General features: G+C 67.0%; 56 protein-coding genes (2 of these 56 only partly in view). 25 read left to right on the top strand and 31 right to left on the bottom strand.

Going from position 1 to position 54,039, the window contains the following annotated elements:
• The 6 genes from ACODSU_RS01300 to bufB form a co-directional block, all read left to right on the top strand.
• Positions 1 to 370, top strand: partial view of an esterase-like activity of phytase family protein gene (locus ACODSU_RS01300; RefSeq protein WP_488839475.1) — the 3' end only. Its footprint begins 986 nt before the window's first position; 370 of the gene's 1,356 nt are visible here — the last part of the coding sequence; the start codon falls outside the window, past its left edge; the stop codon is at positions 368 to 370.
• Positions 371 to 448: 78 nt separating this feature from the next.
• Complete coding sequence (locus ACODSU_RS01295) at positions 449 to 1,153, top strand: riboflavin synthase subunit alpha (protein ID WP_298455670.1); 705 nt, start codon at positions 449 to 451, stop codon at positions 1,151 to 1,153.
• Positions 1,154 to 1,170: 17 nt separating this feature from the next.
• Positions 1,171 to 1,671, top strand: a complete 501-nt coding sequence (locus tag ACODSU_RS01290; protein ID WP_488839472.1) for a GNAT family N-acetyltransferase — start codon at positions 1,171 to 1,173, stop codon at positions 1,669 to 1,671.
• A 44-nt stretch (positions 1,672 to 1,715) separates the two neighbouring features.
• A complete protein-coding gene (locus ACODSU_RS01285; protein ID WP_056057615.1) occupies positions 1,716 to 2,204 on the top strand; it encodes an NUDIX hydrolase in 489 nt (162 codons plus the stop codon).
• 143 nt (positions 2,205 to 2,347) lie between these two features.
• The gene (gene bufA2 / locus ACODSU_RS01280) at positions 2,348 to 2,641 is read left to right on the top strand and encodes a BufA2 family periplasmic bufferin-type metallophore (RefSeq protein ID WP_488839470.1); all 294 of its coding nucleotides are present in this window, start codon (positions 2,348 to 2,350) and stop codon (positions 2,639 to 2,641) included.
• A 152-nt stretch (positions 2,642 to 2,793) separates the two neighbouring features.
• Positions 2,794 to 4,461 carry an MNIO family bufferin maturase gene (bufB, locus tag ACODSU_RS01275; RefSeq protein ID WP_488839468.1) on the top strand — a complete coding sequence of 556 codons (1,668 nt, stop codon included), beginning with the start codon at positions 2,794 to 2,796 and terminating at the stop codon, positions 4,459 to 4,461.
• On the opposite strand, the gene ACODSU_RS01270 is transcribed toward bufB, so the two are convergent.
• From ACODSU_RS01270 to ACODSU_RS01250, 5 genes are all read right to left on the bottom strand, one after another.
• The gene (locus ACODSU_RS01270; RefSeq protein WP_488839466.1) at positions 4,458 to 5,438 is read right to left on the bottom strand and encodes a Bug family tripartite tricarboxylate transporter substrate binding protein; all 981 of its coding nucleotides are present in this window, start codon (positions 5,436 to 5,438) and stop codon (positions 4,458 to 4,460) included. The genes bufB and ACODSU_RS01270 overlap by 4 nt on opposite strands.
• A gap of 40 nt (positions 5,439 to 5,478) precedes the next feature.
• Positions 5,479 to 6,660 (bottom strand): tricarballylate utilization 4Fe-4S protein TcuB, encoded by a 1,182-nt coding sequence (gene tcuB / locus ACODSU_RS01265; RefSeq protein ID WP_488839464.1) that lies wholly within the window; start codon positions 6,658 to 6,660, stop codon positions 5,479 to 5,481.
• Entirely contained in the window at positions 6,647 to 8,113 is a 1,467-nt protein-coding gene (gene tcuA, locus ACODSU_RS01260) for an FAD-dependent tricarballylate dehydrogenase TcuA (RefSeq protein WP_488839462.1), read from the bottom strand. Before tcuA ends, tcuB begins: the two co-directional genes overlap by 14 nt.
• Positions 8,114 to 8,305: 192 nt before the next feature.
• Positions 8,306 to 9,289 carry a LysR family transcriptional regulator gene (locus tag ACODSU_RS01255; protein ID WP_488839460.1) on the bottom strand — a complete coding sequence of 328 codons (984 nt, stop codon included), beginning with the start codon at positions 9,287 to 9,289 and terminating at the stop codon, positions 8,306 to 8,308.
• 220 nt (positions 9,290 to 9,509) lie between these two features.
• The gene (locus tag ACODSU_RS01250; protein WP_488839458.1) at positions 9,510 to 10,337 is read right to left on the bottom strand and encodes an IclR family transcriptional regulator; all 828 of its coding nucleotides are present in this window, start codon (positions 10,335 to 10,337) and stop codon (positions 9,510 to 9,512) included.
• A 92-nt stretch (positions 10,338 to 10,429) separates the two neighbouring features.
• Here ACODSU_RS01250 and ACODSU_RS01245 point away from each other — a divergent pair, with 92 nt between their 5' ends.
• Genes ACODSU_RS01245 through ACODSU_RS01230 form a run of 4 tightly spaced genes read left to right on the top strand, consistent with a single transcriptional unit; the run spans position 10,430 to position 14,659 of the window.
• Complete coding sequence (locus ACODSU_RS01245; RefSeq protein WP_488839456.1) at positions 10,430 to 11,461, top strand: tripartite tricarboxylate transporter substrate binding protein; 1,032 nt, start codon at positions 10,430 to 10,432, stop codon at positions 11,459 to 11,461.
• A gap of 29 nt (positions 11,462 to 11,490) precedes the next feature.
• Positions 11,491 to 13,017, top strand: a complete 1,527-nt coding sequence (locus ACODSU_RS01240; protein ID WP_488839454.1) for a class I adenylate-forming enzyme family protein — start codon at positions 11,491 to 11,493, stop codon at positions 13,015 to 13,017.
• A 17-nt stretch (positions 13,018 to 13,034) separates the two neighbouring features.
• Positions 13,035 to 13,829, top strand: a complete 795-nt coding sequence (locus tag ACODSU_RS01235; protein ID WP_488839452.1) for a citryl-CoA lyase — start codon at positions 13,035 to 13,037, stop codon at positions 13,827 to 13,829.
• Positions 13,826 to 14,659, top strand: a complete 834-nt coding sequence (locus ACODSU_RS01230) for an SDR family NAD(P)-dependent oxidoreductase (protein ID WP_291441779.1) — start codon at positions 13,826 to 13,828, stop codon at positions 14,657 to 14,659. The genes ACODSU_RS01235 and ACODSU_RS01230 overlap by 4 nt, the downstream gene beginning before the upstream one ends.
• A gap of 7 nt (positions 14,660 to 14,666) precedes the next feature.
• Here the strand turns inward: ACODSU_RS01230 and ACODSU_RS01225 are convergent, their stop codons facing one another.
• From ACODSU_RS01225 to ACODSU_RS01215, 3 genes are all read right to left on the bottom strand, one after another.
• Positions 14,667 to 15,731: a porin gene (locus tag ACODSU_RS01225; protein WP_488839449.1), complete on the bottom strand. Its 1,065-nt coding sequence runs from the start codon at positions 15,729 to 15,731 to the stop codon at positions 14,667 to 14,669.
• A gap of 88 nt (positions 15,732 to 15,819) precedes the next feature.
• Positions 15,820 to 16,818 carry a Bug family tripartite tricarboxylate transporter substrate binding protein gene (locus ACODSU_RS01220; protein ID WP_422848174.1) on the bottom strand — a complete coding sequence of 333 codons (999 nt, stop codon included), beginning with the start codon at positions 16,816 to 16,818 and terminating at the stop codon, positions 15,820 to 15,822.
• Positions 16,819 to 16,896: 78 nt separating this feature from the next.
• Positions 16,897 to 17,988 carry a 4-oxalomesaconate tautomerase gene (locus ACODSU_RS01215; RefSeq protein ID WP_488839447.1) on the bottom strand — a complete coding sequence of 364 codons (1,092 nt, stop codon included), beginning with the start codon at positions 17,986 to 17,988 and terminating at the stop codon, positions 16,897 to 16,899.
• Between the two features lie 189 nt (positions 17,989 to 18,177).
• On the opposite strand from ACODSU_RS01215, the gene ACODSU_RS01210 reads away from it, so the two are divergent.
• Both ACODSU_RS01210 and mnmA read left to right on the top strand, forming a co-directional pair.
• Positions 18,178 to 19,119, top strand: coding sequence for a LysR family transcriptional regulator (locus ACODSU_RS01210; protein ID WP_056056686.1), 942 nt, complete (start codon positions 18,178 to 18,180; stop codon positions 19,117 to 19,119).
• A complete protein-coding gene (gene mnmA, locus ACODSU_RS01205) occupies positions 19,116 to 20,285 on the top strand; it encodes a tRNA 2-thiouridine(34) synthase MnmA (RefSeq protein ID WP_488839444.1) in 1,170 nt (389 codons plus the stop codon). The genes ACODSU_RS01210 and mnmA overlap by 4 nt, the downstream gene beginning before the upstream one ends.
• Before the next feature lie 134 nt (positions 20,286 to 20,419).
• Here mnmA and ACODSU_RS01200 read toward each other — a convergent pair whose 3' ends face one another.
• The 4 genes from ACODSU_RS01200 to ACODSU_RS01185 all read right to left on the bottom strand — a co-directional run bounded on the left by ACODSU_RS01200 (position 20,420) and on the right by ACODSU_RS01185 (position 24,051).
• Complete coding sequence (locus tag ACODSU_RS01200) at positions 20,420 to 21,133, bottom strand: Bax inhibitor-1/YccA family protein (protein ID WP_060986412.1); 714 nt, start codon at positions 21,131 to 21,133, stop codon at positions 20,420 to 20,422.
• Positions 21,134 to 21,236: 103 nt separating this feature from the next.
• On the bottom strand, positions 21,237 to 21,812 hold the full coding sequence (locus ACODSU_RS01195; RefSeq protein WP_488839442.1) for a hypothetical protein: 576 nt from the start codon (positions 21,810 to 21,812) through the stop codon (positions 21,237 to 21,239).
• A 379-nt stretch (positions 21,813 to 22,191) separates the two neighbouring features.
• The gene (gene ssb / locus ACODSU_RS01190; RefSeq protein WP_015016327.1) at positions 22,192 to 22,746 is read right to left on the bottom strand and encodes a single-stranded DNA-binding protein; all 555 of its coding nucleotides are present in this window, start codon (positions 22,744 to 22,746) and stop codon (positions 22,192 to 22,194) included.
• 126 nt (positions 22,747 to 22,872) lie between these two features.
• A complete protein-coding gene (locus ACODSU_RS01185) occupies positions 22,873 to 24,051 on the bottom strand; it encodes an MFS transporter (RefSeq protein WP_488839947.1) in 1,179 nt (392 codons plus the stop codon).
• 217 nt (positions 24,052 to 24,268) lie between these two features.
• Here ACODSU_RS01185 and uvrA point away from each other — a divergent pair, with 217 nt between their 5' ends.
• Entirely contained in the window at positions 24,269 to 27,364 is a 3,096-nt protein-coding gene (uvrA, locus tag ACODSU_RS01180; RefSeq protein WP_488839441.1) for an excinuclease ABC subunit UvrA, read from the top strand.
• 25 nt (positions 27,365 to 27,389) lie between these two features.
• Here the strand turns inward: uvrA and ACODSU_RS01175 are convergent, their stop codons facing one another.
• From ACODSU_RS01175 to ACODSU_RS01145, 7 genes are all read right to left on the bottom strand, one after another.
• Positions 27,390 to 27,962 (bottom strand): DUF1439 domain-containing protein, encoded by a 573-nt coding sequence (locus ACODSU_RS01175; RefSeq protein WP_488839440.1) that lies wholly within the window; start codon positions 27,960 to 27,962, stop codon positions 27,390 to 27,392.
• A gap of 68 nt (positions 27,963 to 28,030) precedes the next feature.
• Positions 28,031 to 28,282: a hypothetical protein gene (locus tag ACODSU_RS01170; protein ID WP_343733975.1), complete on the bottom strand. Its 252-nt coding sequence runs from the start codon at positions 28,280 to 28,282 to the stop codon at positions 28,031 to 28,033.
• A 166-nt stretch (positions 28,283 to 28,448) separates the two neighbouring features.
• A complete protein-coding gene (locus ACODSU_RS01165; protein ID WP_488839438.1) occupies positions 28,449 to 28,934 on the bottom strand; it encodes a GNAT family N-acetyltransferase in 486 nt (161 codons plus the stop codon).
• A 178-nt stretch (positions 28,935 to 29,112) separates the two neighbouring features.
• Positions 29,113 to 29,370, bottom strand: coding sequence for a hypothetical protein (locus ACODSU_RS01160; RefSeq protein ID WP_488839435.1), 258 nt, complete (start codon positions 29,368 to 29,370; stop codon positions 29,113 to 29,115).
• Positions 29,371 to 29,623: 253 nt separating this feature from the next.
• Positions 29,624 to 29,776, bottom strand: a complete 153-nt coding sequence (locus ACODSU_RS01155) for a hypothetical protein (protein WP_488839433.1) — start codon at positions 29,774 to 29,776, stop codon at positions 29,624 to 29,626.
• A 27-nt stretch (positions 29,777 to 29,803) separates the two neighbouring features.
• Positions 29,804 to 30,550, bottom strand: a complete 747-nt coding sequence (locus tag ACODSU_RS01150) for a tRNA-uridine aminocarboxypropyltransferase (protein ID WP_488839431.1) — start codon at positions 30,548 to 30,550, stop codon at positions 29,804 to 29,806.
• Positions 30,547 to 31,155 (bottom strand): methyltransferase domain-containing protein, encoded by a 609-nt coding sequence (locus ACODSU_RS01145; RefSeq protein ID WP_488839429.1) that lies wholly within the window; start codon positions 31,153 to 31,155, stop codon positions 30,547 to 30,549. Before ACODSU_RS01145 ends, ACODSU_RS01150 begins: the two co-directional genes overlap by 4 nt.
• Positions 31,156 to 31,266: 111 nt before the next feature.
• Between ACODSU_RS01145 and ACODSU_RS01140 the strand changes: the two genes are divergently transcribed.
• From ACODSU_RS01140 to ACODSU_RS01125, 4 genes are all read left to right on the top strand, one after another.
• Positions 31,267 to 32,526 carry a helix-turn-helix domain-containing protein gene (locus ACODSU_RS01140; RefSeq protein WP_488839427.1) on the top strand — a complete coding sequence of 420 codons (1,260 nt, stop codon included), beginning with the start codon at positions 31,267 to 31,269 and terminating at the stop codon, positions 32,524 to 32,526.
• Positions 32,527 to 32,568: 42 nt separating this feature from the next.
• Positions 32,569 to 33,261, top strand: a complete 693-nt coding sequence (locus ACODSU_RS01135; protein WP_488839425.1) for a Vgb family protein — start codon at positions 32,569 to 32,571, stop codon at positions 33,259 to 33,261.
• Positions 33,262 to 33,436: 175 nt separating this feature from the next.
• A complete protein-coding gene (locus ACODSU_RS01130) occupies positions 33,437 to 34,258 on the top strand; it encodes a DUF899 domain-containing protein (RefSeq protein ID WP_488839423.1) in 822 nt (273 codons plus the stop codon).
• Between the two features lie 24 nt (positions 34,259 to 34,282).
• Complete coding sequence (locus ACODSU_RS01125; RefSeq protein ID WP_488839421.1) at positions 34,283 to 34,894, top strand: hypothetical protein; 612 nt, start codon at positions 34,283 to 34,285, stop codon at positions 34,892 to 34,894.
• Here ACODSU_RS01125 and ACODSU_RS01120 read toward each other — a convergent pair whose 3' ends face one another.
• Entirely contained in the window at positions 34,895 to 35,278 is a 384-nt protein-coding gene (locus ACODSU_RS01120; RefSeq protein WP_015016318.1) for a VOC family protein, read from the bottom strand.
• A 301-nt stretch (positions 35,279 to 35,579) separates the two neighbouring features.
• Between ACODSU_RS01120 and ACODSU_RS01115 the strand changes: the two genes are divergently transcribed.
• Complete coding sequence (locus tag ACODSU_RS01115; protein ID WP_488839420.1) at positions 35,580 to 36,176, top strand: flavin reductase family protein; 597 nt, start codon at positions 35,580 to 35,582, stop codon at positions 36,174 to 36,176.
• A gap of 115 nt (positions 36,177 to 36,291) precedes the next feature.
• Here ACODSU_RS01115 and ACODSU_RS01110 read toward each other — a convergent pair whose 3' ends face one another.
• The gene (locus tag ACODSU_RS01110) at positions 36,292 to 37,701 is read right to left on the bottom strand and encodes a DUF2130 domain-containing protein (protein ID WP_488839418.1); all 1,410 of its coding nucleotides are present in this window, start codon (positions 37,699 to 37,701) and stop codon (positions 36,292 to 36,294) included.
• A 197-nt stretch (positions 37,702 to 37,898) separates the two neighbouring features.
• Between ACODSU_RS01110 and ACODSU_RS01105 the strand changes: the two genes are divergently transcribed.
• Positions 37,899 to 38,840, top strand: a complete 942-nt coding sequence (locus ACODSU_RS01105; protein ID WP_488839416.1) for a GSU2403 family nucleotidyltransferase fold protein — start codon at positions 37,899 to 37,901, stop codon at positions 38,838 to 38,840.
• A 177-nt stretch (positions 38,841 to 39,017) separates the two neighbouring features.
• Here the strand turns inward: ACODSU_RS01105 and fosX are convergent, their stop codons facing one another.
• Positions 39,018 to 39,434 carry a FosX/FosE/FosI family fosfomycin resistance hydrolase gene (gene fosX, locus ACODSU_RS01100; RefSeq protein ID WP_488839414.1) on the bottom strand — a complete coding sequence of 139 codons (417 nt, stop codon included), beginning with the start codon at positions 39,432 to 39,434 and terminating at the stop codon, positions 39,018 to 39,020.
• A 110-nt stretch (positions 39,435 to 39,544) separates the two neighbouring features.
• Positions 39,545 to 40,141 (bottom strand): DUF1016 N-terminal domain-containing protein, encoded by a 597-nt coding sequence (locus tag ACODSU_RS01095; RefSeq protein WP_488839412.1) that lies wholly within the window; start codon positions 40,139 to 40,141, stop codon positions 39,545 to 39,547.
• A gap of 205 nt (positions 40,142 to 40,346) precedes the next feature.
• Between ACODSU_RS01095 and ACODSU_RS01090 the strand changes: the two genes are divergently transcribed.
• Positions 40,347 to 41,672 carry an MFS transporter gene (locus ACODSU_RS01090; protein WP_488839410.1) on the top strand — a complete coding sequence of 442 codons (1,326 nt, stop codon included), beginning with the start codon at positions 40,347 to 40,349 and terminating at the stop codon, positions 41,670 to 41,672.
• Positions 41,673 to 41,708: 36 nt separating this feature from the next.
• On the opposite strand, the gene ACODSU_RS01085 is transcribed toward ACODSU_RS01090, so the two are convergent.
• The 5 genes from ACODSU_RS01085 to ACODSU_RS01065 all read right to left on the bottom strand — a co-directional run bounded on the left by ACODSU_RS01085 (position 41,709) and on the right by ACODSU_RS01065 (position 47,360).
• Entirely contained in the window at positions 41,709 to 42,461 is a 753-nt protein-coding gene (locus ACODSU_RS01085; RefSeq protein WP_488839408.1) for a tyrosine-protein phosphatase, read from the bottom strand.
• Positions 42,462 to 42,592: 131 nt separating this feature from the next.
• Entirely contained in the window at positions 42,593 to 43,576 is a 984-nt protein-coding gene (locus ACODSU_RS01080; RefSeq protein ID WP_060984138.1) for a glycerophosphodiester phosphodiesterase family protein, read from the bottom strand.
• A 200-nt stretch (positions 43,577 to 43,776) separates the two neighbouring features.
• Positions 43,777 to 44,115, bottom strand: a complete 339-nt coding sequence (locus ACODSU_RS01075; RefSeq protein WP_488839406.1) for a DUF4124 domain-containing protein — start codon at positions 44,113 to 44,115, stop codon at positions 43,777 to 43,779.
• Positions 44,116 to 44,148: 33 nt separating this feature from the next.
• A complete protein-coding gene (locus ACODSU_RS01070; RefSeq protein ID WP_060984136.1) occupies positions 44,149 to 44,370 on the bottom strand; it encodes a hypothetical protein in 222 nt (73 codons plus the stop codon).
• The gene (locus tag ACODSU_RS01065) at positions 44,367 to 47,360 is read right to left on the bottom strand and encodes a DNA topoisomerase III (protein ID WP_488839403.1); all 2,994 of its coding nucleotides are present in this window, start codon (positions 47,358 to 47,360) and stop codon (positions 44,367 to 44,369) included. The genes ACODSU_RS01070 and ACODSU_RS01065 overlap by 4 nt, the downstream gene beginning before the upstream one ends.
• Positions 47,361 to 47,479: 119 nt before the next feature.
• Between ACODSU_RS01065 and ACODSU_RS01060 the strand changes: the two genes are divergently transcribed.
• From ACODSU_RS01060 to ACODSU_RS01045, 4 genes are read left to right on the top strand one after another with little or no spacing between them, the layout of a single operon-like run.
• Positions 47,480 to 48,070 carry an SET domain-containing protein gene (locus ACODSU_RS01060; protein ID WP_488839401.1) on the top strand — a complete coding sequence of 197 codons (591 nt, stop codon included), beginning with the start codon at positions 47,480 to 47,482 and terminating at the stop codon, positions 48,068 to 48,070.
• Positions 48,067 to 48,936 carry a biotin--[acetyl-CoA-carboxylase] ligase gene (locus ACODSU_RS01055; RefSeq protein WP_488839399.1) on the top strand — a complete coding sequence of 290 codons (870 nt, stop codon included), beginning with the start codon at positions 48,067 to 48,069 and terminating at the stop codon, positions 48,934 to 48,936. Before ACODSU_RS01060 ends, ACODSU_RS01055 begins: the two co-directional genes overlap by 4 nt.
• A 46-nt stretch (positions 48,937 to 48,982) precedes the next feature.
• The gene (locus ACODSU_RS01050) at positions 48,983 to 49,714 is read left to right on the top strand and encodes an SPOR domain-containing protein (RefSeq protein ID WP_488839397.1); all 732 of its coding nucleotides are present in this window, start codon (positions 48,983 to 48,985) and stop codon (positions 49,712 to 49,714) included.
• 24 nt (positions 49,715 to 49,738) lie between these two features.
• Complete coding sequence (locus ACODSU_RS01045; protein WP_488839395.1) at positions 49,739 to 50,482, top strand: DUF6882 domain-containing protein; 744 nt, start codon at positions 49,739 to 49,741, stop codon at positions 50,480 to 50,482.
• A 31-nt stretch (positions 50,483 to 50,513) separates the two neighbouring features.
• Here the strand turns inward: ACODSU_RS01045 and ACODSU_RS01040 are convergent, their stop codons facing one another.
• The 3 genes from ACODSU_RS01040 to ACODSU_RS01030 all read right to left on the bottom strand — a co-directional run bounded on the left by ACODSU_RS01040 (position 50,514) and on the right by ACODSU_RS01030 (position 53,852).
• A complete protein-coding gene (locus tag ACODSU_RS01040; RefSeq protein WP_295936661.1) occupies positions 50,514 to 51,518 on the bottom strand; it encodes an MBL fold metallo-hydrolase in 1,005 nt (334 codons plus the stop codon).
• 127 nt (positions 51,519 to 51,645) lie between these two features.
• Positions 51,646 to 53,097 (bottom strand): sensor histidine kinase, encoded by a 1,452-nt coding sequence (locus ACODSU_RS01035; RefSeq protein WP_488839393.1) that lies wholly within the window; start codon positions 53,095 to 53,097, stop codon positions 51,646 to 51,648.
• An 80-nt stretch (positions 53,098 to 53,177) separates the two neighbouring features.
• The gene (locus ACODSU_RS01030; RefSeq protein WP_056056624.1) at positions 53,178 to 53,852 is read right to left on the bottom strand and encodes a response regulator; all 675 of its coding nucleotides are present in this window, start codon (positions 53,850 to 53,852) and stop codon (positions 53,178 to 53,180) included.
• A gap of 150 nt (positions 53,853 to 54,002) precedes the next feature.
• Here ACODSU_RS01030 and ACODSU_RS01025 point away from each other — a divergent pair, with 150 nt between their 5' ends.
• Positions 54,003 to 54,039, top strand: partial view of a response regulator gene (locus ACODSU_RS01025; RefSeq protein WP_488839391.1) — the beginning only. The gene runs 620 nt beyond the window's last position; only the first 37 of its 657 coding nucleotides appear in the window; it begins with the start codon at positions 54,003 to 54,005; its stop codon lies off the right edge, out of view.

Below are 54,039 nucleotides of genomic sequence, written 5' to 3'. Positions count from 1 at the left end.
CGAAGGCACGGCCGACAAGGCCTGCCTTGAAGGCCAGAAGCGCACGGACTGCTTCCAAGACCTTGCCAAGTTCAAGCGCGTCTACAAGGTCGAGCTGAGCGACGCCAACGTGGGTGGCGAAATCCGCAAGGTGGGCTACATCGACCTCATGAACATCCAGGATCCGCAGCGCCTGGCGCGCAAGCCGCTGAACAACGGCGTGCTCACCTTCCCGTTCTTCACCATCGAGAACGTGGACATCGTGGACGGCAGCCACATCGTGGTGGGCAACGACAACAACCTGCCCTTCAGCAGCAGCCGCGATCCGAACAAGGCGGATGACAACGAGCTGGTGCTGCTCGAAGTGGGCGAGCTGCTGCGCGCCAAGTAACCCGGCGCCAGCGCGCGGTGGGGGCCGGGTGGCAAAATTCCCGGTTCCCGTTCCAACGTACCCGGAAGCCGCGCCACCATGTTCACAGGCATCGTCCAAGCCACGGCAGGCATTGCCGCCATCCACGACCGCGCAGGGCTGCGCACGTTCACGCTCGATTTTCCAGAAGGCTTCTGTCAGGACCTGGCCATTGGCGCCAGCGTGGCCACCGATGGCGTGTGTCTCACGGTCACCGAGATTCTGTCGCCCACTCAGGCCAACTTTGACGTGATGCTGCAGAGCCTGAACATCACCACGCTGGGCAGCTACGCGCAGGGCGACCGCGTGAACGTGGAGCGCGCAGCCAAGGACGGCGCCGAGATCGGTGGCCACCCGCTGTCGGGCCATGTGGATTTCACCGGCACGCTCATCGAGCGGCGCGAGTTTGACAACAACCTGGTGTGGCGCGTGGCCGTGCCCGAGGCGTTTCGCCGCTATGTATTCGCCAAGGGCTACATCGCCATCCACGGCGCCAGCCTCACGGTGGCCGAGGTGAACCGGCAAGAGGGCTGGTTCGAGATCTGGATGATCCCCGAGACCCGCCGCGCCACCGTGTTTGAGAACAAAAAGGTGGGCGACCGCCTGAACATCGAGATCGAGCGCAGCACCCAGGTGGTGGTGGACACCGTGCGCGAGGCCGTGCAGGAAAGCCTGGGCCGCCTGCAGCCCGTGTTGGAGGCGCTGCTGAAAGAAAAGGGCTTGTCGCTCGACGACTTTGTGCAGGCCCCCGTGTTGCCGCACTGACCCAGCGAAGCTCTCCCATGTCCGTGGTGGTGCGCCCGCTGGCGCTGAGCGATCTGGCCGACCTGCTGGCCGTGCAACTGGCCTGTTATGGCGAAGGGTTTGTGGAGAGCGGCGAGGTGTTTGCTCGCCGCCTCGCCAGCCCCGTCAATTGCTCACTGGTGCTGGAGCAGGGCGGCACGGTGTGTGCCTACCTGGCGGCTTACCGCAGCGTGCGTGGCAAGGTCACCCCGCTGCACGGCGACTTTGAAGCCGCTGCTGAGCCCGACACGCTGTACCTGCACGACATGGCCGTGCTGCCCGCCCATGCAGGGCAAGGCCTGGCCCATGCGTTGCTGCAGCCCCTGTGGGCGCAGGCCCGCGCAGAAGGGCTGCGGCACAGCGCGCTGGTCTCGGTGCAAGGCTCGCAGGCCTACTGGCAGCGGCAGGGCTATGCACTGCACCCCTTGCAGGACGCCACCCAGCAGGCCCGCCTGGCCAGCTATGGCGAAGGCGCGGTGTACATGGCGCGAGCGCTGTAGACCTTGTAGGCGCAGTGTCACCCGCCCTCGTCATAATGCCCGCCATGCCCCACCGCTGGAAACCCAACGTCACCGTGGCCGCCCTCATCGAGCGCGATGGCCGCTTTCTGCTGGTCGAGGAAGAAACCACCGACGGCCTCAAGCTCAACAACCCTGCCGGCCACCTGGACCCGGGCGAGTCGCCCATCCAGGCCTGCGCGCGCGAGGTGCTGGAAGAAACCGCCCACGACTTCGAGCCCACAGCGTTGATTGGCGTGTACCTCAACCGCTTCACCAAGACGCGCACGGGGGACGACATCACCTACATGCGTTTTGCGTTTGCGGGCACGCTGGGCACGCACCATGACTGGCGCACGCTCGACACCGGCATCGTGCGCACGCTGTGGCTCACGGCCGACGAGATCCGCGCCTGCCCCGAGCGCCATCGCAGCCCCCTGCTGCTGCGCTGCCTGGAGGACTACCTGGCGGGCCAGCGTTTTCCGCTGACGCTGGTGCACACTGACATTTCGGTGACGGAACCCTCTGCGCAATAGCGCCAGACGACAACACGAAAAAGTTTTTGGACGGCATGTAACCCGCAGTACGCGGGGGACGAATTACCAGGCAGAGAGCGCTCAGTTGTGCAGCGTGATCTACCCGCTTCATTCATCCCTCAACGTTTACGGAGTTACTCACCATGCTGTCTACCCAAGCCAAGTCCACCGCCTCCTTTGCCCTGTCTGCCGCCCTGCTGGCACTGGCATCCACCAGCTTCGCAGCGGATCTGCCCAAGGGTGCCAAAGGCGCGGCCATTGGCGCCAACGACTCCGTGCACTGCTACAACGTGCACGACTGCAAGGGCAACAGCGACTGCTCCACGGCAGAGCACAGCTGCAAAGGCCAGAACGCCTGCAAGGGCCATGGCTTCAAGGCCAAGACGGCTGCGCAGTGCCTGATGGAAAAGGGCACCATCGGCGATATCAAGGGATAAGGCACGAAGCCCCCCTGAGGCGCTGCGCGCCATCCCCCCAGGGGGACACCGCCAGCGCGGCGGGGCGGCCCTTGCGCGGCGGTGCTGGCATCAGGGCGTGCCAGTCTCGGCGATCATGCCCAGTGCCCGCACTTTGATACCTTGATTTCGCCATGGCACATGACCTCATAGCTACGCGCGGCACCGGCTTTGGCCTGGGGCTGCGGACGCTGCACTACGCCGATTTCCTCGCGCGCAAGCAGCCGCTCGACTGGCTGGAAATCATCACCGACAACTACCTCATCGATGGCGGCAAGCCGCTGGCGGTGCTCGATGCCATCCGGCGCGACTACCCCGTGGCCATGCATGGCGTGGCCATGTCCATCGGTGCGTCGCAGGGTGTGGATGTGCCGTATCTGCAGCGCGTGAAGGCGCTGGCCGACCGCATCGAGCCGTTGTGGGTGTCCGACCACCTGTGCTGGACGGGCCCTGGCCCCGAGCAGTTGCACGACCTGTACCCGCTGCCTTACACCGACGAGTCTGCACGCCACGTGATCGCGCAGATCCGCCATGCGCAAGACGTGCTGGGCCGCAGGCTGGTGCTGGAGAATGTGTCGAGCTACGTCCGCTACCGGCAAGACAGCGCGAGCGAGTGGCAGTTTCTGGCCCACATTGCTGAGGAGGCCGACTGTCTGCTGCTGGTCGATGTGAACAACATCTACGTGAGCAGCGTGAACCATGGCTTTGACCCGCTGACGTACCTGCAGGCACTGCCCGCGCATCGCGTGCAGCAGATTCATCTGGCTGGGCACAGCGACAACGGCGACCACATCATCGACACGCACGACCACCCGGTAGCGCAACCGGTGTGGGATCTTTACGCCCAGGCCTGCCAGCGCTTTGGCGCCGTGGCCGCGATGATCGAGCGCGACGACCACATTCCGCCGCTGGCCGACCTGCTCGATGAGTTGGCGACGGCGCGGCGCATAGCGGCAGAGACCTTGGCCTCGCCCGAACCCGCAACTGCTGCAGTCATGCCTTTAGCCCCCGCAGTGGACCCGCTGCCACTGGCTGCGGTACAGCGCCACTTCGCCGACCAGGTGCTGGCCGGCGCGCTGCCGCAAGCCACACCCGATGACCCTGTCACCGGCCGCCTGCCCATCTACCACCATGCCTACCGCGCACGGCTGGCCGAGGTGCTGGCGGACACTTACGCCAAGACGTTTCTCTACATGGGGTCAGACAGTTTCGATGTGCATGCCCGCGCTTTTGCGGTGGCCCATCCGCCGCAGACACGCAGCCTGAATCGCTACGGTGAAGGACTGGTGGAAGCGCTGCGAGTGCAATACCCCGACAACCCCGAGCTGCATGAACTGGCCCAGCTCGACTGGGATTTGCGCACCCGCTTTGACAGTGCCGATGTGCCAACCCTGGAGACTGCGGCAGCTCAGGCATCGGTCACCTGGACCACCCGCCCCGGTGTGCTGCACCCCAGCGCCTTGCTGCGAACGATCACGACGAACGTCGTGGGCGTGTGGAACGCCATCCACACGGATGACGACGTGCCCGAGGCCGTGGCTCTGTCCGCACCAGCCACGCTGCTGGTCTGGCGCAAAGGCCACCAGCCGCACTTTCGCACGCTCGACACGGCCGAGTCTGCCTGGGTGCAAGCGATGCACGCCGGTGCCTCGGTCCACGACGCCTGCGCGGCGCTGCTGGGCAGCGGCCTGTGGAAGGGCGACCCCACCGTGCTCCGCGGCTGGCTCGCGCAGCTGCTGGACGATGGGTTGGTGCAGGCGGATGGTGCTGTGGAGGCATCGCGCGGTGCCGGCCCTTGCTAGTCCGCCGTCAGCTTGCGTTCCTTGATGATGGTGGCCCACTGGGTCGATTCCTTTTTCATGAAGGCCGTCAGCTCGGCGCGTGTGGTGGGCTGCGGCGTGAGGCCGTGCTTGTTCAGCGCCTCTTTCACGCCCGGGTCGTTCAGCACCTTCACGATCTCCTGGTTCCAGCGGTCCAGCAGCGGCGCGGGCGTTTTGCCCGGCGCCACAAAGGCGTACCAGTTGAGCGCCTCAAAGCCCGGATAGCCCGACTCCGCCACGGTAGGGATGTTGGGCAGGTAGGCCGGGCGCGTGAGGCCGGTGGTGGCCAGCGGTATCAACTTGCCCGTCTCCACATGCGGCAGCGCAGTGGGGGGCGCGGCAAAGTACGAGGTCACGCGCTCGCCCAGCAGGTCCTGCAGCGCCGGGGCGCCGCCCTTGTAGGGCACATGGGTCATGTCGATGCCGGCGCGCTGGTTGAACAGTTCACCCGCCAGGTGTGATGCCGAGCCCGCGCCGGTGGAGGCAAAGTCCACGCTGCCAGGCTTCTTCTTGGACAGCTGCACAAACTCGGCCAGCGTCTTCACGCCCGCGCCCTTGTGCACCACCAGCACGTTCGGAAAGTTCACCCCGCCCGACACGGCGGCCAGGTCCTTGAAGGGGTCGTAGGCCACCTTCATCAGGTGCGGGGCAATGGTGAGCGGTCCCACCGACCCGAGCAGCAGCACCGAGCCATCGGCGGGCGCATTGGCCACAAACTGGTGCGCGATGTTGCCGCCTGCGCCACCCTTGTTGTCCACCACCACCGACTGGCCGATGTTCTCGCCCAGCTTCTTGGCGATGAGCCGTGCCGCCGCATCGGCCGCGCCGCCTGCGGCAAAGCCCACGACGAGCGTGACGGGCTTCTTGGGCGGGAAATCCTGCGCGTGGGCAGCGCCGGACAGTGTCGCGGCAGCGGTGGCAAGTGCCAGCGCGCTCATCAAGAGGGTGCGTTTTTTCATGGGGGTCTCCTTCATCGTGGATGCTGTGGTGATCGTGGGGTCAGTCCGCGCCTAGACCGATGGGGTTGGGCTGTCGCTTCTCCACCGCATGGCGCAGCAGCGAGGCGGTGCGGAAGATGCCGTGCGCAAACTTGCCGTAGGGCATAGTGGTGAACAGCGCCATCACCGCGCCCAGGTGCAGGCACAGCAGCAGCGGCAGGCCTGCGGTGCCACGCACCGCCCACAACGCCAGGCCGCTGGTGGCGGTGAGGAACAGCAGGGCGATGAAGGCGCGGTCCACGGGCTTTTGTGCGGCATCGCCGTGTTGCGGGTGGCGGCGCAGGTTCAGCCGCCACAGGCCGGCCGTGCCAATCGCCAGGCTGATGCCGCCCAGCCCGCCCAGCAGCTTGGGCAGGCTGGGCAGGTCGTACGGTGCAGGCAAGGCCAGCAGGTAGTGGTACAGCGTCGCCACGCTGGTGGCCGCAAAACACAGCATGAAGCCGTAGAACGTGAGGTGGTGCATGCGCCTGCGCGACAAGGTGTAGGCATCGTCCTCGTTGTGGCAGCCATCGCCATGGCCGCCGTCCAGGTACTTGAGGCGCAGCACGGCATCGGTGGCCTCGGCCGTGGCGGGCGCGCTCAACGGCGCGCCGCTGGTGGCGGGCGTCACGTCGCGCCAGAAGCGGCGCACGCCCAGGCCCAGCGCCAGCACGGCGAACAGGAAAACGGGCGCAAACAGGCCCACCAGCAGGTTGTGCGGGAAGATGCCATAGAAGCCGCCCACGGGGGCCTGCCACAGCGCGGCGATGCCCTGGCCGTGCAGCGCAACGGCCAGCAGCAAGAACAGCGTGAGCCCCGCCACCAGCGCCAGCGCCAACGTGAGGCCGTTGCGCTGGTAGAGCTGGCCCAGTGAGGGGGGCCAGGCGTAGTCGGCATAGGTCTGGCCGCGCACCTGGGCCATGGCCTGGGGAATGTTCACCGCAAACTCGTGCGGTGGCGCGTACTGGCAGGCATGCAGGCAGGCTCCGCAGTTGTGGCACAGGTTGGCAATGAAGTGGATGTCGGCCTTGCCAAACTCCAGCCGCCGCGTCATGGCGGGGAAGACGGCGCAAAAGCCTTCGCAGTAGCGGCAGGCGTTGCAAATCTGCAGCTGGCGGGCCACTTCGGTTTCGGGTGCAGACAGCACGATGTCGCCGTTCGCCAGCGCCCGGGCGTCGCGCGTCAGGGCCTCAAGCGTTTGCATGGTTTGCTCCTTGTTTTGTAGCGTTTGAGGCATGTGCGACTTGCGCTACCGACCGTTTGGAGGCCAAAGCTGCCTGTGTGCCCGCAATGCGGCCAAACGCAGTGCCAATGCTCATGCCCACGCCGGCGGTGTAGCCCTTGCCCAGCACGTTGCCGGCCATCATTTCGCCGGCCACGAACAGATTGGGGCTGGACTGGTTGTTGAAGCGCACGGCGGCCGTGTCGTCGGTGTGCAGGCCCAGGTAGGTGAAGGTGACGCCGGGCTTGAGCGCGTAGCCATAGAACGGCCCGGTGTCTATGGGCCGGGCCCAGTGCGTCTTGGCGGGTACCACGCCTTCGGTGTGGCAGTCGTCCAGCGTGGTGTGGTCAAACTGGCCCACGCGGCAGGCGGCGTTGTAGGCATCGAGCGTGTGCGTGAACGTGTCCACGGGCAGGCCAAGCTTTTGCGCCAGCTCGGGCAGGGTGTCGGCCTTCACACCCGGGAACACGGGTGGCATGAAGCGGCCAATGGCCTTGCTGTCGATGATGGAGTAGCCGACCTGCCCCGGCTGCTGCGCCACCAGGCGGCCCCAGATGGCATAGCGCTTGGGCCAGAAGTCCTCGCCCTCGTCGTAGAACCGCTCGCCGTTGCGGTTGACCACCACGCCCAGCGACACGCAGTCGATGCGTGTGCAGATGCCGCCGTCGTACAGCGGCGCACGTGCGTCAATGGCCACCATGTGCGCCTGCGTGGGGTCGCCGATGCGGTCGGCGCCATGGTCGTCGAGCAGGTGCTTGAGCAGCACGCCCTTGTTGTAGGCCGTGCCGCGGATCAGGAAGTTGTCGGCCGGCCACTCGCCGCGCTCGTTCTGGCCCCAGGCTTCGCGCAGCCATTCGCGGTTCGATTCAAAGCCGCCCGCAGCCAGCACGCAGCTCTTGGCGGCAATGCGCTCGCCGTTCGCCAGGTGGGCAGCGATGAAGCGGCGGCCGTCCATCTCGATGCGCTCCACAGGCGCCTCATAGCGGATCTGCACGCCCAGTTGCTCCGCGCTGCGGTAGTACGCATTGACCAGCGCCTTGCCGCCACCCATGAAGAACGCGTTGGTGCGTGCCACATGCAGCGTGCCTGCCAGCGCGGGCTGAAAGTGCACGCCGTGGCGGCGCATCCAGGGGCGGCAGGTGCTCGACTCGCGGATCACCAGGCGCGCCAGATGTTCGTTGGTCAGCCCGCCCGTCACCTTGAGCAGGTCTTGCCAGAACTCTTCCTCGGGGTAGGCATCGACCAGCACGTCCTGCGGCGCGTCGTGCATGCAGCGCAGGTTGCGGGTGTGGGCCGAATTGCCGCCGCGCCAAGCGCGTGGGGCCGATTCGAGCAGCAGCACGCTGGCGCCCGCCTCGCGCGCCATCAGGGCGGCGCACAGGGCGGCATTGCCGCCGCCGATCACCAGCACATCGACCACAGCATCGCCGCTCATGGCCGGTGGCTCCCGGCGGTGTGCTGCGCGCGGGGGAATGAAGAGGGGGGTGTGGGACCCATGGGGTGTCTCCTGGCGTGGTTGCCGTGTCGTTCATCGGGGTGATGGCGACTGTAGGGAGACGCAGGCCCGCCGTGCAGCGGGTTCAGGTCATGGGGGTATCACGGATCGTGATGGCTGCGGCGTGGCCACTCAGGCGCTGGCGTCCTGCCCGCCGATCCATGTCGTGCCAAACCACTGCCCGGTAGTGACCAGTTCGCGCACGCAGTCTGTCAGCACCACGCGCGCGGCCAACGCGGCGGGCGAGAGTTCTTCGTCGGGCAGGCTGCACAGCAAATTGACGCGGCGTGCGGGCGCGTCGGTGAGCCGTGCGCACTGAAAGCGCTCGGCCGCATCCGGGTAGCGGCCCATGGCAGCCCAGGGCTGCACGGTGGAGCCCAGGCCTGCGTCCACGGCGGCCATCACCATGGCGAGCGAGTCCACCTCCAGCACCACGTGCGGCGCCACGCGGTCGCGGGCAAAGGCGGTGTCCAGCGTGCTTCGCAGGCCGTGTGGGCCGGTGGGGAGGATCAGCGGCTCCTGCCCCAGCTCGGCGACGGTGATGGTTTCTGGCAGCTGCCGGCCACCGGGGCTGCCGGGATCGCTGCGGGCGCAGATGAGGAACAGGTCCTCCTCCAGCAGCGGCGCCATGTCCCAGCGGCGCGCGCCGGTGGCCTGCTGCGCCTGGTGCAGGCGGGTGTCGAACAGCACGGCCAGGTCCAACTCGCGCGCATGCAGCATGGCTGTGAGGTGGCCCGACATGCTCTCCACCATGTGCAGCCGCACGTCGGGGTAGCGTGTGCGCATGGCCTGCATCAGCGGTAGGCCCAGCACGCCCGACGTGGTGGGAGCCAGCCCCACGGTGACAGTGCCCGACAGCCGCGCCTGCTGCGCCGCGCGCACGGCCTGGTCGGCATGGCGCAGGGTGAGCTGTGCCTCGCGAAAGAACGCCAGCCCCGCCTCGGTGGGCGTGACGCCGCGCGGCGTGCGCTGCAGCAGGCGCGTGGCCAGCTCGCTCTCCAGCCGCGTGATCTGCTGGCTGAGCGCGGACTGCACTACGTCCAGGTCGAGCGCAGCGCGGCTCATGGAGCCTTGCTCCACCACACGCACGAAATAGCGCAGTTGTCTCAGTTCCATGGGCGGGCCTCAGGGTGTATGGCGTGGCTCGGATGCAGGGCGGTCAACAGGGTGGCGGAAATGCAGGGGATGCATCGGTTTGAAGTCAAATTGCCATCTGGCGCTTGTCCATCAACCGTTGAAAGCTATCATTTCTGCAGTAATCGCTTCGATGGCGTTCGGGTCGTCAGCAAACGGGCATCGCCCGCTGGCAGCTTGCCAGAGTGTGCCGCAGACCTGCTCAGATGCCATTTGGCAGGTGCGCCGCCAGCGCCTCGCGCATCCAGCGTGCGATGAGCTGCTGGCGCTCGCGCGGCATGCGGTCCACGGTCGATGCCACGCTGATCGCTGCCACGGGTTCGCCCGCCGCGTTGCGCACGGCCATGCCAGCCGCCAGCACGCCCTGCGTGGCATGGTTGCCCACCACCGACCAGCCGCGCTCGCGCGTGGCGCGCACGAGGATCTGCAGGCGCTCGGGCGTCATGCCGCCGTAGCGCGGCAGCTCTTGCGCGTTGGCGTCGATGCAGGCCTGCATCTCAGCATCGGGCAGCGCCGCCAGCAGCGCCAGGCCCGCAGCGCCCACGCCCAGCGGCTGGCGCGTGCCCACCTGGATCACCAGGATCTGCACCGGGTGTGTGCCCACGTGGCGCGCAATGCAGTGCGAGGTCGGCCCCTCGCGCACGATGGCGAAGGCTGCGTCACCACAGGCGCGGCTCACGCGCTCCAGCACAGGCGCCAGGCGCACGGCCAGGTTGGGCTGGCCCGGGGGCTCGGCCAGGGCGGCCAGGCGTGGGCCCGCCACGTAGCGAAAGCGCCCACGCTGCGCCACATAGCCCCCCTCCATCAGCGTGGCGAGCAGCCGGTACACGGGAGCCCGCTCCAGCGCGGCGGCGCGGCACAGGTCCACCACGCGCGCGCCGTCGCGGCCATGGGCCAGCACGGCGTCCAGCACCTGCAGGCCGCGGCGCAGCGTGCGGCTGCCGGGGTCTTCGACCGGCTCGTCGGGGGGGCGTGTACTCGCACGTTCGTCCGGCTGCCGGACGTTTGAATTCGCAGGTCGGGAGGGCATGGGAAAGAATTTGTTGGTCAACGCCACCAGTGCGCAGTGTGCCGCAGGGCGTCCAGACGGCATTTTTCCAAGAACCAACGGAGACAGACACCATGAGCCCACACACCCCCGCCGCGCTGGGTCAGCGCAAAGCTTCGCCATCCCGGCCACGCCGTGCCCTGCTGGCGCTGGCCGCCACCTTGGCCTGCGGCGCCGCCATGCCATTGCAGGCCCAGTCCAATGCCTCGGGCTGGCCCGCCAAACCGGTCAAGCTCGTGGTGGGTTATGCGGCAGGTGGCGCCACCGATGTGATCGCGCGCCTGGTGGCCGTGAAGCTCGGCGACCAGCTGGGCCAGCCGGTGGTGGTGGACAACCGCGCCGGTGCCAACAGCAACGTGGGCGCAGAGGCCGTGGCGCGCGCACCGGCCGATGGCTACACGCTCTACGTCTACACCATCGCCAACACCATCAACGCCACGCTGTACCCCAAGCTGGGCTACGACCCGGTCAAGGACTTCGAGCCCATCGGAATGATCGCCAAGATTCCGAACATCCTGGTGGTCAACCCCAAGCTGCCCATCAAGAACCTGGCCGACTACGTGCGCTACGCCAAGGAGTCCAAGGACGGCATCACGTTTGCGTCCTCGGGCAGCGGCTCGTCCATCCACCTCTCGGGCGAGATGTTCAAGATGCAGTCCAAGCTCAAGATGCTGCATGTGCCCTACCGAGGTAGCGCACCCGCCGTCACCGACCTGCTGGGCGGCCAGGTGGACTCGATGTTCGACAACACCCCGTCGGCCCTGCCGCACGTGCAGGCGGGCAAGCTGCGCGCCATTGCCATCACCAGCGCCCAGCGCTCGCCCCTGCTGCCGGACGTGCCCACGCTGGCCGAGTCTGGCTACGCGGGCTTTGACGTGCAGTCGTGGTTTGGCCTGGCCGCACCGGCGGGCACGCCGCGCGCCGTGGTCGAGCAGGTCAACGCGGCCCTGAACAAGGTGCTGGCCCAGCCCGAGGTGCGCACGCGCCTGCAGGAGCTGGCCGCCACGCCCGACGGAGGCACCCCCGACAAGATGCGCCAGTTTGCCGCCGCCGAGATCAAGCGCTGGCGCGAAGTGGTGAAGGAATCGGGCGCATCGGCCGAGTGACAGATCACCCACACAACCTACCTGCCTTCATGTTCCCCATCGACTTCTTCTGGCGGGCCGCCCAGCGCTGGCCCGACCGCATTGCCATCGACGCGCCCGAGGGCGCCATCCGCTACGACGCGCTGGCCACCCGCGTGGCAGCGCTGGCGGCGGGCTTCACCGCCGTCGACCCCACGCCCCAAAGCCGCGTGGGCATTTGCGCGGGCAACAGCGCCGACCACATCGCCGCGCTGCTGGCCGTGCTGGCCTGCGGCAAGGTGTGGGTGCCGCTCAACCCCAAGAGCACGCGGCCCGAGGTCCGCCGCATCATCGACGCGACCGAGCCCACCCTGCTGGTGCTGGACGCCGCGTGCGCCGACCTGCTCGAAGGCGCACCCGGCGCCCGCGTGCTGACCGGCGCGCAGGCCGTCGATGGCACCGCCACGCTGGCCAGCCTGGCCGCTGCGCACGCTGGCGCGCCACGCCCGCAGCTGGACCTGCCGGATGACGCCACCCAGGCCATCAAGTTCACCGGCGGCACCACCGGCGCACCCAAGGGCGTGATGCAGCCCTACCGCGCGTGGATGGCCAACATCACCAACCAGATCCACGCCTGGGGCTTTGACGAGCACGAGCGCTACATCGTGGCCGCGCCCATCACGCACGGCACCTCCACGTACATCCTGCCCATCCTGGCGCAGGGCGGCTGCCACGTGGTGCTGGCGGGCGCGGGCGCCGAGGCGGTGCGCACGGCCTTCCGCGAACGCGGCGGCACTGTCTGCTTCATGCCGCCCACGCTGGTCTACATGCTGATGGCGCTGCCCGGCGCATCGCGCGCGGACTTTCCGCGCCTGCGCCGGCTCATCTACGGCGGCGCGCCGATGCCGCCCGACAAGATCCGCCAGGTGCGCGAGTTCTTCGGCCCGGTGCTGGGCACCACCTACGGCCAGACCGAGGCACCGCAGATCCTCACCGTGCTGTGTCCGGAGGACTTCGAGGACGAGCGCAACCTGGCCTCGGTGGGCCGCACCACCTGGTTCAGCGACGTGGCCATCATGGCGCCCGATGGCCGCCTGCTGCCCCCGGGCGAGGTGGGTGAGGTGGTGGCGCGTGGCGACCTGTTGATGACCGGCTACTGGCGCCTGCCCGAGAAGACCGCCGAGACCCTGGTAGACGGCTGGCTGCACACGGGCGACCGGGGCCTGATCGACGAGCGGGGTTTTCTCTACCTCAAGGACAGGCTCAAGGACATGGTGATCACCGGCGGTTTCAACGTCTACCCCGTGGACGTGGAGAACGCCCTGGGCCAGCACCCTGCGGTGCACGAATGCACTGTGTTCGGCCTGCCCGACGACAAGTGGGGCGAGACCGTGCAGGCCGCCGTGCAACTGCGCACCGGCGAAGCGGCGAGCGAGGCCGAGCTGATCGCCTTTGTGCGCGAGCGCCTGGGCCCGGTGCAGACGCCCAAGCGCATCCATTTCCACGAAAGCCTGCCGCGCTCGCCCGTGGGCAAGGTGCTCAAGTCTGCCGTGCGCGATGCGGCCCTGGCTGCCCTGGCTGGTACGGCCACTGCCTGAACGAAGGAACCCATCTCATGACCCAAACTGCTTCCAAGACCCCCGTCACCCGCCTGTGCACCCACACCCTCACCAGCCTGCATTACCGCGATGCGAATCTGGTGGAGGACCTGATGGGAAAGAAGACCTTCACCGAGGTGATGCTGATGCAGATCCTGGGCCGCGCGCCGCGCGGTGTGGACCTGCGCATCACCGACGTGGTGCTGATCGTGCTCATGGAGCACGGCCTCACGCCCAGCGCCATCGCCACGCGGCTCATCTACATGAGCGCACCCGAGAACCTGCAGGGCGCCGTCTCGGCCGGCCTGCTGGCCGTGGGCAGCTCCTTCGTGGGCACCATGGAGAACTGCTCGGGCCTGCTCGACCGCATTGCGGCGGCCCAGGACCCTGAGGCGGAGGCGCTCGCCATTGCGCACCACTACAAGGGCCTCAAATCCCCCGTGCCCGGCTTTGGCCACCACCTGCACAAGCCCGTGGACCCGCGCGCCTACAAGCTGCTCGAAATGGGCCGCGCCGAGCCCGAGCTGCCGGGCGACAAGATCCGTGCGCTGGAGACGCTGTCCAAGGCCGTCGACGAGGTCGCAGGCCGCCCCATCACCATCAACGCCACCGGCGCGGTGGCCGCGCTGCTGGGCGAGATCGGCGTGCCCACGGCCGTGATGCGCGGCTTTGCCGTGATCTCGCGCGCGGCCGGGCTGGTCGCGCACATTGTGGAAGAGCAGCAAAGCCCCTCGGGCCGCTTCATCTGGGACACGGTGGAGCACGCCATACCCTTCGTCGGCGGCAGCGCCGGCCAGGGCACGGACGCATGAGCGCGCAGCCCGCCCATCCTCCCGCCCTGCCGCTCGATTTGTCAGGCCGCGTCGTCTTTGTGGCCGGGGGCGGTTCTGCCGGCCCGGGCTGGAGCATCGGGCGCGCCGCCTGCGTGACCTACGCGCGCCTGGGCGCCAGCGTGTGCGTGGCGGACCGGGACGCGGCCTCAGCCGAAGAGACCACGGCGCTCATCGAGGCCGAAGGCGGCACGGCCGCCACGCTGGTGGGTGACGTGGCAGATGCGGCCGACGTGCAGCGCCTGTTTGCCGAGGCGCGCGAGCGCTTTGGCGGCGCCATCGACGTGCTGCACCACAACGTGGGCATCGGCAAAACCGGCGGCCCGCTGGAGACGAGCACCGAAGACTTCGACCGCATCCATTCCGTCAACGTGAACAGCCTCCTGCTGGCCTGCCAGCAGGTGCTGCCGGGCATGGCGGAGCGCGGGCGGGGTTCCATCATCGCCATCTCGTCCATCGCGGGCATGCGCTACCTGGGCTACCCACACCTGGCCTATGGCGTGACCAAGGCGGCCGTCACGCACTTCACGCGCATGGTGGCGCAGCAGTACGCAGGCCAGGGCGTGCGCGCCAACACGGTGGTGCCGGGGCTCATCGACACGCCGCGCATTGCCACCACGGTGGCGAAGATGTTCTCGGACACCAGTCTCGACGAGGCCCGCGCCGCGCGCGCCCGCCAGGTGCCCATGGGTCGCATGGGCACGGCGTGGGACGTGGCCCATGCCTGCGCCTTCCTCGCCAGCGATGCGGCTGCTTATGTGACCGGCACCGAGCTGGTGGTGGACGGGGGCATCACCGGCAAGTTTGTTTAAGACCTGCTCAGAACGTATGCACCACACCGGCGGAGATGCCGGTGGCCGTAGCCTTGTTGGCCGCACCCTGGAAGCCGTTGCGCCAGCGCGTTTTGTCCAGCTCGGCATACACCTTGGTGCGGCGCGAGAGCTTGTATTCGGCAAACGCCACCAGGCGGCCGTAACCGTCGTCGGCCGCGCCGGTACGCGAACGGTCCACCTTGTAGTAGGCCGCTGTCAGGTCCACCCAGGGCGTGGCCGCCCAGGTGCCACCGGCGGACAACACGCGCTGCACGGTGAAGCGGCCTTCGGCTGTCTCTGCCTTGTTGCGGCCGGCGTTGGCGGCCAGGCGCACATTGCCCCACTGGTACGCGGCGCCCAGGGTGGTGCCGTCGAGTGACCGCTTGTTGGCGTCGTTGAAGCTCTGGTAGGCGCCGGACACCACAAAGCCGTCCGCAGCCCACGCCAAGCCCACACCGCGTGACGACAAGGCCGAGGCCTGCGATGCGACTTCGCCCAGGCCCCACATGGCACGTGCGGTGAAGCCGCCGAAGCGGCCCGTGTACTTCAGCGAATTGTCCAGCCGGTACGAGCCCGAATTGGCGCCTGCGCTGCCGTACTCGATGCCCAGGCCATGCTGGCTCAGCGCCGTCACGCCGATGTTGGGGTTGAAGCTGGCAAAGCGCATGGCCAGTGGGTCCACGGGCGAGATGGCGTCGGCCAGCGTGGTGGTCTGGCGGCCCAGGGCCAGGGTGCCCCAGCCGCCTTGCAGGCCCACCCACGATGCGCGGTCGAAGTATTTGGTGGCATTGGCCGGTGCGCCGGTGTCTGCGTTGAGGCCGCTCTCCAGGTTGAACAGCGCCTTGGCGCCGCCGCCCAGGTCTTCGCTGCCCCGCAGTCCCCAGCGACTGGTCGTGTGGATGCCGCTGCCCAGGCTGTGGCTGGAGCCTGCCGTGGGCGCGTTGGATGCGGTGAGGCCGCTGCCGTTGCGCAGGCCCAGGTCTACCACGCCGTACAGCGTCACGTCGGTGCCTTGTGCCATTGCGCAGTGGCCGATCAGTGCAGCGCAGGCCGCTGTCATCCTTGTTCTCATCTGTGTCTCCGCTTGTTGAAATGTGGGCACGCGTGCCGCGCAGGGGCGGTGGCGCCCGTCTGCCTCCCAGAGCCGTCTTCGCCGGGGCTCAATCGGGGGTGAGCTGGGCCTTGACCACCACGCCCTTCCACTTGGCGAGCTCCTGCTTCACCGTCAGTGCCAGTTGCTCGGGCGTGCTGGTGTCCACCACCGCGCCTTGTTCCTCGATGCGGCGCACCACGTCCTTGTCGGCCAGTGCGGTGTTCAAGGTCTTGTTGAGCAGGTCGATCACCGGGCGGGGTGTCTTGCCGGGTGCGAACAGGGCATACCACTGGGTGATCTCCACCCCCTTGATGCCGGCCTCCTCCAGCGTGGGCACATCGGGCAGCAGCGACGAGCGCTTGGGCCCGGCCAGCGCCAGGGCACGCAGCTTGCCGCCCTTCACGTGCGGGTAGGCGGAGAACAGGCTGGGAAACATCACCTGCGTCTGCCCGGCCATGGTGTCGTTCATCGCGGGCGCCGCACCCCGGTAGGGCACATGGGCCATCTGGGCGCCGCTTTCCAGTTTGAAGATCTCGGCTGAGAAATGTGGGGCCGTGCCGTTGCCGGCCGATGCGTAGTTGAAGTCATGGGGCTTGGCCTTGGTCAGCGCCACCAGCTCGCTCACGGTCTTGGCGGGCACCTTGGGGTTCACCACCATCAGCGTGGGCGAGTAGCTCACCATGCCGATGGGCTCGAACTGCGTGATGGGGTCGTAGCGCAGCTTCTGCAGCGCGGGGCTCATGCCGTGGGTGCCGATGTAGCCGAACAAGATGGTGTGCCCATCGGGTGCCGCACGGGCCACGTATTCGGCCGCAATCGCGCCATTGGCCCCGGCCTTGTTCTCCACGATGACCTGCTGGCCCAGCAGGGTGGAGAGCTTGATGGCCACCACGCGTGCCATGCCGTCGTTGCCACCCCCGGCCGCGGTAGGCACGACGAGCGTGATGGGCTTGTCGGGGTAGGCCGCGTGGGCGGCACCGGCGGCCCAGAAGGCGCTGGACGCGAGCGCCAGCGCAGCCGTGGCCAGCGCCGTGCGGCGCGTGGTGGAGTGAATGGAACGGGTCATGGTTTGTCTCCTGTCGTAATGGTTGGAATCGTTGAAGTAGTGAGAAGGGCGCAGCGCAAGCGGCGCCCTGAAGAGCGCTCAGTGCGCGGGGGCGCTTTCAGGAACGAACAGCGTGCCTTCCAGAATCTTTCGGGCGGTGCGTACCAGCGCGGCCTGCACCAGCTTGAACTGGCCGTCCATCTCGCTGAGCTCCACCTCCACCTGGATGCGGCCTGCCGGGTGTTGCACCTCCACGCGGCGCAGTCCGGCGCTGGGCGCATGCCGTTCGTCGGTGGCCACCGTGCCCGGCAGTACCGAGGCCGCCGCCACGCCAATCGCGCCCGTCACCGCATGCGAGCGGTGGCACTGGTGGGGGGTGAAGTAGCGCGACACCACACTGCCCGGCGATGTGCCCGGCGAAACGATCACCGGCTTGGGCAGCACGCTGTGGGTCACGTCGCCCATGCCCATGCGCTGACCAGCTTCGAGGCGCACGGCCTCCAGGCGGGCGAGCAAAGCGGTGTTGGCGTCCAGCTCGGCGGGTGTTTCATTGCCCCGCAGGCCCAAGTCGGCGGCGCGCACCAGCACCATCACCTGCGCGGCGTCGATGCAGGTGACCTGCAGACCCTGGATGGTGTCGATGCGCTGGCCGGTGGGAAAGATCTGCCCGGTGACCGCGCCCCAGGCGTCCAGGAAGTTCATCAGCACCGGTGCGGCCGTGCCCTGCACGCCGTCAATGCGCACATCGCCGTCGTAGTGCACCTGGCCTCCCGCTGTGCACACCTGCACATCAATGCGGGAGCGGGTGTTCACGTTGTAGACGCGCACGGTGGTGGTCTGGCCTTCGGGGTCTGCAGGGACCAGCCCCTGCTCGATGGCGAAGGGCCCCACACCGGCCAGCATGTTGCCGCAGTTGGGACGGGTGTCCACCCGGGCCTCCTGCACGCTGACCTGGGCAAACAGGTAGTCCACATCGCAGTCGGGCTGCGTGGAGCGCGAGACGATGGCGACCTTGCTGGTCAGCGAGTTGCCGCCGCCCAGGCCGTCGATCTGCAGCTCGTGCGGCGAGCCCAGGGCCGCTATCAGCGTGCGGTCGCGGGCCTCAGGGTCGCGCGGCAGCCAGTCGGCCAGGAAGAACGGCCCCCGGGAAGTGCCGCCACGCATCAGAACGCAAGGAATGTTGGTGCTCATGGGTCGGCATGGTGCTGCGCCATCGCTGATCTGTGAATTGCATTGTTGGCAACGATTGATGCATGCTGTGCAATAGGCTGTAGCGGCTTGTACATGCTCCAATCACGGCCGTGAATTGCAATGTTCTGATCGTTTGATGCACGGCTTGCAACGCTGAAAACACCCCGAAGCGCACTGGAAGGACGCCCGATGAACAACAAATTCGACCTTGCTGACATCCAGGCCTTTGCGGCCGTGGCCGAGCTGCAGAGCTTTCGTGCGGCCGCCGAAGCCATCCACCTTTCGCAGCCCGCATTCAGCCGCCGCATCGACAAGCTCGAAGAAGCCTTGGGTGTGCGCCTGCTCGACCGCACCACGCGACGCGTCACGCTCACGGCCGTGGGGCGCGACTTTGCGCGCAAGACGCGCGTGTGGCTGGACGACCTGGACGGCATGCTCATGGGCCTAGGCGATGTGGCCGCGCGGCGCATGGGCGAGGTGACGATTGCCTGCGTGCCCTCGGCCGTGTATTACTTTCTGCCGCAGGTGGTCAAGCGCTACCACGAGCGGTTTCCGAAGATCCGCGTGAAGGTGCACGACGCCAGCGCCAACGAGGTGCTGGTGGCCGTGGCGCAGGGCGATGCGGACTTTGGCCTGAACTTCATTGGCAGCCAGGAGGCCGAGATCGAGTTCAAGCCCGTGCTGGCCGAGCGCTTTGTGGCCGCCTGCCGCCGCGACCATGTGCTGGCGCGGCGCAAGAAGGTGAGCTGGGCCGAGCTGGGCCAGCACGACTTCATGTCGGTGGGCAAGACCTCGGGCAACCGTCTGCTGATGGACCTGGCGCTGGCCAACGTGCCCGACCGGCCCCAGTGCCTGTACGAGGCCAAGCATGTGACCACGCTGCTGGGCCTGGTGGAGGCAGGCCTGGGCGTGGCAGCCGTGCCCAGCCTGGCCATGCCGGGCAAGGATCACCCCACCCTGGTCAGCATTCCGCTGGTGGAGCCCATCGTCACGCGGCAGATGGGGCTGATCAAGCGCCGAGGCAAAACCCTGTCGCCTGCCGCGCAGCAGCTGTATGACCTGCTGGTGGCTACGCGTTCTGCGCGCCCGCGCAGTGCCCCGGCGGCATCAAAAATACAATCGGGGCAATGACTTCCCCTATCAAACAGCGCGTTGTCGTCGGCCTTTCCGGCGGCGTGGACTCTGCCGTGACCGCCTACCTGCTCAAAAAGCAGGGCCATGAGGTGGTCGGCATCTTCATGAAAAACTGGGAAGACGATGACGACAGCGAGTACTGCTCGTCCAACATCGACTTTGTGGACGCAGCCGCTGTGGCCGATGTGATCGGCATCGAGATCGAGCACGTCAACTTCGCGGCCGACTACAAGGACCGCGTATTCGCCGAATTCCTGCGCGAGTACCAGGCAGGCCGCACGCCCAACCCCGACGTGCTGTGCAATGCCGAGATCAAGTTCAAGGCCTTCCTGGACCACGCCATGCGCTTGGGGGCCGAGAAGATCGCCACGGGGCACTATGCCCGCGTGCGCCACAACCCGGCCACGGGCCTGCACGAGCTGCTCAAGGGGCTGGACCCGAGCAAGGACCAGAGCTACTTTCTGCACCGCCTGAACCAGGCGCAGCTGTCCAAGACATTGTTCCCCGTGGGTGAGCTGCACAAGACCGAAGTGCGCCGCATCGCCGAGGAGATCGGCCTGCCGAACGCCAAGAAGAAGGATTCCACCGGCATCTGCTTCATCGGTGAGCGGCCGTTCCGCGAGTTTCTGAACCGCTACATCAGCCATGCGCCCGGCCCCATCCTGGACGACCGAGGGCGCAAGCTGGGCCAGCATGTGGGCCTGAGCTTCTACACCCTGGGCCAACGCCAGGGCCTGGGTATCGGCGGTGTGAAGGAAAAAGGCGCGCAGCGCGGTGGCGGCGCGCACGAGCCCTGGTTCGTGGCCCGCAAGGACCTGGAGAAGAACACGCTGCGCGTGGTGCAGGGGCATGACCACCCCTGGCTGCTATCGCACCGCCTGGTGGCGCAGGACGTGAGCTGGTGTGCCGGCCAGGCCCCGGCGCCCGGCGCCTATGCCGCCAAGACGCGCTACCGCCAGCAGGACGCCGCGTGTGTGCTGGAGGCTGTGCCCGACGGCTTTGCGCTGCAGTTCCCGGACGCCCAGTGGGCCGTGACGCCGGGGCAGAGCGCGGTGCTGTACGACGGCGATGTCTGCCTGGGCGGTGGCGTGATTGCGGCCGTGGAAGGGCTGCCGCAGCCCACCGGCAATGCGCCTGCTGTGCAGCCGGCCATGGCCCGTTGATACTTCAAAATTGATATCTGTTAGGGCAATAAAGACTAGCGCTTGCGCCTGATTTCTCTCGAAATCCATTCTCCAAAAGCAAAAAAGCCGGGGCGGTGACCGCTCCGGCTTTTTGTTGGCTGTGCCGCGGCGTTTCAGTCGTCGTTCATGGCGAGGCTGATCAGGATGCGCAGCACGTACCAGAGCATGAGCGCGATCGATGCGAACAGGTGCAGCGCTGCACCGGCGGGGCGGTCTGCAGGGTAGTCATGGATGATGCGCGAGGTGTCGTACAGCACGCACGCGCCCGCAAACAGCACCATGAGCCCGGAGAACCAGATGCCCAGCTTGAAGCCGAAGATGGCGCCCGCAACGATGGTGCCCAGTGCCACCAGGCCCGCCACCTTCAGGATGCCGCCCAGGAACGAAAAATCGGTCTTGCTGCTGAATGCCGTCCAGGTGAGCGCCGCCACCAGCAGCAGCGTGATGAAGGCGGCAGCGCCAATGGCGCCGGGTACCAGCAGCTGCGCAATGCCGAACATCGGGGCAAAGATGAGCCCTTCTGCCAGCACATAGAGGCCCAGGCCCATCAACTGCGTCTGGGGGTTGTCGGAGTTGTCGGCCAGGTGCGATGCCAGCCAGCCCACGAGCATGAAGGCGCCCATGACCCCCAGCCACAAGAATTTGCTGCCGCTGGCCATGAGCATCTTGGCGGCGGTGGTGGACAGTCCGCTCACCATCAGCACTGCCGACAGCACGACAAAGGCCAGAATGGCTACGCCCAGGTGCTTGTAGGTGGAGACGATGAAATCGCGCCGCTCCATCGGAGCGCCTGCGGGGGTTTGGGGTGACAGTGCGTTGGGGTTCATGGTGTGGTCCTCCGTAGTGAGCGCAGGTCTGCGCAAACGATGGGAGGAGCGCGCTCCGGGCGCTGCCCCTCCCTCCCTCTCTCTTATTTATGAGGTATGGCCGTCAGGCTGCGGCCAGTTGCTGTGCGTTATCGGCGGCGCGCAGCTTGCGGTTGGACCACACGCCTGCAGCCCCTACCAGGGTCAGCAGGATGGCGAAGATCCAGGTGCCTGCGCCGCTGAAGGATTGCGCGGAGGAGGTGGCTTCGGCCTGCAGGCGCTGCTTGGTGGTGTCGTAGCTGATGACGGTCGCACCGGCAGCCGAGACTTCATAGACCAGGTCATGGTCGCTGCCGTCCACCAAAGCGGTCACTTTTTCATCGATCAGGTTGCCCACCAGCTGCTGTGGTGTGCTGTAGTCAATGCGCAGCTTGCGTACCTCGGCGCCTGCGGTGTCGGGTTGGACCGTGATTTCGTAGTATTTCTTGGTCGCGCGGCGCTTGCGCTTGACGGTGACTTCAGAGGCCTGCGTCACGGTGCCGGACACGGTTTGCAGGCTTTCGCGTGCCACATAGGCGTGGCCGTCTTCCGCCTTCCAGCCGCTGTACACCGACAGTGCGATCAGCCCTGGGCCAGCCAGTAGCAGCAGCCACGCATAGCCAGTGACAAATATCAAAATCTTGCGCACGAACCCAGGCATCACGACCCTCTCTCTCTTTGGAATATTGGTTTTTGGTAATTGCTGGCCGCCGGGCTTTGCACCTCTTTGGCGCGCCAGGCAGCGATGATCTTTGATATTTCCGTATCGGATGTAAGGAATTGTTGGTGTGTGGCGCCTGCGCCGAACTGGACAAAACTGAGAAGCGGCGCGCACCAGCGCCGTTGTAAAAGTCATCACCTCCAGGCGCTGGTTAGCCTTGGCAAGTCGGGCTGACTCCAGCACCTCTTGTTGCGAGTTGCTACGTTTTGACGCCCACAGGCGACGGTTTCTAGGGGGTTACCGGTGCGTGGCGCACAGGCAAAAAAAAGCCCGCACCTTGCGGATGCGGGCTTTGGATTGAATCCGGTGCCGGAGGCTGTCAGAACGGGATGTCGTCGTCCATGTCGTCGAAGCCGGAGGCCGCGCGCGGTGCCTGTGCCACAGGGGCGGGCGCCGGGCGCTGTGCGGGGGCGGCCATGGGGCGCGGCGCGGGTGCAGCACGGCGCGGGGCCTGGTCGTAGCCGCCCTGGTCGCCACCGTAACCGTCGTCGTATCCGCCACCTTGTTGTCCGCCGCCCTGGCCGCCACCGCCCATGCCCTGGCGGCTGCCCAGCATCTGCATCTGGTCGGCGCGGATTTCGGTGCTGTACTTTTCGACGCCGCTCTGGTCGGTCCACTTGCGGGTGCGCAGGCTGCCTTCCACATAAACCTGCGAGCCCTTGCGCAGGTACTGGCCGGCGATTTCTGCCAAGCGGCCGTTGAAGACCACGCGGTGCCACTCGGTGGCTTCCTTCATTTCGCCGGTCTGCTTGTCTTTCCACTTGTCGGTGGTGGCAATCGTCACGTTGGCCACCTGGTCGCCACTGGGGAAGGTGCGCATTTCTGGGTCGCGGCCCAGGTTGCCGACGATGATGACTTTGTTTACGGATGCCATGGTGCTGTCTATGCCTTTAAGGGAGGAAAGCGCCGGATTTGGAGAGAGATTCCAGACGCCAAACGCGTCATTGTGCCGCAACCCCGGGGGCAATGGCAGCCCGTGCGGGACGGCATGGTCTGCCGTTCAGTGCCCGCCGCGCCCCACGGGCCGCAGCGGCCAGGTCAGCACCAGCCACAGGGCAGTGAGCGCGGTGGTCACAGCAAACAGGCCCGGAGCGCCCGCCCACTTGACCAGCGCACCACCCAACGCACCGCCCGCAAACAGGCCCAGCGACTGCAGGGTGTTGTAACTGCCCAGCGCGGCGCCGCGCAGGTGGGCGGGCGCCATGCGCGATACCAGGCTGGGCTGGCTGGCCTCCAGCGCATTGAATCCGCAGAAAAAAACGAACAGCAGCGGCCCCAGCACCCACAGCGTGGCCGGCATGCCGCTGGCTGCCAACAGGCCCAGCCCGGCCTGTACCACCAGCACCAGGGCGATGGCACCGAGCAGGGCAGCGCGCAGGCGGCCCGCGCGCTCCAGCGCAAACAGCCCCCCCATGGCCGCAAATGACAGCACCACGGCGGGCAGGTACACCTGCCAGTGGTGGTCTTTGGTGAGTCCCGCCTGCACCAGCATGGCCGGCACAGCCACCCACATGGACAACTGCACGGTGTGCAGCACAAACACGCCCAGGTTCAGGCGCAGCAGATCGGGGTGGCCCCACACATCGGCCAGGCGGCCCCGGGGGGCGTTTTGGTGCTGCAGCGGCTCGGGCGGCACCCACCACACCACCACCGCCACACCGGCCAGGGCCAGCGCACAGGTCAGGCCAAACAGGCCCGACAGGCCATTATGGGCGGCCAACACCGGGGCAGCCACCAACGCCACAGCAAACATCAGCCCGATGCTGCCGCCCACCAGCGCCATGGCCTTGGTGCGCACGCTGTCGCGGGTCTGGTCGGCCAGCAGCGCTGTCACAGCAGCCGAGACAGCGCCGGCGCCTTGCAGCGCCCGGCCCACCAGCAGCCCGGTCAAAGAGTCTGCCAGCGCGGCCAGCAAGCTGCCGCCCGCAAAAACGAGCAGACCAAGCACGATCACCCGCTTGCGCCCGAAGCGGTCAGACGCGATGCCCAGCGGCAGCTGCAGGACCGCCTGCGTCAGGCCATAGATGCCCATGGCCAGCCCCACCAGCGCTGGGTCGTCCCCGCCGGGGTACTTGCGCGCCTCCAGGGCAAACACGGGCAGCACCAGGAACAGGCCCAGCATGCGCAGCGCAAAGATCAGCGCCAGGCTGACGCTGGAGCGGCGCTCCAGCGGGGTCATCTGGCTACTGGGGGTGGGTTGCCGGGAGGCGGCGGTGGCTGACAGGGAAGAAGAATCCGGCACGGTGGTGCGCTAAGGCCCGAAGAAGCAAAACCGGGATTTTCGCCGATTGGCTGGTTGGCTGCTCGGAGGCCTTCAAAGCGTGGCCAGCAGGGACGGTGCGCCACCGTGGTGGGTAATGCAGGAGGGCTGCGCGAGAAAGCTTGGGTGTCCTATCATGGTGGGTTTTCCTGCACCGAGCCCGCCCGTGACCCTTCCCCATGTTACCGACGACCGATCCGCCGATGGTGTGTACCTCGCCCGCGCCCTGCGCGAGCAGCGCATCAGTATCCGGGGGGCGCGCACGCACAACCTCAAGAACATCGACCTGGACATCCCGCGCAACCAGCTGGTGGTGATCACGGGGTTGTCGGGCTCGGGCAAGTCCAGTCTGGCGTTCGACACGCTGTACGCCGAGGGGCAGCGGCGGTATGTCGAGAGCCTGTCGGCCTACGCGCGGCAGTTCCTCGGGCGGCTGGACAAACCGGACGTGGACCTGATCGAAGGTCTGTCGCCAGCGATTTCCATCGAGCAGAAGGCGACCAGCCACAACCCCCGTTCCACCGTGGGCACGGTGACCGAGATCCACGACTACCTGCGTCTGCTGTACGCCCGCGCGGGCACGCCGTTCTGCCCCGACCACGGCCTGCCGCTGGCCGCGCAGACCGTGAGCCAGATGGTGGACGCCGTGCTGGCCCTGCCCGAGGACACCAAGCTGATGATCCTCGCGCCCGTGGCGCGTGAGAAGAAGGGCGAGTTCACCGAGCTGTTTGCGCAGATGCAGGCGCTGGGCTACATCCGCTTTCGCGTGGACGGGCAGATCTACGAACACGAGAGCCTGCCCGCACTCAAGAAGACCGAGAAGCACGACATCGACGTGGTGATCGACCGCGTGAAGGTGCGGGCCGACCTGCAGCAGCGCCTGGCCGAGAGCATTGAAGCCGCCCTGCGGGTAGGCGGCCACGACGGTAACGGCCGCGTGCTGGCGCTGGAGATGGACACGGGGCAGGAGCACCTGTTCAGCAGCAAGTTCGCTTGTCCGGTGTGCAGCTATTCGCTGGCCGAGCTGGAGCCGCGCCTGTTCTCGTTCAACTCGCCCATGGGTGCGTGCCCGGCGTGCGATGGCATTGGCCAGCGCGAGGTGTTCGACCCCGTGCGTGTGGTGGCCTTCCCGTCGCTCAGCTTGGCCAGTGGAGCCATTAAGGGGTGGGACCGGCGCAATGGCTACTACTTTGCGATGCTGGAAAGCCTGGCCAAGCACTACGCGTTTGACATTGAAGCGCCGTTTGAATCGCTGCCTGCGCCGGTGCAGCACGCCATCCTGCATGGCTCGGGCGAGGAAGAGATTGCCTTCAGCTACATCCTCGACAGTGGTGCGCAAAAGGGCAAAACCGTCACCAAGAAGCACCCCTTCGAAGGCATCATCCCCAACATGGCCCGCCGTTACCGCGAGACCGATTCGGTGGTGGTGCGCGAGGACCTGGCGCGCTTTCGCAGCACCCAGCCCTGCCCCGAATGCCACGGCGTGCGCCTGCGCCGCGAGGCCCGCCATGTGAAGGTGGGCGAAGGCGAGCAAGCCCGCGCCATTTACGAAGTGAGCCACGCCACGCTGAGCGATGCGCACGCGTGGTTCCACGCGCTGAAGCTCACCGGCGCCAAGGCCGAGATTGCCGACAAGGTGGTGCGCGAGATCGCCACGCGCCTGCAGTTCCTGAACGACGTGGGCCTGAGCTACCTGAGCCTGGATCGCAGCGCCGAAACGCTCTCGGGCGGCGAGGCGCAGCGCATTCGCCTCGCCTCGCAAATCGGCTCGGGCCTGACGGGCGTGATGTATGTGCTGGACGAGCCCAGCATTGGTCTGCACCAGCGCGACAACGACCGGCTGATTGCCACGCTGCAGCACCTGCGCGACATTGGCAACAGCGTGATCGTGGTGGAGCACGACGAAGACATGATGCGCGCCGCCGACCATGTGATCGACATGGGCCCCGGCGCGGGTGTGCACGGCGGGCGGGTGATGGCGCAAGGCACGTACGACGAAGTGCGCGCCAATCCTCAGTCGCTCACCGGCCAATACCTGTCTGGGACGCGCACGATTGTCGTGCCTAAGCGCCGCACACCCTGGCTGCCGGTGCTGGACCAGCCTGCGCCGGTTGTCGAGACCAAAGCCAAATCACGCTTTCCGCAGACGGAGGCCAGCAAACGCCGCGCCGAACGCATGGCCGAGCACCATGCACGCCAGGGCGCCGTGCAGGCGCTGCGCTTGGTGGGTGCCACAGGCAACAATTTGAAGGGCGTGACGGTGGATTTCCCCGTGGGCCTGCTCACCTGCGTCACGGGCGTGTCGGGCTCGGGCAAGAGCACGCTGGTCAACGACACGCTGTATGCCGCCGTGGCGCGGCAGGTGCACCGCGCGCACGAAGAGCCGGCCGAGCACGAAGAGATCGTGGGCATCGAGTACTTCGACAAGGTCATCAACGTAGACCAGAGCCCCATTGGCCGTACCCCACGCAGCAACCCCGCTACCTACACCGGCCTGTTCACGCCCATCCGCGAACTGATGGCCGAGACCAACACGGCCAAAGAACGCGGCTACGGCCCGGGGCGCTTCAGTTTCAACGTGTCGCAGTCTTCGGGCGGTGGCCGTTGCGAAGCCTGCCAGGGCGACGGCGTGGTGAAGGTGGAGATGCACTTCTTGCCCGATGTGTACGTGCCGTGCGACATCTGCCACGGCCAGCGCTACAACCGCGAAACGCTGGAAGTCCAGTGGAAGGGCAAGAACATCGCGCAGATTCTGGAGCTGACGGTGGAAGACGCAGCGGCGTACTTCAAGGATGTGCCCACCATCGCCCGCAAGCTGCAGACCTTGCTGGATGTGGGCCTGAGCTACATCCGCCTGGGCCAGGCCGCCACCACCCTCTCGGGCGGCGAGGCGCAGCGGGTGAAGCTGGCGCAGGAGCTGAGCAAGCGCGACACCGGCCGCACGCTCTACATCCTGGACGAGCCCACCACCGGCCTGCACTTTGCCGACATTGATTTGCTGCTGAAGGTGTTGCACCAGCTGCGCGATGCGGGCAACACCATTGTCATCATCGAGCACAACCTCGACGTGATCAAAACCGCCGACTGGCTCATCGACATGGGGCCCGAGGGCGGCGCGGGCGGTGGCACCGTGGTGGGTGTGGGTACCCCAGAAGAGCTGGCTGCCAACCCTGCCAGCCATACAGGGCGGTATCTGGCTCCGTATCTGAACAAACCCAAATCGCCCGCCTGAGCGCGCGGGCTCACAGGGCAGGCCCTCAGGGAGCCTTGCTCACAAACGCCACGGTCAGCCCCTTGTCCGTCACGGTGATGGGCCCAGGCTGCAGGCCCAAGCCGTCGAACACCGCCGTGTCTTGCGGGCGCAGCTGATGCAGCGTGACCTCGCGCAGCGACTGCTCGGCCAGCTGTGGGCCGTAGGCATTGAGCAGCTCGTTCACCGCCGGGCGCAGGCCCGGAAACTCCATGCGGCCCAGCTGGATCTGGTGCGCGCGCAGCGTGCGGTCGCTGGCCTCGTAGCGCAGCGCAAACTCCATATCCAGGCTGCCGGGGTAACTGCGGCGCAACGCTGGGCCAGCCACGTCGAGCGCCATGGCGGCGCCCAGGCGGTTCACCTCGGGCAGCAGGCGCAAGTGCGGCGTCTGCACGGTCAGGTTGAACAGGCCTTGCACCGGCACGCTGCGGGGAAATTTTGGGGCCACCATGGACTGCAGCTGCGCCAGGGGCACGGTGTAGCTGGGCTGGGCCTGTGCGCCCCGCGCCGCCAGCAGTGCCGTGCCGCCCAGGGCGATGCTACGGGTGGCGGCGGTCAAAAATCGTCGGCGATGCAGCATGGGCGTTCTCCGGCAAAAAACCGGTGTGACTTCGAGGCCGCGAAAAGGTGCCCCGGCTCAGGTTGCGCTCAGCGCCCCACCACCGACCAGCCCGCCCGCTGGTTGTTCTTGTCGTTCTCGTACTCCCACGCGGTGCCACAGCGGTCGCACACGTAGCGGGTGATGGTGACGGTGCCGTCGTCACGGTCTTCCTTGCGGTTGCCGCGCTGCACCAGCTCGGCGTGGCCGGGCGCCTTGCGCCAGTTGCGCTGGATGCCCTGGCAGGGCTCGCACAGGGCCATGGGTTTGAGTTCGTTCTGTCGTGCCAAGTCTTTGGTCATGGGGTAGCAGCCATCGCGGGCTGGGGTGTGGGTTTGTCTGCTGCGGGGCGGCTACTGTAAGGCACCGGCGACGAAAAGACACTGAGCGGGATCGGCACTGCAACCCCAATGAACCTCCAGGGCTTGTGGATTGATCGCAGTCAGCTATCAAATCAGGAGTGAAAAGTCAGCCGGCCACCAACGTCTTGGCCATGCGCGCGTTGTGCAGCTCCACGCCGGCACGTTCCACCTGCTGGCGCAGCTCCACCACAAACCCCTGAGCGGAAAAAAATGGCTCGGCAGTCAGGCTCACGTACGCGTGCAGACGGGGGGTGTTGCGCTGCTGGGCCTGCGCGTGGATGTGTGTCATCAGCGCCCGGGCCACGCCCTGGCCGGAAAACGCTGGAGCCACGAAGAACATGTCGATGCAACCGTCGGCCTGCAGATCGGCAAACCCCGCAATGGGGCCATCGCCCTGCGCTTGTGCGACGAAGGGTTGGTTGGCTCGCATGCGCTCTGCCCAGGTTGCGGCCTCATAGCGCTGTGGCGCCCAGGCATCGAGTTGCTCGGCTGTGTAGTGCTTGCACGCCAGACCATGCACCGAGGCATGGAAAACGGCGCGCAGCGCGGGCTCGTCACCAGGGCGAAAGTTGCGGATGTGGACAGAGAGCATGGGTGGGTCGCTCACAGAGAACAGGGCGCGCGATTGTGCCGCAAGGCCATTGCGCAGCAGCTTGCTCTGGTCTGCATCCCCGCGCTTCAGGCTACGGACGATCGCGCAGAAACACCAACGCCCGGCACCGCGAAAGGCGATGCCGGGCGTTGGCGAGACCGGGGCGGGAACCGCGCGCTTACTTGTCGAGTTCGGCGGTGAGCATGTCCCAGCTGGGGTACGAGCTTTCGTCCAGCGTGATGGCACCTTTGCCCGCGACAAACTTGAAAGCCGTGGTGCCGGTGCGGGCGAATTCCAGGGTCTTGAGTTTGCACACCGCCGCCTTGGAGGGGGCATCGTTGCAGTAGCGCGGAGCGTTGTCCACGATGGTGCCGGCTGCATAGCGCACCTGGCGCAGGTGGTCCACGGTCTGGAAGCTTTCCTGCTTCACTTCCATCTTCACATTGCAGCCGCAAGATTGCTTGAGGGTGCTGGCGGCAGACTGCAGGGCAGGCGTTACCTCTGCCGCAAAAAAATGTCGCGTTCGGCCTTGCCGGCATGGGCCAGCGAGGCCACGGCGAGGCTCAGGGATGCAATCACCAGCGTGTGTTTTTTCATAGTGTTCTTTCAATGGGCGGTTTGGAGAACCTGTTCTCGCAACGGCGGCCACCAGCCCCTCCCTGGCCGGTACCCGCGCTCGACCTGATGGGTCAAGCGCTGCGGATTGTGCCGCGCAGAGGCGCTGCATTCGTCGCGTTGCGCCTTACAAAACGTGCATTTTTGTAAGCGTTCATGTCACGCTCTTTGTCCATTTTTTGGCGCTGTGCCGCCCCAAAGCGCGTCAGGGCGACGACGGCGCGCATCGTCCGCTTATTGGCTCCGGCGCCGCCTTAATTACCCGTCTCGGTCAGACCGCGCAGCCGCAGGTGCGTGGCATCGTCTGCCGCCACCGGCAACTGGTGCTTGGCCTGCAGATAGTGGTGCGTGAACACGTCCAGGTACGCCTCCAGCGCCTGTGCGGCTTGCAGCTCGCCCGCCAGCTCCAGGCACAGCGCGCCGACCTCGGAGGTGCAGAAGTGGTCCATGCGCGTGGACCGGCGCAGGTGGTAGCGCGAGAGCTGCTCGGGTTGCAGGCTCAGCACGGGCAGGTGGTTGAGGTAGGGGCTCTTGCGGAACATCTTGCGCGCCTCGGGCCAGGTAGCGTCGAGCAGCACGAACAGCGGGCGCTTGCCCTCTGCCGTGGCCACCTGCGTGACCACGCGCTCGGGCGCCACGAACTCGCCGGGGAAGACCACATACGGCTGCCACTGCGGGTCGGCCAGCAGTGCCAGCAGGTCGGGGTGTACCTCGGTGCGCGCCCAGCCAAAGGCATAGGTGTCCGCCACCACATCGGCAATCAGCCAGCCGGTGTTGCTGGGCTTGAGGGGCTCGATGTCCGCCATCAACAGGCACATGCCCGCGCGCGTGGGCAGCGCAGGCCGCAGCGCGCAGATGCAGTGGCTGGGCACCAGGCGGCAGCCTGCGCAGCGCTCGCCCTTGGGGCCGCCACGGGCCAGGAAGGGTTTGGCGCTGCGGGCCAGGCGCTCGGCGCGCAGGCGGGCTACCGCATGGGGGGCGGGGGGCGTGGAGTCGTTCACTGGCCTCCCGCCTGTTCCAACGCAAACAGCGGTAGCTCTGCCCGGCGGCTCAGCCACACGCCGCCACCCAGTTCGATGGCGCCCTCGCGCAGGCCGCGCCGGTACAGCTCGGCGCGGTGGCGGAACACACGGTTGTCGGTGATCTCTTCATCGATGATGTCGCGCTCAAAATCCTCGCGCGACACAGCCTCCACATACAGCGCGCCTTGGGTCAGGCGGCCCAGATTCAGCAGGGCGGCCTTCAGGTCGGCCGGGCTCAGGTAGGGCAGCACCCCCTGGCAGATTACAAAGTCGAACGGCTCGCTCGCCGCATAGTCCACCACCGAGCCCTGCTGCCACCCAAAGCGCTCGCACAGGTAAGGGCTGAACTCCACGCCCTGGTAACTGGCGGCGGGAAAGTGCTGCGCCATGATGTCCCTCCACAGCCCGATGCCACAACCCACGTCCAGCACACGGCGCACCGGCACACGCAGGTATTTGAGGTAGCTGCACACGAAGGTGCCCAGTCGCTCCATGTGCTGCGGGTCCACCACGCTGGTTTTCTTGTCGAAATAGAAGCGCTGGTAATAGGCCTCGTCGAAGGTGGTGGCACTGGCGGATTTCAATGGACGGTCCTTGTGGCGGAGAAAGCTGCAAAGCGCCAGAGTATCCCGCACCCGGCCGGGTGCCTGGCGTGCGCGTGACGGTGGCTGCGGCGGGCGTGTAGTCTGTGGTCCATGGATTCGCTGATCTCCGCATCTGCCCGCGCCCTGGCCGCCGGGGACCCGCTGGGCGCCCTCAAGCGCGTGGCCCTGCGCGACGACCCGCCCGCCCTGGCCTTGCGCGGCATTGCCATGGCGCAGCTGGGCGAACACCCCCGTGCGCGCGACCTGCTGCGGCAGGCTGCGCGCGCCTTTGGCGCCCACGAAGCCCAGGCGCGTGCCCGCTGCGTGGTGGCCGAGGCCGAGGTGGCGCTGGCCATGCGCGACCTCGGCGGTTCACACCGCCCGCTGCTGGAGGCCGCCAACACGCTGCAAGTCCATGGCGACACCGCCAACGCCGCCCAGGCGCGGCTGATTGCGGCGCGACGGCTGCTGCGCATCGGCCGCCTGGACGAAGCTGTAGCGGCCATGAATGCCCTGGCGGCCGCCCCCGCAGTGGGCAACCTGCCCCCCGCACTGCGGGCCATGGCCGACCTGACCCTGGCCGAACTGGCACTGCGCTCGCTGCACATGGCCGCCGCCCGTGCGGCGCTGGACCGTGCGCAAGAGGCCGCCCTGCAAGCCCGCGTACCGGCCCTGCTGGCCGAGGTGGCGCAGGCGCGCGCCCTGCTGGACCAGCCCGCAGCGCGCCGCGTGGGGGCCGGGGTGGACCAACCGCTGCGTCTGTCAGAGGTAGTAGACCTGCTGGCGTCTGGCGCGCTGGTGGTGGATGCGTGCCGGCGCTGTGTGGGGGTGGGCGCGGCCCCATCTGCCCCAGACGCCACCGCCGTCTGGCAACCCCTGGCACGCCGACCCATCCTGTTTGCCCTCGCCCGCGCGCTGGCGCAGGCCTGGCCCGGCGATGCAGAGCGTGAGGCCTTGATTGCCCAGGCCTTCCGTACCCGCCGCCCGGACGACACCCACCGCGCGCGGCTGCGGGTGGAGGTGGGGCGCCTGCGCGCGCTCCTTCGGCCGCTGGCGCGCATCGAGGCCACGGCGCGCGGCTTTGTGCTGCAGCCCCTGGACGCACGGCCGGTGGTGGTGCTGGCGCCGCCCATCGATGGCGAGCAGGCGGCGTTGCTCGCGTTGCTGTCGGACGGGGCGGCCTGGTCCACATCGGCGCTGGCGCTGGCCGTGGATGCCAGCCAGCGCACCGTGCAACGCGCGCTGGCCGAGCTAGAGGCACAAGGCCGTGTGCGCTCCATCGGCCGCGCGCGTGCGCAGCGCTGGCTGGCGCCGCCGCTGGCCGGATTCACGACGATCTTGTTACTCCCCGCTGCGCTGCCAATTGCCTAAAGTGGACGCCAAGCCCCACCGGGCACCCCCCAGGAGCCAACGATGACCGCATGCACCCACAACGAACCGACACCCGTCACCCTTCGCCGCCACCCTTCACAACCCGCCGAGATCGTGCGCGAATACGGCCCCTTTGAGGGTGCAGACAGCGTGCATGGCGTCACGCACGACGGCCAGCATGTCTGGGCGGCCACGGGGGCGCACTTGGTGGCCTTTGATGCCGCCACGGGCGAAACCCGGCGCACTCTGGCCGTGGCCAGCGACGCAGGCACCGCGTATGACGGCAAGCACCTGTACCAGATCACCGAGGCCCGCATCGACAAGATCGACCCCTCCACCGGCCAGGTGGTGGCCTCCATCCCTGCCCCTGGCAACGGCAACGACTCGGGCCTCACCTGGGCGGAAGGCAGCCTGTGGGTGGGCCAGTACCGTGACCGCAAGATCCACCAGATCGACCCCGCCACGGGCGCCATCCGGCGCACCATCGAGTCCGACCGCTTCGTGACCGGCGTGACCTGGGTGGACGGCGAAATGTGGCATGGCACCTGGGAGGGCGACGAAAGCACGCTGCGCCACATCGACCCCGCCACCGGCGCCGTGCTGCAACAGCTCGATATGCCGCAGGGCATGGGCGTGAGCGGCCTCGAATCCGACGGCGCCGACCTCTTCTACTGCGGGGGCGGCGGCAGCGGCAAGGTCCGCGCCGTGCGCCGGCCCAAGGCGGCCCGGCTCTGACCCCCTGAGTGACGCGGCGCACCGCCGCACCCACCACCACCTTTGCCACCACAGGCCCTGCGCGCATCAGGTAATGCCGCAGGCCGGGGAGCGGTGCGCCTGTCGGCGCCTCACTGCCAATGCACTCCTCCATCCCATCCCGCAACGTCATCCACTACCTACCAGGAGCACCCCGATGAACGCACCCACCCCCCATCCCGTGGTTTCTGCCGACCAATGGTTGGCACAGCGCCATGCACTGCTGGCCCGCGAGAAGGCGCTGACCCGTCTGCATGACGAGGTCGCCGCGCAGCGCCGCGCATTGCCCTGGACCCGCGTGGACAAGCGCTACACGCTGGACACGCTGCAGGGCCCGCGCGCCTTGGCCGACCTGTTCGACGGCCGCAGCCAGTTGCTGGTGCAGCACTTTATGTTCGGCCCGGGGTGGGAGCAGGGCTGCCCCAGCTGCTCCTTCATGGCCGACCACATGGGCGGCATGGCGCTGCACCTGCAACACCGTGACGTATCGGTGCTCGCCGTGTCGCGCGCGCCGCTGGCCGAGATCGAGCGCTTCCGCCAGCGCATGGGCTGGCAGTTCCGCTGGGCGTCGTCGCACGGCAGCGACTTCAACCACGACTTTGCCGTGAGCTTCACGCCCGAGCAGCGCGCACGCGGCAACGGCGAGGTGTTCTACAACTACGGCATGCGGCCCTTCCCTGCCGATGAGGCGCCGGGCATCAGCGTGTTTGTGCGCAACGATGCGGGCGATGTGTTCCACGCCTACTCCACCTTCGGGCGCGGCGTGGAGGCCATGATGGGCACCTACCAGCTGCTGGACCTCACGCCCCGAGGCCGCCACGAAACCAACCCCGCCTACCCCATGGACTGGGTGCGACACCACGACCGGTATGCGCCTTCCCAGCCACAGGCTGGGTTTGCAGCGGCGCCAGCCGCACAGAGGCCCCAGCCTTCACCGGCCCACACGGCGCCGGGTGGGTGCTGCGCCGCACGGGGCTGACCCCACACCGCGCGGAGTGCGAGCATGGACGCCGCCCTCTGGCCCTGGCTGGCCATCGCTGCCATGGGCGCACTGCACGGGCTCAACCCCCTCACGGGCTGGGGGCTGGCCACCGCCTGCAGCCTGCACGCCACCGACCGCAGCATGCCGCTGCGCGCACTCCTGCCCATGGCCTGCGGGCACCTGGCGGCCGTGGCATTGACGGCGGCTGCGGCGGTGTGGAGGTTATCGTTATCGCCATCCGTGCTGCTGGCGGTAGCGGGCGGCCTGGCTGGGGTGGTGGTGCTCGCTCGCGCACATTGGCCGGCGGCGGTGTGGCATCGCCTGCGCAAGCCCGCCGGGCCCATGGGCATGGCAATCTGGTCCTTTGGGGTGGCCACGGTGCACGGTGCCGGGCTGGCGCTGGTGCCTGCGCTGGCCCCGCTGTGCGGGGGCGATGGCGCAGCAGGTGGGGCGGCTCCAGCGGGTGGCGGGCTCTCCACCCCCTTGCTGCTGGCGTTGGCTGCGCTGGGTCTTCACATTCTGGTCATGCTGGCCGTCACCGGGGCCATGGCCGCTGCGGCCTGCCAGGCTGTGCAGGCCGCCCAGCGCTGGCTGGTGCGCCACCGGCGTTGCAGTGGCGGCCCTGCCCGCTGATCAGGCCTTGGCCGGGCGGTGCAGAGCGCAGATCTTGTTGCCGTCCGGGTCGCGCAGGTACGCCAGGTACAGCTTGCCGCCGGGGCCTTCGCGCCAGCCGGGTGGGTCTTCGCAGGTAACGCCGCCGTTGGCTACGCCGGCAGCATGAAAGGCGTCAGCCTGCTCGGGCGACTGCATGGCAAAACCGATGGTGCCGCCGTTGGCAAAGGTGGCGGGCTCGCCGTTGATGGGGGTGGTGATGCCAAAGGTACCGGTGGGGCCGCGATAGAAGTAGCGGTTCTTGTTGGCCACCCCGGGCGGCACACCCAGCGTGCCCAGCAGCGCGTCATAAAACTTCTTGGACCGCTCCAGGTCGTTCACACCGACCATCACATGACTGAACATTCATCGTCTCCTGTAAGCCCCTTAAGGGGCGGGTTGTGGCCATCGGTTGGCGATGGCATGTTAGCGGGTGGCTATCGCCATCACAGGTGCGTGCCACAAGCCCCTGTTCGGCACTCTGGCTGCGGCCCCCGGGCGTCCACACAGGCTGCATGGAAGCCAGTTTGAGGCAAAAATGCGCCATAGCGCTAGTGCAATATGCCTGAATAGCTATTTAATTTATAGCAAACATCCGCAACGCCAACAGCTTCCGCGCTCCACCCCATCCCCCTCGTATCGCTCACTGAACAAACCATCACACCCCATGTTGCCCACTGCCTCCCCGCCCCACTTCACCCCGGTGCCCCTCGACAAGGCCTACCGCCTACTCAACCACGGCCCCGTCGTGCTGGTGTCGGCCACCCATGCAGGCCAGCACAACGTCATGGCCGCATCGTGGGCCTGCGCACTGGACTTTGCGCCGCCCAAGGTCACCGTGGTGCTCGACAAGGCCACGCGCACGCGCGAGCTGGTGGAGGCCAGCCGGTTGTTTGCCCTGCAGCTGCCCACCGTGCCGCAGGCCGCGCTCACCGTCGCCCTGGGCACCGACACCGCCAAGACCACGCCCGACAAGCTGCAGCGCCATGGCGTGGCGTTGTTTGACGCCCCCGGCCAGCCCGCTCAGACCACGCCCCCTCTGGTGCAAGGCTGCGCCGCCTGGCTGCTGTGCCGCGTGGTCCCCGAGCCCCACAACCAGCAGGCCTACGACCTTTTCATCGGCGAAGTGGTGGCCGCCTGGGCCGACGACCGCGTGTTCCGTAACGGGCACTGGGAGTTCGACACCGCGCCGGATGACCTGCGCACGCTGCACTATGTGGCGGGTGGGCAGTTTTATGCGACGGGGGCTTCCGTCAGGGTGTGAGCCCGGGCGCAGGGGGTGCGTCGCCGCTGCGACAGGCAGTGTGGGCTCCTGATCACCGCCTGCAGCGATGGGGGGGTAACGCCCGGCCGCGCACCGTCCACCGCGCGGCCCTGTCTCACTCCCCATCCAACATTCCCACCTGCTTCAGCTCCGCAAATTTGGCCGCCATCGTCGGGTTGCCGCGGGTCAACTTCTTGATGGTGAGGTCTTCGGCCTTGTCATTGGCCAGGCGCAGGTTGTTGGCTGACTTGTGCAGCGCCTCCTTGGTCTTCTCCAGGTCCTTGATGGCCTCGTCAATACGCTTCACGGCCTCTTCAAACCCGTCGGACGCCAAGCGCCAGTTGCGACCAAACGCGCCCTTGAACTCCTCCAGCTGTGATTCAAACTTGGTGATGTCCAGGTTCTGCGCCTTCACCAGCGCCAGCTCTGACTTGTATTGCAGCGACTTCATCGCGGCGTTGCGCAGCAGCGTGATGATGGGGATAAAGAACTGCGGCCGCACCACGTACATCTTGGGGTAGCGGTAGAACACATCCACGATACCGGTGTTATACAGCTCGCTCTCAGGCTCCAGCAGCGACACCAGCACCGCGTACTCGCAGCCCTTTTCATTGCGGTCCTTGTCCAGCTCTTTCAAGAAGTCTTCGTTGCGCTTCTTGGTGGCCGTCTCGTCGTTCTCGTTCTTCATCTCGAACATGATCGAGACGATCTCGTTGCCCGCCTCGTCCACGTCGCGAAAGATGTAGTCGCCCTTGCTGCCGTTGCGCGCGTCGTTGTCCTTCTCAAAGTACGCGCGCGGAAACGCCGTGGCACGAATGCGGTTGAACTCCGTCTCGCAGTGCTGCTCCAGCGTCTCGCCCACCATCTTGGTCGACAGGCGCGCTTTCATGTCCCGCAGCCTTGCAATCTCGCCATCGCGGTCGCGCAGCTGCAGCGCGTACTGCTCCTTGATGGCGGCCTCTTCCAGCTGCTTTTTCACCACCACCAGGTTCAAGTTGTTTTGGAGTTCATCGCGCTCGCGGGCTACCACCGTCACTGCCTCGGTCACCGCCAGCCTGCGCGCCACCTCGGCAGCCTCCAGCTGCGATTTGAGCTGCTGGATTTCTGTGTCCTTTCTGGCCGCCACGCCCTGCAGCTCCTGCGCCACTCGCGCTTGTGCCAACTGGTCTGCGGCCTGCTGCGCCAGCCGCGCACGCTCCAGCTCATTCGCCAGGGCATCGCGCTGTTTTTCCACCGCTTTCAGCGCCTGCGCCACGGCCAGGTCACGCTCCACCGCGCCTGCATCCAGCTGCGCCTTCAGCGCTTGGATCTCGGCGTCTCTGGCCGCTGCCGCCTTCTGCAGTTCATTGGCTACCTGGGCCTGCGCCAGTGCTACGGCATTGCGCTTGTCCTGCTCGGCCAACTCCAGCCGCTCGTGCAACTGCGCGCTGAAATCCGCGTCACGCACCTGTTTGAGGATGTCGGCGTACCCCGCCTCGTCGATCTTGAAGGCTTTGCTGCAGTGGGGGCAGATGATTTCGTGCATGGCGGGTACCGGGTGTGTCGTGTTTCGTTGGGTGGGGAGCATAGCGTCGGGCTCACCGCTGCACTTAGCGAACAAGACGATCGCGCCTCAAGCCCTGATGTCTGGCTTATCCATAAAAGCAATACATAAAAATCATCTAACGTATTGTTTTTATTTGATTTTCGGTAAAAAATAAGAAAATATTAAAATATACCGAAATGCTCGAACTCAGCCCCGCTATCACCCGCCAGTACATCGACGCCGTTGCCGTGTTCGATGCACTGGCCGAAGCCACTGAAGAAGCCGCCCAGGTGCGCGGGGGGATGTACTGGCACGCGGGGCCAGCGTCCGCGCCCGAATCGAAATACCTGGTGCGCACCTCGCCCGCCGGGGCCGAAACCAGCCTGGGCCCCCGTACGCCGGAGACGCAGGCCATCTACGACAAATTCATGCAACGAAAGCAGGCCAGCGCCGAACGGCTCACCGGCCTGAAAGCCGCGCTAGACCAGCAACAGCGCATGAACCGCGCCCTGCGCGTCGGCAGGGTAGACCCGCTGGTGGTCGCGCTGCTCAACCGCCTGGCCAGCACCCACCTGAGCGAGCACTTTCGGGTGGTGGGCACCCACGCCCTATACGCCTACGAGGCAGCCGCCGGGGTGCGGCTAGAGGCCGACGCACTCGCCACCCGCGACATTGACTTGCTGTGGGACACTCGCAAACGCATCATCTTTTCTACCCAACTTGCCAGGGTAGACAGCTCCATGCTGGGCGTGCTGAAAAAAGTAGACCCCACCTTTCGCATCCGGCAAAGCCAAAAGTACACCGCCGTGAACAAAGACGGCTTTGAGGTGGACATCATCCGCCGCGAGCGCACCGATGACGATCCCCATCCCATCAAGCTCAGCGACGCCGACGAAGATTTCTGGGTGGCCCAGGCCCGGCGCGCCAGCGTGCTGCTGGACTCACCGGGTTTTTCTGCCGTCATTGTTGCCACCAACGGCACCATGGCCCGCATGAACACTGTGCACCCGGCCACTTTTGTGGCGTTCAAGCGGTGGATGGCAGGGCAGCCCGACCGCGACCCGCTGAAGCGGCGGCGGGATGTGTTGCAGGCCGATGCGGTGCAGATGCTGCTGGAGCAGTATTTGCCGCAGGTCTAAGTATCAAATCGGCCTCTAGCGAAATCAGGATAAGCGCAAACAGCTATCAAAAAAGTAGCAAAATGGGTTTCTGCACACGCGTTTGAGCCGTATTGCGGCGGTATTCACCGCGCAAAACGCGGTGATTAAAAGCAGCGCCCCCGCCTGAAGGCAACGCGGCAGGCAAAACCCCACGCCCTACCCCTGCGCATACCGCGCCAGCCGCTGCGCCAGCGTGCCGGTGTGCAGCTCAAACAAGTGGTTGTCAAAGTCGTAGAAGTACAGCGACTGCCCCTCGCCCTCCACCCGTGCGCGGGGCGGCTTCACCTCCGCCCCCAGCGCTCGCAGCCGCGCCTCGCAGGCGGGCAAATCCTCGTCAGCCACGGCAAAGGCGACATGGCGGTAGCTGTGCTCTGCCGGTGGCTCCCCCTCCATGAACGCCAGCCACAGCCCACCCAGCAGCACAAATTTTTCGCGTGAGAGCGAGAAGTTGCGGCTCTGGCTGTCGTAGACCTCTTGCGCGCCCAGAGCTTCGCAAAACAGGCGGGCGGTGCGGTCTACGTCGCGCACGATGAAGGTGAGGTGGCTGAGGCCGAGGATGGGGGATGTAGACATGGATGGAAGCCGATTCTCTCAGTCGGTCGTGCGACAGGTCACGGGTTGAGACGAAATTGGCCGCTAGCGCTTGATGAGCAAGCGCAATAAGCTATCAAAATAGGAGCAAATCATTGCCCTGCTGCCCCCCGCCCCTCGTACGCCGCCATGATGAAAGGCTTGGCTGCGTCCAGATCGCATTGGGTTGAGAGCGTGACTTCCAGGTTGCCCGTGCCCCAGTGCCCGATGTTCGTCACATCGCGTGCGTTGGGCAGCACCGGCAAGGCGGTGGCGGGGTCTACGTGCAGGTACGGCACCAGGCAATTCTTCTTGTGGAGCACCACCGTGACGCTCCAGCTGTCTTGCGCGGCTTGCTGGGCGTAAAACTGGCGGGCTTGCGGGTTTTTGAGTGCAACGATGACGACCATGTGGCTCCAGCTCAATTGTGTCGACACAATCTCTGCGCTGGGGAAAGCCTGCGCAAACTTGACCATGCGGCGCAGGTCGCGGGCTTCAAAACCCCAGCCGAACTCTTGCGAGAGCTGTTGGCCCAGCTGCTCCAGCAGTTGGCTGCCGTACTGGGCACGTTCGCCGCCCAGCACTTCGGTGGCCAAGCGTTGACCCACTGCCCAGTACACGCGGGTGAGTTCAGCATTGACCGCACCAGCCAGGCGCTGGCGGCTGCTGGCGATGAGGGTGCGCAACTCGGCGTGCAGACTGGTGGGCAAGCGTGTTGGCGGGCGCTGGTTGAGTGGACCGCTGCAGAAGGATCTACGTAGCCAAGACTATGCAAGCTATATTGGCCTGTAGCGCTTATCCCATAAACTCTGGCAGCTATCAAATTCATACCAATCAACTAACGACACCGTGACACTCGGCGTGCACAGTGCCGCCCAGCAAGTCCCTGCAGTGCCGTCAGGTAAATTGCCCCGCATGCCGAACTCTTCGTCGTCCCCCTCAGCCGCCGCCCCCGCCTCCCTCATCGACTCCCGCCAGGCCGCCTGGCGCCTGCTGACCACGCTGGGCCTCGTCGTGCTGGGCAACAGCAGCATGTATGTGGTGTCGGTGGTGCTGCCCGCCGTGCAGGCTGAGTTTGGCGTGGGCCGTGCGGATGCGTCGCTGCCCTACACGCTGATGATGGTGTGCCTGGGGCTGGGCGGCATCTGGACCGGGCGCATGGCCGACCGGCATGGGCTGATGCCGGTGCTGTGCGTGGGCGCGGTGGCCGTGTGTGGCGGGTTTGTGTGGGCTGGGCTGTCGGGCAGCATCTGGGGGTTTGGGCTGGCGCACGGACTGATGGGGCTGATTGGCAGCTCGGCCACATTTGCGCCGCTGATGGCCGACACCGCGCTGTGGTGGAACAAGCGGCGCGGCATTGCGGTGGCGATCTGCGCCAGCGGCAACTACATTGCGGGCGCGCTGTGGCCGCCCATCGTGCAGCACGGCATCGAGCTGATCGGCTGGCGCCACACCTATGTGCTGCTGGGCCTGGTGTGTGGCGTGGGCATGCTGCTGCTGGCACTGCGCATGCGCCAGCGCGCACCCATGGTGCAGATGGATGCAGTCCCTGCACCGGCTGCACCCGCTGCATCGACGCAGGGTGCGTCAGCCGGTGTGGCGCCTGCAGCGCTGTCGCTCGACCGCAGCCGCCCGTTTGGCCTGCGTCCATTGCATGCGCAGCTGCTGCTGTGTGTGGCGGGTGTGGCCTGCTGCGTGGCCATGGCGATGCCGCAGGTGCACATCGTGGCGTATTGCACCGACCTGGGTTTTGGTGCGGCGCGCGGGGCCGAGATGCTGTCGCTGATGCTGGCGTGCGGCATCGTCAGCCGCCTGGTGTCGGGCGTGATCTGCGATCGCATTGGCGGCGTGCGCACGCTGCTCCTGGGCTCGGCACTGCAGGGCGTGGGGCTGGCGCTGTTTTTGCCGTTTGACGGGTTGGTGCCGCTGTATGTGATCTCGGCGATGTTCGGGCTGTTCCAAGGCGGCATCGTGCCCGCCTACGCCATCATCATCCGCGAGTATTTCGCGCCGCAAGAGGCGGGCGCGCGGGTGGGCGCGGTGATCATGGCCACGCTGATCGGCATGGCGCTGGGGGGCTGGATGTCGGGCTGGATCTTTGACCTGACGGGCAGCTACCGCGCGGCATTTTTGAACGGCATGGCGTGGAACCTGCTGAACCTGTCGATCGTGGGCTGGCTGTTCTGGCACGTGCGCCAACAGCGCTCTGTGACAGTGCGGCCGCAGCACAGCGCGGGGTAAGCCGGGCAGGCGCCGCCGGCGGGCACCATCAGCGATTTAGGCCGTCTGCAGATACCGCCCTGCCAGTTCCTTCTGCGCGGCAGCGTCAACACCCAGCACGTCCACCAGATACGCCTGCAGCCCGCCAAAGTCGTTGTCCACCATGTGCAGGGCGGCGTCCAGAAACTCTTCCTGCACACGCCACAGCACGCGCAGCACTTCTTCCGGCGCGTGGCTGCCCATGCCGGGCGGGCGCTGGTACAGCGCGTTGGTGAGCAGGTAGTCGTGCATGACCACATCGCGCGGTACGCCCAGAGTCAGCAGGATGAGGGCAGCGGCAAAGCCGGTGCGGTCCTTGCCCGCCGTGCAGTGGAAAACGGTGGGCGTATCGCTGGCCAGCAGCAGGCGGAAAAGTTCGGCAAAACGCCGGGCGTTGTCGTGCACAAAGCCCCGGTAGGTGTCCTGCATCAGGCCCACGGCGTCCTGCGCGGTGAGCTGGCGGCCGGTGCGTTGCAGTTCCAGCGCGCGCTGTACCACCGTGGGCTCAATGTGCAGCGGGTGGTAGGCCACGCCGGGCAGCGCGTATGCATACGCGGCACTTTCGGCCTGGCCCCGAAAGTCCACCGCGCGGGCCACACCCAGGTCGGCCAGCAGGGCCTGGTCTTCGGGCGTCAGGCCCGCCAGGTGGTCGGAGCGGAAGATGCGGCGCCACTTCACGGGGCGGCCGCCGTGGCCGGTGTAGCCGCCCAGGTCGCGAAAGTTGGTGGCGCCGCGCAGGGGCAGGGATCGGGAAGGGGCAGAAGAGGACATGGTCGAAAGGCTCAAGCACAGGGCGTTGCCGCAAGACTAGCCCAGATGCGCCTGCCCGGTTGTCGCATGGGGGCTATCCACCGCACCGGCATGCCGTGTGCGGGGATCGCCCCCCCTTCGCTGCGCCGGGCTTACTTGCCCTGCACGTAGGCGTTGCGGGCGGTCACCGCCAGGTCGGGGTAGTTGGCAAACATGCCGTCCATGCCCATGTCCAGGTACTTGCGGAACTCTGCGGCGGCAGGAGCGGCATCGGCCTGCGCAAAGGTCCAGCCGTGCACCTTCAGGCCTGCGGCGTGGGCCTGGTCGATGAAGGACTTCGTGACGGGGTAGGTGGTGTTGTTGATGAGCACGCCTACCCCCTCGGTGAAGGCCGCCACATCTTTCAGCGTGAGCGCCTGCACGCCGGTGGCGCCCGTGACCCCCATGCGCGCGGTGCCGTCCGCTGCGGTGGTGGCCACCCCCAGCAGGATCAGCGGCATCTTGTTGTTCTGCGCGACTTGCTTGGTGCGCAGGCTGCGCAGAGTGGCATCGCTGAACGACTGGATGAAGACCTTGCTGTTGGCGTTGTAGCCGTTGGCGGCCAGGGTCTTCAAGATGCCGTCTTCCATGGCGGGGTCGGCCTGCTTGGCTTCGGGGTAGATGCCCACTTCGCGGCCTGCGGTGCTACTTTGTTTTTTGGCCAGGTCCACCACTTCCTGGAAGGTGGGTACGGCGAACGCGTTGGCCGAGCTGGGCGTGAAGCCCGGATAGCTTGCCTTGCCCGTGCCGGTGGGCACCACGGTCAGTGTCTTGATTTCGGCGAGAGTGAAGTCCGACACCTTGTAGCCACCGTTGCGCTGCGCGAACAGCGTGGCCACGTTGGTGGTGCGGTTCAGGGTGTCGTCGTGGATGGCTACCAGCGCGCCGTCTTTGGTGATCTGCAAGTCGGGTTCGATGAAGTCGGCCCCCATGCGGATGGCCAGCTCGTAGCCGCCTAGCGTGTGCTCGGGCAGATAGCCGCTGGCGCCACGGTGCGCGATGACCTGGGGTTGTGCAGGCGCATCGTCACTACCGCCACACCCGGCAAGCACCAGGGCAGACAGGCAGACGGCGGCGAAGGAGGACAAGGCTTTCATGGCAACGGTTCCGTTTCTGAAAAGAGGCCGACTCTAGGGCGGCATCGTTGCAGCGGCGTGACATGGTGGCGCGGATATGCGCAGGGCTGGAACGCAGGAGACACCGGGAGGAGAGTGAACCCTGCGGTGCAAGAACCCATACCCATGCAAGCGCGGGATCAGGCGCCTGGTGACGCCTTTGTCCGATGGGCAGCGAACCGTCAGGGCGGGAGCGAAGTCACCGCGCCATCCACCGGCAGCTCTTGCGTGCCCTTGGGACAGGGCTGGTCGGTGTAGGTAGTGCGGCCGTCTTTCACACACTTGCGCGGTTGCGGTGCAGCGGGGGTTGAGGCTCCGCTGCGCGCGGGCTGCGCCTGGGCGGGCCGCTTGTCGGGCGGCAGGGTGTCTGGGCCCGGGCGGATGATCTTTTTCCACATCTGCTCGGACCACGGCCCTGCGTGCGGCAGCCAGGCATCGCGCGTCCACCACGCAGCGGCGGCGGCAGCAACCACCACGACCGCGATGGCGGTGAGGACGGTGCGTTCAGTGCGGCTGCGCATACGGATGCGGTGAGAGCGCCTGTGAAAGGTCCGTCAGCGTGTGCGCTCGCGCGTCACGTTCACGTCGATGTCACCAAACACGGTCACGCCGCTGGCACCCTGGGGCTGCTGCTGGCTGGCCGGGTCGCTGGAGCGCGCGGACCCTGTGGTGGTGCACCCACCCAGCGCAGCGGCAACCGCGAGGGCTGCCAGCGCGGTGCGGCAGACGCTGCCCGCCATCGACGCGGTAGGTGCCCTGTTCAGCGCCTGCATCATTCGCCGCCCAGGTGGTTGCCCAGAATGCCGGCCAGCTCGAACATGCCTGCGCTGTCCTTGCCGAACACGGCGCGCAGCTTGTCGTCGGCAACGATGGTGCGCTTGTCCTTGGGGTCCTGCAGGTTGTGGGCCTTGATGTATTCCCACATCTTCTTGACGGCCTCGGGGCGGGCCACGGGCTCGTTGCCAATCACGGCGGCCAGGGCGGCGCTGGGAGCCTTGCCTGCTGCGGCCTTGCGCGGGGCTTTGGCGGCGGTGGTTTTGGCGGCAGCCTTCTTTGCAGGGGCTTTTTTGGCCGCTGCGCCCGTCTTGCTTGCTTTGGCTGCTACTGTTTTTGAAACAGCGCCAGGGCGCGGCGGGAACTTGCTGGGCGCAAATTCAAAGTTGACCTTGCCCGCCTCCTTGTCCCACGCCAGGTGGGCCTTGAAGTTGCGGCGCGTGCGCATGCTCACGAACTTGTCGAGCAGGTCGGTCTTGCCGGTCTCCAGCAGCTTGTGCATCTGCTCGCGCTCCACGGGCTGCTGCAGGATGATCTTGCCGCTCTTGAAGGTGCAGCTGGGCGTGGGCTGTGCGGCCGTGGGCACGGCCTTGCTGCACACGTAGTTGCTGCCGTGCTCGTGCACTTCCGATCCGCAGATGGGGCAGGCACCCAGCGATGCGTCTTCAAACTCCACCAGCTCGCCCGATTCCTCGGCGTTCTTGTCGTCGCCAAAGTCGAATTCGAGCTTGTAGTTGTGCGCTTCGTCGTCGTACTTGATGACGATCTCAGAGGTGAACGGCCACCCCGCCTTGGAGCGGAAGCCCTCCAGTGGGCCGATCTTCTTGTCGCGCAGCAGCTGTTCGGCCTCGGCCGTTTCAAAGGTGCGGCCTGCGGGCGACTTGCCGAAGCTGAAGCCACAGCCCTCGGCGCCCGCCTTGCCCACACAGGCAAAGCGGCGGTAGTTCTCTTTGACCACACCGCCGCAGTTGGGGCAGGGCGATTGCAGCGTGGCGTAGTCGCCGGGGATGGTGTCGCGGTCGTATTCCTTGGCCTTCTTGACCATGCGCTCGGTCATGGCGGCGATCTCGGCCATGAAGGCTTCGCGGCTGAGCTGGCCCTTTTCCATCTGCGAGAGCTTGTATTCCCACTCGCCTGTGAGTTCGGCGCGGCACAGCTCTTCGACTTCCAGCCCGCGCAGCAGCGTCATGAGCTGGAAGGCCTTGGCCGTGGGGATGATCTCGCGGCCTTCGCGCAGCATGTACTTTTCAGTCAGCAGGCCTTCGATGATGGCCGCACGCGTGGCAGGCGTGCCCAGGCCTTTTTCCTGCATGGCTTCGCGCAGCTCGTCGTCGTCGATCTGCTTGCCCGCGCTTTCCATGGCGCCCAGCAGCGTGGCTTCGGAGTAGCGGGCGGGCGGCTTGGTCTTGAGGCCCTTGGGATCCGCCGCCAGGGTGTTGACCATTTCGCCGGGTTTCACCGGCACCAGGTTCTGGCCCTTGTCGCCGTCCTTGCCGCCTTCGACTTCGTCGGCGGCTTCCTTGCCGTAGATGGCCAGCCAGCCCGGCTTGACCAGCACCTTGCCTTCGGTCTTGAAGCTGTGCACGGATGTTGCCCCCACGCTCCCCACTTCGTGTGGTTCGCTGCCCCCCGAGGGGGCCGCGCCTTGCTTGGGGCGGCCCGGCGCGGCGGCGACGGTGCTGATGCGGGTGGTGACGGTGTATTCCGCGCTGGGGAAGAACACGGCCATGAAGCGGCGCACGACCAGGTCGTACAGCTTTTGCTCAGCCTCGCTCAGGCCCGATGGGGCTTGCGTGGTGGGGATGATGGCAAAGTGATCGCTGACCTTGCTGTTGTCAAAAATGCGCTTGGACGGGCGGATGTAGTTGTTGTTCAGCGCGGTGAGCGCGTGCGGCGCGAGGTGGCGCATGCCGCTGTCGGCCAGCATTTCAAAAGTTTGCTTGGCCACGGGCAAATAGTCTTCGGGCAGCGCGCGCGAGTCGGTACGCGGGTAGGTCAGGGCTTTGTGGCGTTCGTACAGGCTTTGCGCAAGGGCGAGCGTGGTCTTGGCACTGAAGCCGAACTTGCCATTGGCCTCGCGCTGCAGGCTGGTCAGGTCAAATAACAGGGGCGATGCCTGGGTGGTGGGCTTGCTCTCTTCGGTGACGGTGGCCTGCTTGCCGCGCACGGCGTTGGCAATGGCTTGGGCTTCTGCGGCCGACCACACGCGGTCGGCGCGGGCTTCCACATCCTCGCCCTTCTTCCATTTCGGGTCGAACCACTTGGCGGGGTACTCGCCCGCCTGGGCGCCAAAGGTGGCGTGGATTTCCCAGTAGTCGCGGCTGATGAACTTGCGGATCTTTTCTTCGCGCTCCACCACCAGCGACAGCGTGGGCGTCTGCACCCGGCCCACGGTGGTCAAGAAGAAGCCACCGTCGCGCGAGTTGAATGCCGTCATGGCGCGCGTGCCGTTGATGCCCACCAGCCAGTCGGCTTCGGAGCGGCTGCGCGCGGCGCTGGCCAGGCCGGCCATCTGCTGGTCGGTGCGCAGCGCGCTGAAGCCGTCGCGGATCGCCTGGGGCGTCATGGACTGCAGCCACAGGCGCTTGACGGGCTTGCCCAGGGGTTTGCTGCCGCCCGCATACTGCTCGATCAGGCGAAAGATCAGCTCACCCTCGCGGCCCGCGTCACACGCGTTGATGAGTTCGGTCACGTCCTTGCGCTTGGCCTGCTTGACCACCGCGTTCAGGCGGCTCTTGGTCTTGTCCACGGGCTTGAGGTCAAAGTACGGCGGGATCACGGGCAGGTGCGCAAAGCTCCACTTGCCGCGTTTCACATCGAATTGCTCGGGGGCCTGGATCTCCACCAGGTGGCCCACGGCGCTGGTGACGACATAGCGGTCGTTCTCGAAGTGATCTTCGTGCTTCTCGAACTTGCCCGCCACGGGGGTCAGTGCGCGCACGATGTCTTGCGCCACCGAGGGTTTTTCTGCAATTACCAGGGTCTTGGTCATTTTTTGGTTTCTCGCCAGTCTGGCTGTCCGGCATCCGGCCGGTCGCTTCTACAATCCGTTGCCTCACGCGTACACGCGCACGCGCATGTGTGCATATTCAAGTTAACAGAGTTTTTGCCATGCCCCGCACCGCACCGCCTGCAACCCCGACCCCTGCGCAGGGGCGTCGCATCCAGACCCGGCGTTCGGGCGTGCACGGCAAGGGCGTTTTTGCCGTGCAGGATATTGCAGAGGGCGAAGTCCTTGTTGAATACACGGGTGAAGTGATCGGCTGGCAGGAAGCGCAGGACCGGCACCCGCACGACCCCTTGCAGCCCAACCACACGTTCTACTTCCATGTGGATGAAGACCATGTGATCGATGCAAAGTTCGGCGGCAATTCGTCGCGCTGGATCAACCACAGCTGCAACCCCAACTGCTACGCCGACGAGCGCGACGGCCGCATTTTCATCACCGCGCTGCGCAACATCAAGGCGGGCGAAGAGCTGAACTACGACTACGGCCTGATCATCGAAGAGCGCTACACCCCCAAGCTCAAGGCCGAGTACCCCTGCTGGTGCGGTAGCCCCAACTGCCGGGGCACGCTGCTCGCGCCCAAGCGCGGCTGGGCACCGCCGGTGCCGCTGCCACCGTCCAAGCCGTCTTCTGCCAAGGCCAAGAAGGCCGCCAAGGCTCCCCAGAAGGCCAATCCGCGAGGCCGCAGCCAGTGAGCGCCACCTCTCCGATCCGCTGGCCCGCCGAGGCCATCTGGGAGGCGGTATCCCCGCTGCTGCCGGGCTTCACTGTGGAGGTGCTGCCCACCATCGACTCCACCAACACCGAGCTGATGCGCCGTGCGCGCAACGGCCAGTGCGAGCCCACCCTGCTGGTGGCCGAGCAGCAGACCGCAGGGCGTGGGCGGCTGGGGCGGGTATGGCAAAGCGATGTGGGGGCTTCTCTGATGATGTCCTTGGGCTTGCCGCTGGCGCCCCAGGATTGGTCCGGCCTGTCGCTCGCCGTGGGGGTCAGCGTGGCCGAGAGCCTGCAGCCCGTGCTGCCGCCGCTGGGCGCGAACCAGCCGGCACGCGTGGGGCTCAAGTGGCCCAACGACCTGTGGCTGGGCGGCGCGGCGGGAGACCGCAAGCTGGGCGGCATTCTGGTGGAGACTGCGAGTTTTGTGGCGCCCCAGGCAGTCTATGCGGCCAGTGCCCCTGGCCAGGCCAGCACCGCACGCTACGTGGTGGTGGGCATCGGCATCAACGTGCTGCCGCGCAGCCCCGAGGGCATGAGCATGCCCCCCGGCAGCCTGCAGGAGGTGGAACCGGGCCTGGACGCGCCCACCGCGCTGCAGCGCATCGTGCCGCCGCTGGTGGCCATGCTGCAGTCGTTTGCGGGCTATGGCTTTGCGCCCATGCAGCCCCGCTTTGCGGCGCGCGACGTGCTGCAGGGCCGCGCCGTGACGCTGAGCGACGGCCACACGGGCACCGCGCATGGCGTGGGCGATGACGGGGCGCTGCTGGTGCACACGGCGGGTGGCATGCAGGCCATCACCAGTTCCGAAATCAGCGTGCGGCCGACAGCGGTGCCACCGGTGTGAGCCCGCTTTTCCTTCCGATGCGAGTGTTCTTGAAAGGCCGTGCCCCATGCTCCGTCTTGCCGTGATCGTGCTGCTCCTGGCCAACGCGGGCTATTACGCGTGGGCACAGGGCCTGCTGCGCCCGTTGGGCTACGCGCCGCAGGAGCAGTCGGAACCCCAGCGCATGAACCAGCAGATCCGGCCCGAGACGCTGCAGATCCTGAAGGTCAACCCCAGCAAGACCTCCTCCGCTGCGCCTCCCGGTTCCACGTCCACATCCCCCTCCCAGGCCACCGCCGCCAACGACTCCCCCGCCCCCCCCACCACACCGGCCGCCTCGCCCCCCGCAGACTCTGCGGAGTGCCTGCAGGCCGGCGTGTTTGATGACCGCCAGGCCGAGGCGCTGCGCACAGCGGCTGCCGGGTTGCCCGCCGGCAGCTGGACGCTGGAGCCCACGCCCATCCCAGGCCGCTGGATGGTCTACATGGGGCGGTTTGACGACATCGAAACCCTGGACCGCAAACGCGCCGAGCTGCGCGCCCGCAAGGTGGACCACGACCGCGCCGGAGGCACGCTCGAGCTGGGCCTGTCGCTGGGCCGCTTTGCCTCCAAGGAGGCGGCCGAGCGCGAGCTGACCAACCTGGGCACCAAGGGCGTGCGCACCGCCCGTGTGATCCAGGAGCGTGCCGAAGCCCCCGGCTTCACGCTGCGCCTGCCTGCCGTGAACGACGCCTTGCGTGCCCAGCTGGATGTGCTGCGCACGGCCATGGCGGGCAAGACGCTGCGTGCGTGCGGCTGACGTCCCCTTTTGCACATTGCCACCATGAATGAAGAGCCAACGTCCATCCAGTGCGGCGAGCACGGCGACGCCGCACCCACCTTCGTGTGCGGCCACCTGTGCCGTCACCCGGTGCAGCGCTGGTTTTGCGATGCACCCTCGCCAGACACCCCCTACCCGGACGCATGGTGCGCCAGCTGCAACGCCGAGTTGATGCGGCAGGGGGGTGTGTGGACCGAGCACAACACGCAATGCCTGGACCTTCAGATCCTGTGCCACCACTGCTACCAGGACGCCATGGCGCGCAGTGTGGAGGCGCTGGACGGCGACACCCAAGCCGCCTGGATTGATGCTGTGACGCAGGGCCACCACGCGCTGCGGGACAAGCAGCGCGCGCTGGAGCAGGACTACGGCATCGCCAGCTTTGAGCGCTGGGACTACGACCAGTCCGCCGGCACTTTGACCTTTTCGGCCGGTGGCGTGCCCCGGGTGGTGGCCGACATCGAGTTCATCGGATCGGTGTCGGAAGCCAGCGGCACCTGGCTGTGGGCCTGGGCCAATTTCCACAACGAAGCCCCGGTGGTGTCGCGCGTCGCGGCCGTGCGGGAGTGGGGCGAGGCCCAGGGCTTTCTGCACCTCACGGTGCCGCTGTGGAAGGGCGATGCCATCGATGGCTGGGAGCTGTCGGGCGTGGCCGCGCAGGTGCTGGGCGCCCAGGGGGTGTACCGCGTGCCCATGGACCGGGGCTTTTTGTACATGGCCCTGATGTCGGTGCAGCGCGTGGCGTGAGCACGGTTGCTGCGCCCACCCGGGTGCAGCGCTATGGCAACGGGATGGCGCGCGTCTCGCCCTGCCGCAGGAGCCAGACGCGGTCCAGCGGCAGGCCCCGCTGCGCCAGTGCGGCGGCCAGGTCGCGCGGTGGGTGGTCGAAGGCCTCCTGTGTCAGCATGAACGTGCCCCAGTGCACGCCCATGGCCTGCCTGGCCTCCACATCCAGCATCAGCTGCACGGCGTCTTCCGGGTTCACGTGCATGGGCTTCATGAAGTCGCGGGGCAGGTAGGCACCGATGGGCAGGGCCAGAAAATCCACCGGCCCCAGGCGCTGGCGGATGGCCTTGAAGTCTTCGCTGTAGCCCGTATCGCCCGGGAACAGAAAGCGCCAGGGCGCCGCCGCCTGCGGGCGCGCCCATTCCAGCAGGTACCCACCCCACAGCGAGGCATTGGTGTCCCACGGGGTGCGGCGGCTCCAGTGCTGCGACGGTGTGAACACCACGCGCACGCCGGGGGCGATGTCGGTGTGTTCCCACCAGTTCAGTGCGGTGACCGGGCCCATGCCCCGCTGGATGAACCAGTCGGCCAGCCCCAGCGGCACCACAAAGCGGGGCGACTGGCCCGCGTCGCGCAGGCGGCGCAAGGTGCCGTAGCACAGGTGGTCGTAGTGGTTGTGCGAGATCAGCACCACATCGATGGGCGGCAGGTCCTCGGGCGCCAGGGGCGCGGGCACCCGGCGCGGGGCGCCGAAGCGGCCCAGGGGGCCCGCAAAATCGCACAGCGTGGGGTCGATCAGCACGTTGAGGCCCGCCACCTGCAGCAGCATGGAGACATGGCCCAGCCAGGTGATCACGGGCGCCTGCTGGCGCTGCGCTAGGCGGGCAGGGTCCACGGGCTGCGTCCATTGCCGGGCAAAGGCCGCGTAGCCACCCGCCGGTTCGCTGCGGGGCTTGAAATCGCCGCGCAGCGAGCGCCAGACCATTTCGTACCAGGGGAAGTTGCCGATCACCACGTCAGGGTGCGTATTGGCAAAGCGGCGGGGTGGTGAGGTCATGGGGGCTGCGTCCGTGCAAAAAGATCGGGCCAAGCGACGAGGCCGCATGATGCCGGATGCCCGGTGCTGTGGCGGGTTGCCGGCGCATCAACCCTGCGGCGTGCCGGCCTTGTCTTCTGCCACAGGGTCAGCTGCCCGCCACCACGTCCCGCGCCGCAAACCGCACGCTGAAGCGCGCGCCGGGCGGGGTCTGGCCAGGGCGCGCGTCTTCGAGCGTGACCTCGGCATCGTGCTTGCTGGCAATCTCCAGCACGATGGGCAGGCCCAGCCCGGAGCCGTCGGCCTCGCTGCCCAGGGCGCGGTAGAACGGCTGGAACACCAGCTCGCGCTCGGCCTCGGGCACGCCGGGGCCGGAGTCCTCGACCTGCAGCAGCAGCACATGGCCGAAGGTGTCGGCCAGCACGCGGGCGGTGACCACGCCGGGCTTGTCGGGCGTGGAGGGGGTGTAGTTGATGGCGTTGTCCACCAGGTTGCGCACCAGCTCCTTGAGCAGCGTGGGGTTGCCGTCGATCAGCACGCCCGGCGATCCCGGCTCGGCGCCGTCGTAGCCCAGGTCGATGTGCTTGTCGAGCGCGCGGGGCACCGAGTCGCGCACCACCTCGATCACCAGGCGCGCCAGGTCGCAGGGCTGGCGGGCAATGCCCACGCCGCTGCCCTCGGCCCTGGCCAGCGCCAGCAGCTGGTTGACGGTGTGCGTGGCGCGGATGCTGGAGCGCCCGATCTGCTGCAGCGAGCGCTTGAGCTCTTCGGTGCTGGTGCCTTCGCGCTGGGCCAGGTCGGCCTGCATGCGCAGGCCCGCCAGCGGTGTCTTGAGCTGGTGCGCGGCGTCGGCCAGAAAGCGCTTTTGCGTGGCCAGCGACTCGTTCAGGCGCGTGAGCAGGTCGTTGACGGATGCGACCAGGGGCGCGACTTCGAGCGGCACGGTGCGGTCGTCCAGCGGCGAGAGGTCGTCGGGGTTGCGTGCGCGGATGCGCTGCTCGAGCTGGTTCAGCGGCTGGATGCCGCGCGCCAGCGCCAGCCACACCAGCAGCACCGCCAGCGGCAGGATGACGAACTGCGGCAGCATCACGCCCTTGATGATTTCGGTGGCCAGCACGCTGCGCTTTTCGCGCGTTTCGGCCACCTGCACCAGCGCCGCGGGCGTGCCTGGCAGCGGCAGGCGCACCCAGATGTAGGCGATGCGGATATCGATGCCGCGCATTTCGCCGTCGCGCAGGCGGACTTCGCCCGACATGGGCACCTCGTCGCTTGGGGGCTCGGGCAGTTCGCGCTCGCCCGAGAGGAACTCGCCGCCCGGGCCGATGACCTGGTAGTACACGATGTCGGAGTCGTCGGCCCGCAGGATCTCGCTGGCGGGCTGGGGCAGGTTGAACTGGGCCTTGTCGCCCACCACGCTCACGAGCTGGGCGAGGGCGTGGGCGTTGTACTCCAGCGCGCGGTCAAACGGCTTGTTGGCAAGGCCCTGCGCCACCAGCCAGGTCAGCGCCAGGCTCACGGGCCACAGCAGCAGCAGTGGCGTGAGCATCCAGTCCAGGATTTCGCCGAACAGGGAGCGCTGCTCGCGCTGGAAGATCTTCACAGCGGCCGCCGGGGCATTTTTGAAGCCAAAACACCCGATAGCGCTTGATTCATATGCACAATCTGCTATCGTTTTGATAGTTAATTGGGGATCTTCTCAAGGCAGTAGCCCAGGCCGCGCACGGTGGCGATGCGGATGGGTCCGCCCTCGATCTTCTTGCGCAGGCGGTGGATGTAGACCTCGATGGCGTTGTTGCTCACTTCTTCGCCCCACTCGCACAGGCGCTCCACCAGCTGCTCCTTGCTCACCAGGCGGCCGGCGCGTTGCAGCAGCACCTCCAGCAGGCCCAGCTCGCGGGCGGAAAGTTCGATCATCTTGCCGTCGATGGTGGCCACGCGGCCGGCCTGGTCGTACACCAGCGGGCCGTGCTTGATGGCGCTGCTGGTGCCGCCCATGCCCCGGCGCGTGAGGGCACGCACGCGGGCTTCGAGCTCTTGCAGGCTGAAGGGCTTGGCCATGTAGTCGTCGGCGCCAAAGTCTAGGCCCTTCACGCGTTCTTCCACGCTGTCTGCGGCGGTGAGGATGAGCACCGGCAGTGCGGAGCCCCGGCCGCGCAGCTTTTTGAGCACTTCCAGCCCATGCATCTTGGGCAGGCCCAGGTCCAGGATGAGCAGGTCGAACTCGTTGTTGGTCATGAGCGCCGCGTCGGCCTCGCTGCCACTGGCGACATGGTCCACCACGGCGCCCGAGGCACGCAGCGTGCGCAGCAGGCCATCGGCCAGCACCTGGTCGTCTTCGGCAATGAGGATGCGCATGCGGACTGTCTCCTTGGGTGGTGCGGCCCGTGGGCGGGCCTGTGTCGTCATTGTCTGCCTGTGCGAGGATTTTAGGGTGCCCAAAAGGCGCCAGCCCTCTGTCCGGCGCCTTTGGCTGGCTGCAAGCTGGGGGCACGGAAAATGGCGGCCATGCACATCCTGCTCATCGAAGACGACCTGGACCTGG

Source organism: Acidovorax sp. FG48 (genome assembly GCF_057809085.1).
The sequence above is the reverse complement of the archived record's forward strand: the minus strand, read 5'-3'. Positions and strand labels throughout refer to the sequence as shown.

Bases quoted from the DNA above. Each gene is read 5' to 3' on its own strand.
- bufB (WP_488839468.1), top strand. From the start codon at position 2,794: ATGGCACATGACCTCATAGCTACGCGCGGCACCGGCTTTGGCCTGGGG.
- ACODSU_RS01175 (WP_488839440.1), bottom strand. From the start codon at position 27,962: ATGCTGCATCGCCGACGATTTTTGACCGCCGCCACCCGTAGCATCGCC.
- ACODSU_RS01235 (WP_488839452.1), top strand. From the start codon at position 13,035: ATGACCCAAACTGCTTCCAAGACCCCCGTCACCCGCCTGTGCACCCAC.
- ACODSU_RS01090 (WP_488839410.1), top strand. From the start codon at position 40,347: ATGCCGAACTCTTCGTCGTCCCCCTCAGCCGCCGCCCCCGCCTCCCTC.
- ACODSU_RS01030 (WP_056056624.1), bottom strand. From the start codon at position 53,852: ATGCGCATCCTCATTGCCGAAGACGACCAGGTGCTGGCCGATGGCCTG.
- uvrA (WP_488839441.1), top strand. From the start codon at position 24,269: ATGGTGGGTTTTCCTGCACCGAGCCCGCCCGTGACCCTTCCCCATGTT.
- ACODSU_RS01075 (WP_488839406.1), bottom strand. From the start codon at position 44,115: ATGCGCAGCCGCACTGAACGCACCGTCCTCACCGCCATCGCGGTCGTG.
- ACODSU_RS01160 (WP_488839435.1), bottom strand. From the start codon at position 29,370: ATGGAAGTGAAGCAGGAAAGCTTCCAGACCGTGGACCACCTGCGCCAG.
- ACODSU_RS01295 (WP_298455670.1), top strand. From the start codon at position 449: ATGTTCACAGGCATCGTCCAAGCCACGGCAGGCATTGCCGCCATCCAC.
- ACODSU_RS01285 (WP_056057615.1), top strand. From the start codon at position 1,716: ATGCCCCACCGCTGGAAACCCAACGTCACCGTGGCCGCCCTCATCGAG.
- ACODSU_RS01060 (WP_488839401.1), top strand. From the start codon at position 47,480: ATGCCCCGCACCGCACCGCCTGCAACCCCGACCCCTGCGCAGGGGCGT.
- ACODSU_RS01225 (WP_488839449.1), bottom strand. From the start codon at position 15,731: ATGAGAACAAGGATGACAGCGGCCTGCGCTGCACTGATCGGCCACTGC.
- ACODSU_RS01255 (WP_488839460.1), bottom strand. From the start codon at position 9,289: ATGGAACTGAGACAACTGCGCTATTTCGTGCGTGTGGTGGAGCAAGGC.
- ACODSU_RS01120 (WP_015016318.1), bottom strand. From the start codon at position 35,278: ATGTTCAGTCATGTGATGGTCGGTGTGAACGACCTGGAGCGGTCCAAG.
- ACODSU_RS01070 (WP_060984136.1), bottom strand. From the start codon at position 44,370: ATGATGCAGGCGCTGAACAGGGCACCTACCGCGTCGATGGCGGGCAGC.
- ACODSU_RS01115 (WP_488839420.1), top strand. From the start codon at position 35,580: ATGTTGCCCACTGCCTCCCCGCCCCACTTCACCCCGGTGCCCCTCGAC.
- ACODSU_RS01155 (WP_488839433.1), bottom strand. From the start codon at position 29,776: ATGCGCGCCGTCGTCGCCCTGACGCGCTTTGGGGCGGCACAGCGCCAA.
- tcuB (WP_488839464.1), bottom strand. From the start codon at position 6,660: ATGCAAACGCTTGAGGCCCTGACGCGCGACGCCCGGGCGCTGGCGAAC.
- ACODSU_RS01290 (WP_488839472.1), top strand. From the start codon at position 1,171: ATGTCCGTGGTGGTGCGCCCGCTGGCGCTGAGCGATCTGGCCGACCTG.
- ACODSU_RS01105 (WP_488839416.1), top strand. From the start codon at position 37,899: ATGCTCGAACTCAGCCCCGCTATCACCCGCCAGTACATCGACGCCGTT.
- ACODSU_RS01215 (WP_488839447.1), bottom strand. From the start codon at position 17,988: ATGAGCACCAACATTCCTTGCGTTCTGATGCGTGGCGGCACTTCCCGG.
- fosX (WP_488839414.1), bottom strand. From the start codon at position 39,434: ATGTCTACATCCCCCATCCTCGGCCTCAGCCACCTCACCTTCATCGTG.
- ACODSU_RS01220 (WP_422848174.1), bottom strand. From the start codon at position 16,818: ATGACCCGTTCCATTCACTCCACCACGCGCCGCACGGCGCTGGCCACG.
- ACODSU_RS01250 (WP_488839458.1), bottom strand. From the start codon at position 10,337: ATGCCCTCCCGACCTGCGAATTCAAACGTCCGGCAGCCGGACGAACGT.
- ACODSU_RS01245 (WP_488839456.1), top strand. From the start codon at position 10,430: ATGAGCCCACACACCCCCGCCGCGCTGGGTCAGCGCAAAGCTTCGCCA.
- tcuA (WP_488839462.1), bottom strand. From the start codon at position 8,113: ATGAGCGGCGATGCTGTGGTCGATGTGCTGGTGATCGGCGGCGGCAAT.
- ACODSU_RS01110 (WP_488839418.1), bottom strand. From the start codon at position 37,701: ATGCACGAAATCATCTGCCCCCACTGCAGCAAAGCCTTCAAGATCGAC.
- ACODSU_RS01135 (WP_488839425.1), top strand. From the start codon at position 32,569: ATGACCGCATGCACCCACAACGAACCGACACCCGTCACCCTTCGCCGC.
- ACODSU_RS01170 (WP_343733975.1), bottom strand. From the start codon at position 28,282: ATGACCAAAGACTTGGCACGACAGAACGAACTCAAACCCATGGCCCTG.
- ACODSU_RS01185 (WP_488839947.1), bottom strand. From the start codon at position 24,051: ATGACCCCGCTGGAGCGCCGCTCCAGCGTCAGCCTGGCGCTGATCTTT.
- ACODSU_RS01270 (WP_488839466.1), bottom strand. From the start codon at position 5,438: ATGAAAAAACGCACCCTCTTGATGAGCGCGCTGGCACTTGCCACCGCT.
- ACODSU_RS01210 (WP_056056686.1), top strand. From the start codon at position 18,178: ATGAACAACAAATTCGACCTTGCTGACATCCAGGCCTTTGCGGCCGTG.
- ACODSU_RS01240 (WP_488839454.1), top strand. From the start codon at position 11,491: ATGTTCCCCATCGACTTCTTCTGGCGGGCCGCCCAGCGCTGGCCCGAC.
- ACODSU_RS01040 (WP_295936661.1), bottom strand. From the start codon at position 51,518: ATGACCTCACCACCCCGCCGCTTTGCCAATACGCACCCTGACGTGGTG.
- ACODSU_RS01195 (WP_488839442.1), bottom strand. From the start codon at position 21,812: ATGCCTGGGTTCGTGCGCAAGATTTTGATATTTGTCACTGGCTATGCG.
- ACODSU_RS01045 (WP_488839395.1), top strand. From the start codon at position 49,739: ATGAATGAAGAGCCAACGTCCATCCAGTGCGGCGAGCACGGCGACGCC.
- ACODSU_RS01140 (WP_488839427.1), top strand. From the start codon at position 31,267: ATGGATTCGCTGATCTCCGCATCTGCCCGCGCCCTGGCCGCCGGGGAC.
- ACODSU_RS01085 (WP_488839408.1), bottom strand. From the start codon at position 42,461: ATGTCCTCTTCTGCCCCTTCCCGATCCCTGCCCCTGCGCGGCGCCACC.
- bufA2 (WP_488839470.1), top strand. From the start codon at position 2,348: ATGCTGTCTACCCAAGCCAAGTCCACCGCCTCCTTTGCCCTGTCTGCC.
- ssb (WP_015016327.1), bottom strand. From the start codon at position 22,746: ATGGCATCCGTAAACAAAGTCATCATCGTCGGCAACCTGGGCCGCGAC.
- ACODSU_RS01165 (WP_488839438.1), bottom strand. From the start codon at position 28,934: ATGCTCTCTGTCCACATCCGCAACTTTCGCCCTGGTGACGAGCCCGCG.
- ACODSU_RS01065 (WP_488839403.1), bottom strand. From the start codon at position 47,360: ATGACCAAGACCCTGGTAATTGCAGAAAAACCCTCGGTGGCGCAAGAC.
- ACODSU_RS01230 (WP_291441779.1), top strand. From the start codon at position 13,826: ATGAGCGCGCAGCCCGCCCATCCTCCCGCCCTGCCGCTCGATTTGTCA.
- ACODSU_RS01050 (WP_488839397.1), top strand. From the start codon at position 48,983: ATGCTCCGTCTTGCCGTGATCGTGCTGCTCCTGGCCAACGCGGGCTAT.
- ACODSU_RS01130 (WP_488839423.1), top strand. From the start codon at position 33,437: ATGAACGCACCCACCCCCCATCCCGTGGTTTCTGCCGACCAATGGTTG.
- ACODSU_RS01200 (WP_060986412.1), bottom strand. From the start codon at position 21,133: ATGAACCCCAACGCACTGTCACCCCAAACCCCCGCAGGCGCTCCGATG.
- mnmA (WP_488839444.1), top strand. From the start codon at position 19,116: ATGACTTCCCCTATCAAACAGCGCGTTGTCGTCGGCCTTTCCGGCGGC.
- ACODSU_RS01125 (WP_488839421.1), top strand. From the start codon at position 34,283: ATGGACGCCGCCCTCTGGCCCTGGCTGGCCATCGCTGCCATGGGCGCA.
- ACODSU_RS01080 (WP_060984138.1), bottom strand. From the start codon at position 43,576: ATGAAAGCCTTGTCCTCCTTCGCCGCCGTCTGCCTGTCTGCCCTGGTG.